At 41.5% G+C, this 57,671-nt stretch carries 47 protein-coding genes; 13 read left to right on the forward strand and 34 right to left on the reverse strand.

The window, feature by feature from the left end; genetic code table 11:
* Window positions 1-264, forward strand: a 264-nt coding sequence (locus AC23P2_RS27755; protein WP_487776210.1) for an IS3 family transposase, incomplete at its 5' end; no start/stop codon positions are given.
* 238 nt (window positions 265-502) lie between these two features.
* Here AC23P2_RS27755 and AC23P2_RS27760 read toward each other — a convergent pair.
* From AC23P2_RS27760 to AC23P2_RS27770, 3 genes are read right to left on the reverse strand one after another with little or no spacing between them, the layout of a single operon-like run.
* A complete protein-coding gene (locus AC23P2_RS27760; protein WP_487776211.1) occupies window positions 503-1,462 on the reverse strand; it encodes a hypothetical protein in 960 nt (319 codons plus the stop codon).
* A complete protein-coding gene (locus AC23P2_RS27765) occupies window positions 1,462-1,659 on the reverse strand; it encodes a hypothetical protein (RefSeq protein ID WP_487776212.1) in 198 nt (65 codons plus the stop codon). The genes AC23P2_RS27760 and AC23P2_RS27765 overlap by 1 nt, the downstream gene beginning before the upstream one ends.
* Window positions 1,660-1,696: 37 nt before the next feature.
* Window positions 1,697-2,149, reverse strand: a complete 453-nt coding sequence (locus tag AC23P2_RS27770; RefSeq protein ID WP_487776213.1) for a 7TMR-DISMED2 domain-containing protein — start codon at window positions 2,147-2,149, stop codon at window positions 1,697-1,699.
* A 1,142-nt stretch (window positions 2,150-3,291) separates the two neighbouring features.
* On the opposite strand from AC23P2_RS27770, the gene AC23P2_RS27775 reads away from it, so the two are divergent.
* The 6 genes from AC23P2_RS27775 (at window position 3,292) to AC23P2_RS27800 (ending at window position 11,694) form a co-directional block, all read left to right on the forward strand.
* Complete coding sequence (locus AC23P2_RS27775; RefSeq protein ID WP_487776214.1) at window positions 3,292-3,858, forward strand: phage tail protein; 567 nt, start codon at window positions 3,292-3,294, stop codon at window positions 3,856-3,858.
* 44 nt (window positions 3,859-3,902) lie between these two features.
* A complete protein-coding gene (locus AC23P2_RS27780) occupies window positions 3,903-4,439 on the forward strand; it encodes a phage tail protein (RefSeq protein WP_487776215.1) in 537 nt (178 codons plus the stop codon).
* A 29-nt stretch (window positions 4,440-4,468) separates the two neighbouring features.
* Window positions 4,469-4,996: a phage tail protein gene (locus AC23P2_RS27785; protein WP_487776216.1), complete on the forward strand. Its 528-nt coding sequence runs from the start codon at window positions 4,469-4,471 to the stop codon at window positions 4,994-4,996.
* A 143-nt stretch (window positions 4,997-5,139) separates the two neighbouring features.
* Window positions 5,140-10,452 (forward strand): T9SS type A sorting domain-containing protein, encoded by a 5,313-nt coding sequence (locus AC23P2_RS27790; RefSeq protein ID WP_487776217.1) that lies wholly within the window; start codon window positions 5,140-5,142, stop codon window positions 10,450-10,452.
* Window positions 10,453-10,596: 144 nt separating this feature from the next.
* Entirely contained in the window at window positions 10,597-11,295 is a 699-nt protein-coding gene (locus AC23P2_RS27795; RefSeq protein ID WP_487776218.1) for an XRE family transcriptional regulator, read from the forward strand.
* Window positions 11,296-11,382: 87 nt separating this feature from the next.
* Entirely contained in the window at window positions 11,383-11,694 is a 312-nt protein-coding gene (locus AC23P2_RS27800; RefSeq protein ID WP_487776219.1) for a hypothetical protein, read from the forward strand.
* Between the two features lie 45 nt (window positions 11,695-11,739).
* Here the strand turns inward: AC23P2_RS27800 and AC23P2_RS27805 are convergent, their stop codons facing one another.
* Window positions 11,740-11,952 carry a tyrosine-type recombinase/integrase gene (locus tag AC23P2_RS27805; protein ID WP_487776220.1) on the reverse strand — a complete coding sequence of 71 codons (213 nt, stop codon included), beginning with the start codon at window positions 11,950-11,952 and terminating at the stop codon, window positions 11,740-11,742.
* Window positions 11,953-11,954: 2 nt separating this feature from the next.
* Window positions 11,955-12,419, reverse strand: a complete 465-nt coding sequence (locus AC23P2_RS27810) for a hypothetical protein (protein WP_487776221.1) — start codon at window positions 12,417-12,419, stop codon at window positions 11,955-11,957.
* Between the two features lie 109 nt (window positions 12,420-12,528).
* On the opposite strand from AC23P2_RS27810, the gene AC23P2_RS27815 reads away from it, so the two are divergent.
* The 5 genes from AC23P2_RS27815 (at window position 12,529) to AC23P2_RS27835 (ending at window position 18,752) form a co-directional block, all read left to right on the forward strand.
* A complete protein-coding gene (locus tag AC23P2_RS27815; RefSeq protein WP_487776222.1) occupies window positions 12,529-13,491 on the forward strand; it encodes a tyrosine-type recombinase/integrase in 963 nt (320 codons plus the stop codon).
* A gap of 249 nt (window positions 13,492-13,740) precedes the next feature.
* A complete protein-coding gene (locus AC23P2_RS27820) occupies window positions 13,741-15,165 on the forward strand; it encodes an AAA family ATPase (protein WP_487776223.1) in 1,425 nt (474 codons plus the stop codon).
* Window positions 15,166-15,461: 296 nt separating this feature from the next.
* Complete coding sequence (locus AC23P2_RS27825; RefSeq protein WP_487776224.1) at window positions 15,462-17,033, forward strand: type I restriction endonuclease subunit R; 1,572 nt, start codon at window positions 15,462-15,464, stop codon at window positions 17,031-17,033.
* A 68-nt stretch (window positions 17,034-17,101) separates the two neighbouring features.
* Window positions 17,102-17,584, forward strand: a complete 483-nt coding sequence (locus tag AC23P2_RS27830) for a type I restriction enzyme subunit R domain-containing protein (protein ID WP_487776225.1) — start codon at window positions 17,102-17,104, stop codon at window positions 17,582-17,584.
* Window positions 17,585-17,588: 4 nt separating this feature from the next.
* The gene (locus AC23P2_RS27835) at window positions 17,589-18,752 is read left to right on the forward strand and encodes a type I restriction enzyme endonuclease domain-containing protein (protein WP_487776226.1); all 1,164 of its coding nucleotides are present in this window, start codon (window positions 17,589-17,591) and stop codon (window positions 18,750-18,752) included.
* 369 nt (window positions 18,753-19,121) lie between these two features.
* On the opposite strand, the gene AC23P2_RS27840 is transcribed toward AC23P2_RS27835, so the two are convergent.
* The 7 genes from AC23P2_RS27840 to AC23P2_RS27870 all read right to left on the reverse strand — a co-directional run bounded on the left by AC23P2_RS27840 (window position 19,122) and on the right by AC23P2_RS27870 (window position 28,381).
* Window positions 19,122-19,832, reverse strand: a complete 711-nt coding sequence (locus AC23P2_RS27840; protein WP_487776227.1) for a M48 family metallopeptidase — start codon at window positions 19,830-19,832, stop codon at window positions 19,122-19,124.
* A complete protein-coding gene (locus AC23P2_RS27845; protein ID WP_487776228.1) occupies window positions 19,819-23,064 on the reverse strand; it encodes a type I restriction endonuclease subunit R in 3,246 nt (1,081 codons plus the stop codon). The genes AC23P2_RS27840 and AC23P2_RS27845 overlap by 14 nt, the downstream gene beginning before the upstream one ends.
* Window positions 23,065-23,287: 223 nt before the next feature.
* The gene (locus AC23P2_RS27850; protein ID WP_487775615.1) at window positions 23,288-24,034 is read right to left on the reverse strand and encodes a DUF3800 domain-containing protein; all 747 of its coding nucleotides are present in this window, start codon (window positions 24,032-24,034) and stop codon (window positions 23,288-23,290) included.
* A 5-nt stretch (window positions 24,035-24,039) separates the two neighbouring features.
* On the reverse strand, window positions 24,040-25,236 hold the full coding sequence (locus AC23P2_RS27855) for a restriction endonuclease subunit S (protein ID WP_487776229.1): 1,197 nt from the start codon (window positions 25,234-25,236) through the stop codon (window positions 24,040-24,042).
* A gap of 5 nt (window positions 25,237-25,241) precedes the next feature.
* Window positions 25,242-26,240 carry a PDDEXK nuclease domain-containing protein gene (locus tag AC23P2_RS27860; protein ID WP_487776230.1) on the reverse strand — a complete coding sequence of 333 codons (999 nt, stop codon included), beginning with the start codon at window positions 26,238-26,240 and terminating at the stop codon, window positions 25,242-25,244.
* Between the two features lie 73 nt (window positions 26,241-26,313).
* Window positions 26,314-27,813: a type I restriction-modification system subunit M gene (locus tag AC23P2_RS27865; RefSeq protein WP_487776231.1), complete on the reverse strand. Its 1,500-nt coding sequence runs from the start codon at window positions 27,811-27,813 to the stop codon at window positions 26,314-26,316.
* Entirely contained in the window at window positions 27,806-28,381 is a 576-nt protein-coding gene (locus AC23P2_RS27870) for a restriction endonuclease subunit S (protein WP_487776232.1), read from the reverse strand. Before AC23P2_RS27870 ends, AC23P2_RS27865 begins: the two co-directional genes overlap by 8 nt.
* A 577-nt stretch (window positions 28,382-28,958) precedes the next feature.
* Here AC23P2_RS27870 and AC23P2_RS27875 point away from each other — a divergent pair.
* Window positions 28,959-29,969, forward strand: coding sequence for an IS110 family RNA-guided transposase (locus AC23P2_RS27875; protein WP_487776233.1), 1,011 nt, complete (start codon window positions 28,959-28,961; stop codon window positions 29,967-29,969).
* 29 nt (window positions 29,970-29,998) lie between these two features.
* Here AC23P2_RS27875 and AC23P2_RS27880 read toward each other — a convergent pair whose 3' ends face one another.
* From AC23P2_RS27880 to AC23P2_RS27985, 22 genes are all read right to left on the reverse strand, one after another.
* Window positions 29,999-30,772 (reverse strand): DDE-type integrase/transposase/recombinase, encoded by a 774-nt coding sequence (locus tag AC23P2_RS27880; protein ID WP_487776234.1) that lies wholly within the window; start codon window positions 30,770-30,772, stop codon window positions 29,999-30,001.
* Window positions 30,769-31,071 carry a transposase gene (locus AC23P2_RS27885; RefSeq protein WP_487776235.1) on the reverse strand — a complete coding sequence of 101 codons (303 nt, stop codon included), beginning with the start codon at window positions 31,069-31,071 and terminating at the stop codon, window positions 30,769-30,771. Before AC23P2_RS27885 ends, AC23P2_RS27880 begins: the two co-directional genes overlap by 4 nt.
* A gap of 87 nt (window positions 31,072-31,158) precedes the next feature.
* The gene (locus AC23P2_RS27890; RefSeq protein ID WP_487776236.1) at window positions 31,159-32,214 is read right to left on the reverse strand and encodes a DUF3885 domain-containing protein; all 1,056 of its coding nucleotides are present in this window, start codon (window positions 32,212-32,214) and stop codon (window positions 31,159-31,161) included.
* A 144-nt stretch (window positions 32,215-32,358) separates the two neighbouring features.
* Window positions 32,359-33,249, reverse strand: a complete 891-nt coding sequence (locus tag AC23P2_RS27895) for a hypothetical protein (protein ID WP_487776237.1) — start codon at window positions 33,247-33,249, stop codon at window positions 32,359-32,361.
* Entirely contained in the window at window positions 33,246-33,551 is a 306-nt protein-coding gene (locus AC23P2_RS27900; RefSeq protein ID WP_487776238.1) for a hypothetical protein, read from the reverse strand. The genes AC23P2_RS27895 and AC23P2_RS27900 overlap by 4 nt, the downstream gene beginning before the upstream one ends.
* Complete coding sequence (locus tag AC23P2_RS27905) at window positions 33,551-34,612, reverse strand: DUF4291 domain-containing protein (protein WP_487776239.1); 1,062 nt, start codon at window positions 34,610-34,612, stop codon at window positions 33,551-33,553. The genes AC23P2_RS27900 and AC23P2_RS27905 overlap by 1 nt, the downstream gene beginning before the upstream one ends.
* Entirely contained in the window at window positions 34,609-34,794 is a 186-nt protein-coding gene (locus AC23P2_RS27910) for a hypothetical protein (RefSeq protein ID WP_487776240.1), read from the reverse strand. Before AC23P2_RS27910 ends, AC23P2_RS27905 begins: the two co-directional genes overlap by 4 nt.
* The gene (locus AC23P2_RS27915) at window positions 34,791-35,462 is read right to left on the reverse strand and encodes a hypothetical protein (RefSeq protein ID WP_487776241.1); all 672 of its coding nucleotides are present in this window, start codon (window positions 35,460-35,462) and stop codon (window positions 34,791-34,793) included. The genes AC23P2_RS27910 and AC23P2_RS27915 overlap by 4 nt, the downstream gene beginning before the upstream one ends.
* 7 nt (window positions 35,463-35,469) lie before the next feature.
* Window positions 35,470-36,648, reverse strand: coding sequence for a hypothetical protein (locus AC23P2_RS27920; protein WP_487776242.1), 1,179 nt, complete (start codon window positions 36,646-36,648; stop codon window positions 35,470-35,472).
* 4 nt (window positions 36,649-36,652) lie between these two features.
* On the reverse strand, window positions 36,653-37,600 hold the full coding sequence (locus tag AC23P2_RS27925; protein WP_487776243.1) for a hypothetical protein: 948 nt from the start codon (window positions 37,598-37,600) through the stop codon (window positions 36,653-36,655).
* 49 nt (window positions 37,601-37,649) lie between these two features.
* Complete coding sequence (locus AC23P2_RS27930; protein WP_487776244.1) at window positions 37,650-37,868, reverse strand: hypothetical protein; 219 nt, start codon at window positions 37,866-37,868, stop codon at window positions 37,650-37,652.
* 123 nt (window positions 37,869-37,991) lie between these two features.
* Window positions 37,992-45,803 (reverse strand): RHS repeat domain-containing protein, encoded by a 7,812-nt coding sequence (locus AC23P2_RS27935; protein ID WP_487776245.1) that lies wholly within the window; start codon window positions 45,801-45,803, stop codon window positions 37,992-37,994.
* Window positions 45,804-45,812: 9 nt separating this feature from the next.
* On the reverse strand, window positions 45,813-51,701 hold the full coding sequence (locus AC23P2_RS27940) for a carbohydrate binding domain-containing protein (RefSeq protein ID WP_487776246.1): 5,889 nt from the start codon (window positions 51,699-51,701) through the stop codon (window positions 45,813-45,815).
* 348 nt (window positions 51,702-52,049) lie between these two features.
* Window positions 52,050-52,187, reverse strand: coding sequence for a hypothetical protein (locus tag AC23P2_RS27945; protein ID WP_487776247.1), 138 nt, complete (start codon window positions 52,185-52,187; stop codon window positions 52,050-52,052).
* Window positions 52,145-52,606, reverse strand: coding sequence for a hypothetical protein (locus tag AC23P2_RS27950; protein ID WP_487776248.1), 462 nt, complete (start codon window positions 52,604-52,606; stop codon window positions 52,145-52,147). Before AC23P2_RS27950 ends, AC23P2_RS27945 begins: the two co-directional genes overlap by 43 nt.
* Before the next feature lie 809 nt (window positions 52,607-53,415).
* Window positions 53,416-53,727, reverse strand: a complete 312-nt coding sequence (locus AC23P2_RS27955) for a transposase (protein ID WP_487776249.1) — start codon at window positions 53,725-53,727, stop codon at window positions 53,416-53,418.
* Window positions 53,708-54,436, reverse strand: coding sequence for a transposase (locus AC23P2_RS27960; protein ID WP_487776250.1), 729 nt, complete (start codon window positions 54,434-54,436; stop codon window positions 53,708-53,710). Before AC23P2_RS27960 ends, AC23P2_RS27955 begins: the two co-directional genes overlap by 20 nt.
* Window positions 54,437-54,451: 15 nt before the next feature.
* Window positions 54,452-55,192 (reverse strand): IS21-like element helper ATPase IstB, encoded by a 741-nt coding sequence (gene istB, locus AC23P2_RS27965; protein ID WP_487776251.1) that lies wholly within the window; start codon window positions 55,190-55,192, stop codon window positions 54,452-54,454.
* A 30-nt stretch (window positions 55,193-55,222) separates the two neighbouring features.
* Entirely contained in the window at window positions 55,223-55,681 is a 459-nt protein-coding gene (locus tag AC23P2_RS27970) for a hypothetical protein (RefSeq protein WP_487776252.1), read from the reverse strand.
* Window positions 55,671-56,174 carry a hypothetical protein gene (locus AC23P2_RS27975; protein WP_487776253.1) on the reverse strand — a complete coding sequence of 168 codons (504 nt, stop codon included), beginning with the start codon at window positions 56,172-56,174 and terminating at the stop codon, window positions 55,671-55,673. Before AC23P2_RS27975 ends, AC23P2_RS27970 begins: the two co-directional genes overlap by 11 nt.
* Window positions 56,128-56,760 (reverse strand): transposase, encoded by a 633-nt coding sequence (locus tag AC23P2_RS27980; RefSeq protein WP_487776254.1) that lies wholly within the window; start codon window positions 56,758-56,760, stop codon window positions 56,128-56,130. The genes AC23P2_RS27975 and AC23P2_RS27980 overlap by 47 nt, the downstream gene beginning before the upstream one ends.
* Before the next feature lie 439 nt (window positions 56,761-57,199).
* Complete coding sequence (locus AC23P2_RS27985) at window positions 57,200-57,400, reverse strand: transposase family protein (protein ID WP_487776255.1); 201 nt, start codon at window positions 57,398-57,400, stop codon at window positions 57,200-57,202.
* Between the last annotated feature and the right edge of the window lie 271 nt (window positions 57,401-57,671).

Below are 57,671 nucleotides of genomic sequence, written 5' to 3' on the forward strand. Positions count from 1 at the left end.
TGCTCTGTTTTTCTTTTGACAGCAAGCTACCAAAATCTTGGAATCTTACCACTTCACAAACCTAAAGGCCCATGCGGCCGCTTAAAAGCGGAATTACTGGAGGGGGGAGCATTTTTGAGTGTCCATGACGCTCATATAGAAATCTTCGACTACATCGAAATATACTATAACAGGATAAGGAAGCACTCGTCGCTGGGTTATAAAAGCCCTGAACAATTTGAAAATGAGCATTATAAAAATCTAACAAATTCACTGTGCCGATAAATTGAACCACCTCAGTAAACTTGTTTTGATTGGCGAGTACTTAATTGAACAGAAAATGTGGGGTCTTGGTCTATTAGTTTTTTTTCTTTTTCCTTCGTTAAAATTTTTGTTACTGTAATTTATAGTGGGGTTTTACTTTAAGCAGCCCTTCTGTAATTGATTTCATCGGCTTTAAGAACTGACAAAGCATGGCTGCCATCTTCAGACCACGCAATAGGTCGGTTCTTTTGCCTTTGCGCTACGACCATATCCACGCCTTTTTCAGCCCTGCCAGAGCCAATAGGTTTATTAGCTTCTTTTCGTCTTTTATAGTCGATGATTTCGCATTGATGCTTTTGTAAATAAGCGATAAACTCTTCTTTTTTTCTTGATTTCGGGCTTGAATCGTCTTCAAATGATTCACCACCTCATTGGTTTTGCCTTCCCAAAGTAAGGGCATAATGTAGGCCAGTATTTCTTCTTTCTGCTTCTTATGCCATGCAATCATACTCAATAATTCTCTACATTTTTTGTGGAGATGGAACCAGTCTAATATGATTACTACTTGTCGGCCAGATATTCGCCACAAGCGTTCTCGTATCTTACTTGCTCCATCTGTGATAGCCACAATAGGTAGTAACTGCCCGCCATAATGAAAGCAAAACCAGCATCTGAGAGCCATCTCAATATCCCAATCTTTGACCCCATAACCTGCTGTGACATACTCATATCCGCCTTGTGGAGTTTGTACTTCTATCACATCGGTCTGAACCGTCTTGATGGTTTTCTTGTAATCCTTTTGACGTTTTTCTTTCTGCCGCTTCACGCCAATAGCATCATCAAATAACAAAATCTCCTTACCTGTTGACTCATAAATATCTACCGATGCTTCTGCAAAAGGGATGCTCAACTGAATGCCATCATAACGACTTATACGCTCCTGTGTTACTTCTTGTGCATATTGCTTGACTTTCTCGCTCAAATGATTGCTACTGTAAAGGCGTGTGCCTGTTATGATTTCTATGCTTTTACTAACTCGTGCATAACTCTTGTAATTTACCTCTTCCTTAATGTATTCCGACAACAGTTTACTTTCTAAACCTGACTCAAACTGATGACTCTTTTGAAAATAATCCCCGCCACTTTTGTAGCGTTCTAAGTTAAATTGCACTTCTCCTTCTATCCCCTTTATCTTTACTGAACGATACCCTTTACTCACTAATCGCTCTTTTTTTTATAGGTTCGTTGGCTCTTAGACAATAAGTCTGATTGCAATTCTGGCAACATTTGACGTTTCATATCGGTTGTAAACAACTCTATCTCATCAAATGTATTTAGTTGAGCATCTGAAATCTCTTTTTCTATGATCCTTTGTTCACCTGTCGATAAGGTGATTTCTATGCGTACTCTGGCCATGGTAGTATAAAGTTTTGATTTTCCCCAAAGTTATACCCTATTTTGCCCTACACCACAAAATATTGCAGTAACAAATTTTTTGAAGAGTATGAGAAAAATTCTGTCCTGTAGTATCCGATAAATAAAAGTCAAATTGTTCAACCAAGGGATTAGTCCAAACTAGCTTCCACTCTTTTTGTGGATTGTTACTATTTTTCAGCTTAAATCTTACCCAAAAGACATCGTCAGTATAGGGAAAGAGAAAATGGTTTTTGAGCGACTTTTCAAATTGTTTAGTCTTTACTTGTTCCAGCGTAAGTTTGGCGGTTTCATCCCTGTAAATTTCTACGGAAGAAGATATATTGATAGGTATTTTTTTTCCTTCTGACAAAATCACTTCTTGTGCTACGACTTCTTTGGCTAAGCTACAAGCTAATCCCAAAAGGATTGAAAACACAAAAATGAGTTTTTTATAATGTCCGTTAAGTTTCGGTAATTCCAGAGGTGCCATTGGGGTGGTAAAGTCGTCTATTCAATGTTGTTGTTCAGCTGTTTCCTTTATTAGAAGGACAAATATACCATTAGTCATATACATTCGTTATCAATTATTTCAAAATATAGACTATTTAGAATATTATTCACACCTCTTTCCCTATAAAAAGGTTTATTATTAAAATAGATATTACTTACGATAAGTTAATCATAGGTAATGTTGATTACTAAACAAAGAATCAATTTCGTAATTCTATATTCACCTCGACCTTTAGGGGCTAATGCTGGAAAAAAGCTGATAATGGCTGTAAATAGAAGCATTATTCCGAACCCCCTCGCAGTGGCGGGAGTTTTATCGGAGTGTTGAAGGACGACATTGGCAAAATTGCAGATAACAATGGCTTTGTTGCATGTTTCGCATTTAAAAGAGACTAATGCAGATACAATAGGTAAAAACAAAGCTTTTACCCATCAAATTATCCTTTTTTTAGCGATTTAACCCTCTTTTGTTGTATAAATTTTATTTTTTGTTGCACTTTTTTGTTTTTTGGTATCCATACAACAAAGCCATAATAGAGCCGAGAGTGAAATTGTTCAGAAAAAATCAATCATGCGAGAACAACCCAAATAAATAGCTTAACCAAAAAGGGTGACAAAATTTGTCACCCTTTTTGGTTAAAAAAACTTCAGCCTCTCCACCTTCTTCTACTAAAAAACGTTTTGATAGGTCATATATCTAATACCTATTTTTTTGTTGTTTTATTGAAAATAATTGAAAGGAGTAGAAATTAGTGTACATAAATGGGTGATTGGTGGACTAATAAGGCCATTTAATCAATTTTTAGTTATTATATTTTTTTAATATATGTTGTTTTTCTATCTTTGAAAAACACAATTGGATATGCCCTTTTGTGAGTATTTAAACTCAAATGTTATGACAACCTCAACTCAACTGCAAGAATCACACTTCTACTCAAGTATTCTACAAGCTCAGTGTAGAATTAACTAATTAAACATCCCCAGTTTTTAGACGCCTTCCCCAGAAAGCGTCTTGGTAGATTATTGCCTTTATTTTGACTGTAATATAAGTGTAAGTCATTGATAATCAATTAATTTTTATTGTTAATTATATTTTTCAACGCTTAATCATAATTACTCAACATGGAACCAATCCTTGGAGAAGTCCGAATGTTTTCGGGCGACTTTGCCCCTAAAGGCTGGGCACTTTGCGATGGAAGTTTACTTACCATCAGAAACAATGAAGCCTTATTCAGTCTACTTGGAATTACGTATGGAGGGGATGGCATAAATAATTTTGCGCTTCCTGATTTTCGTTCTAGAGTACCTATGCACAAAGGCCCGACCTCTAATTTAGGGCAACGTACTGGGAATGCTAAAATTGACTTCAAGCCAGAAAATCTACCCCCACATACGCATACAGTACAGTCTGCCTCGGCATCAGCTACATTGACTGTTCGGTGTAAAAATGAACCAACGGGGGGGACAGTTACGCAGGTTCCGAAAGGAAATTACCCAGGTAACTCATCGGTATCAACCGACGATAAAGGGTACGCACTTGATAGGAGTGCAAACGATTATTTAGGAGCTAGTGCAGTGTCGGTAAAAGTGGGTACCACTGGAACCGCTAACAGCGTCAGTAACATGATGCCTTTTTTATCGGTCAAGTTCATCATTGCGACTATGGGGATTTATCCACCACGTCCATAATTTCATACTAAACACTACTTAATCACCTTTTAGAAAACAAAGTTATGGAAGAACAATATCTTGGCGAAATCCGAATGTTTGTAGGGAGTTATGAACCTTTGGGTTGGCGTTGGTGCGATGGAAGGTCGCTCATGATTTCTCAAAATGAGGCTTTATTCACAATTATTGGAACACAATATGGGGGAGATGGAATCTCAACGTTTAATCTCCCTAATTTAAATGGCCGTGTTCCAGTAGGTACAGATTCAACCTTGCGTATAGGTGCCACAGGAGGCAGTAATCAAGTAGTTTTAACTTCTCAAAATATGCCCCCACACACGCACAGTGCGAGTGGTAAAGTAAAAGTTAGCGGAAAGGATGCTACTACTTCTGCTCCCAAAGATGCTTATTGGGCAAATACTCCGAATGATGCAGAATATGCCCCCTCACCTACAGATGGAGCAACCTTGGCTGCAAATGCAGTTACTGGAACCTTGGCGGTAGCAGGTAGTGCTACCCCACAACCCATTGATATAAGACAACCTTTTCAAAATATCGGGTTTATTATAGCTGTAGAAGGGAACTATCCAGTGCGAAACTAATCCTAAACCATCAAATTGATTCTAAAATAATGGAACAACTCATCGGAGAAATACGGTTTTTTTGCGGAAATTTTGCCCCACAAGGATGGGCTTTTTGCGACGGGCAGATTTTGCCAGTATCACAATATATGCCACTTTTTAGCTTAATTGGTAATACTTACGGAGGGGATGGTAAAACAAACTTTGCACTACCAGATTTTCGGGGGAGAATTCCAGTCGGAACGAACAACGCAAGTCAAAGAGGCCAGAAAGGTGGGGCAGTAAGCGCTGTACTTCAGGTAGGCAATTTGCCCGCACATACGCACAGTTTAGAGGTGTTGGTCAATGTAAGCGATGCCAATGGATCGCAAAAATCACCTGTTAATAACTATCCTGCTAAGACAGGGAATTTTGACAAGGAGTATAACGTGGCATCTGACTCAACAATGAATAAAGATGCTGTCGAAATATCGATACAATCGACGGGGATGGGTGTACCATTTAGCCTTTTGCAACCAAGCCAAACCGTCAATTTTATCATAGCACTAACTGGCAATTATCCGCAGAGGTGGGACTAATGGTTTAAGTCCATTTTCCTCTTTGACTTCCCGTAGGGGCATGAAAACCATTTTCATGACTCTACGGGTAATACCTTTTATAAACTCAATAAAAAATGCTGGTGACAAAAAGGTTTAAATGTGATTTTTTAATTTATCAAACGATGAATAAACTCTATCGATTACAAATACTCTGTATGGTGTTTTTTTTTACCATACTTTCTTATCTCTCTTCCTTTGCGCAAGGAGATATTACCATTTATAATGGATGTTTTAATGGCTTTGTTATTCCAAGTGCACCGAGTAGTGAACCCACTTTTAATGGGAAGCCTTATTGGAATAAAGATAATCTTACTCTTACTTTAGGTGGGAAAACAACTTCAGGTGGTTCAATAACTATTTACTGGTCACTACCAACCGACCAGGGTTACCCATTCCCTGATGGACAACCACACTGGGTAATTGCTACAGGGGGAGGTAATCCTGCCATATTATGGCATCCAACAAGCACAGCGAACCTACCACCTCTCACGGGTTGGGTACAATATGACACATGGTTACAGCAAGACCCTGACCTGGCATGCTCAAACGCCAGTAGTACAGTTTTATCTATTGCAGGAGCCAATCCCACTGTCAATCTCTCGGTTAGTACTAACACAAGCACTGAGGCGGCAGCAACTGTTATCACTGTAACAGCTACGGCTTCAGCGGCAGTCAGTGGGAATCAGACGCTAGCACTTGGAGTGTCAGGTACAGGTATTACGGCAGGAGACTATACATTAAGTAATGCAACGATTACCATTCCTGATGCCCAAACCACGGGCTCGGTTACATTTGCAGTCGTAGATGATGCTCTTATTGAAGGAACGGAAATAGCTACACTTACGATAAGTAGCCCTTCGTCAGGGATTTCATTAGGAACAACAACCCAAAATGTAAGTATTACAGACAATGATTTACCGACATCAGTATGTGTAACCACTGACTGTTCGTCTTACAATGGAAACTATACAAAAGGGGCTGATTTTAACACTCGTCCAAGCTATACGAATGGTACAGTGCATATTTTTCATTCGGGTACAAGTTGGTATTTAGGGAAAGGTGGATTAGGAGCTACGCAAACTGCTGATATTGTCTTTGAGATTCCCTCAATGGCAAATGTTCCCCCCACAACAGGATGGGGAGCTAACGAAGACAATGATTGTGTAGATGCAACTTTCGAGTTAGCGCTAAGTGCTTGCCCTTGTGTCACTCCAACGGTGTTCAGTGTAACGGGTGGAGGCAGCTTATGTGCGGGTGCGACGGGTGTATCAATAGGGTTAAGTGGTTCAGAAACAGGAGTGACTTATCAATTGAAGCGAGAAGGTAGCAATGTAGGTAGTGCAGTATCTGGCACGGGCAGTGCGCTGGCGTTTGGCACTTTTACGATAGCAGGAACCTACACCGTAGAGGCTACCCGAGTAACGGGTGGTTGCTCTGTTACCATGACAGGCAGTGCCATAGTAACCGTAATCAGTTTACCAACAGCTTACAACGTGACGGGCGGTGGCCCTTTTTGTGCAGGTGGTAGTGGTTCGTTAGTAGGTTTGGCGAGTTCACAAACAGGTGTAAATTACCAGCTTAAAAAAGCAGGAAATAACGTAGGGAGTGCAGTAGGTGGTACGGGGAGTGCGATTTCGTTTGGGAATCAAACGGATGCAGGGACATATACCGTTGTAGCTACTACTGCCACGGGTAGCTGCACGGCGACCATGACTGGAAATGCAGAAGTGAGTGTCGTGACCTTGCCATCGACGTTTACGGTAACAGGTGGCGGAAGCTTCTGTTCAGGCGGCACAGGAGTAGTAGTAGGGTTGAGTGGTTCAGAAACTGGGGTTAGTTATCAGCTAAAGAAAGGTGGCTCCAACGTGGGCAGTGCAGTAGGTGGTACAGGGAGTGCGATTTCGTTTGGTTTTCAGACGGGAGCAGGAACCTATACCGTGGAAGCATCGAAGGTAGGTGGTAGCCCCGTTCCAGTGCGAATTGGGGTAGGAGCAGCGGCTCCCCCAACCACTACGACGTGCACGCAAGCGATGACAGGTAGTGTAGATGTAACCGTAATCAGTTTACCAACAGCTTACAACGTGACGGGCGGTGGCCCTTTTTGTGCAGGTGGCAGTGGTTCGTTAGTAGGTTTGGCGAGTTCACAAACAGGTGTAAATTACCAGCTTAAAAAAGCAGGAAATAACGTAGGGAGTGCAGTAGGTGGTACGGGGAGTGCGATTTCGTTTGGGAATCAAGCGGATGCAGGGACATATACCGTTGTAGCTACTACTGCCACGGGTAGCTGTACGGCGACCATGACTGGAAATGCAGAAGTGAGTGTCGTGACCTTGCCATCGACGTTTACGGTAACAGGTGGCGGAAGCTTCTGTTCAGGCGGCACAGGAGTAGTAGTAGGGTTGAGTGGTTCAGAAACTGGGGTTAGTTATCAGCTAAAGAAAGGTGGCTCCAACGTGGGCAGTGCAGTAGGTGGTACAGGGAGTGCGATTTCGTTTGGTTTTCAGACGGGAGCAGGAACCTATACCGTGGAAGCATCGAAAGTAGGTGGTAGCCCCGTTCCAGTGCGAATTGGGGTAGGAGCAGCGGCCCCCCCAACCACTACGACGTGCACGCAAGCGATGACAGGTAGTGTAGATGTAACCGTAATCAGTTTGCCAACAGCTTACAACGTGACGGGCGGTGGCCCTTTTTGCCCTGGTGAAGCAGGGGTACCAATTGGTTTGTCTGGTTCACAAACGGGGGTCAACTACCAATTGAAAAAAGATGGTAGCAACGTAGGGAGTACAGTATCAGGGACGGGCAGTGCGATTTCGTTTGGCTTACAGACTACCGCGGGAGTCTATACTGTCGGAGCTATCACTGTAACGGGTGGTTGCGAAGCTTTGATGCTTAGTAATCAGATGGTTATTGTGAAATCAGCACCAACTGTTTTCAACGTGACAGGAGGAGGTAATTTCTGCCAAGGTGGAGCGGGAGTAGTAGTAGGGTTGAGTGGTTCAGAGTCGGGAGTTACCTATCAATTAAAGAAAGATAATGACGCCCTTGGCAGTGCAATAACAGGGACGGGCAGCGCGATTTCGTTTGGTAATCAGGCAAATACGGGTACATACACTGTTATGGCAACCAAAACGGTCACAGCTTGTACCACCAGTATGACGAGTAGCGCTGTGGTATCCTATTATACTTTACCAGCGGCAACAATAAGTGGAACAAGCACTACTTGTAAAGGAGGAGCCTCAGCGACAATAACGTTTACAGGGAGCAACGGCGTGGCACCTTACACGTTTAGCTATCAGTTGAATGGAGGTGCAGTTCAGACAGTCACGACGACAGGAGGAAGTTCGAGTGCTACGGTGAGCCAGAATGCTAGTGTAGAGGGCGTATATACTTATACGTTAACAAGTGTGAGCGATGCGAACTGTTCACAGTCGCAAAGTGGCAAAGCGGTGGTGACGGTACAAACCAAACCATTGATTACCTTGTCGACGCAGCAAGTGACCTTAAATGAAGGTAATACCCAAGAGTTCTGCGACATTGACGCTAATCCTGTGAACAGTTTACAGTTTAATGTTTCGATTTCATGTGTGGTGGGTTCACCCGTTTGGCGAGTACAAGTGGGCAGCGGAGCGTGGAGCAGCTGGTCAAGCACATCACCAGTATCTCAGTTATCGAATAATCAAGTTCATCGTTACCAAGCGGCTTGTGATGCCAATTGCCCAAGTAGCTATACGAGTCCGATTGAAGTAAAAATCAACTACCGAGCTTCGGTGCCGCAGGCGGTGTCGTTGGTGGCTGATGGCGTGATGGTGAACGCGGGCGAAACGAAGGATATTTGTAACATCGCTGGCAATGGGATTGTGTTCAATACGAGTTGTGCTTCAACAGAAGTGGTTTTGTATTCGGTCGATGGGGGTGATTACAGCAATGTTGTCCCTATCCAATTGGTGGACGGTCAATACCACAATTACCGAGTACGTTGCCGTAAATCTGACGGAACGGTTTCTTGTGTGGAAACAGAATCTGGGGTGATGCGTATTCGTTTGACGAGTATGTGGTTGGTTCCCGTGGCGAGTTTGAATGTAACGAGTGGTTGCGGAGTTGCAACGATTTTTTCTGGGACTACTAACTGTGGAAGCATGACCACGATTTGGTACAATGCCGCTACAGACGTCGCATTGTCAGGTTTGCCAAGTCAGACCCCGAGCGTAACGAGTTCGTACTATGCCCGTTGTCAAGCCGAGAGCGGCTGTATGAGCGAGAAGAGTAACGTGGTGACCTACACAGTGACTGCGGTGAGTGAAGTTCCTGTGGTGAATGTGAGTTCAGACATTGTTTGTACGGGTGTAGAAGTAACGGTATCGACGAGCTGTCCTGGGGGGTCGAGTGCATTGTGGAATACGGGTGTGACGGATAACAGCTTCAAGGTATCTTTTGCGAATGTGACCAAGCAGAGTTATTCGGTACGTTGTATTTATACCAATGGTTGTCAAAGTAGCGCGAGTGCGATTAAGGAGGTGATGTGGAAAGCGTTTGAGTTGACGATTATAAACATCGGAGAATCAAAGTCTGGGATAAAGACGAACAGCCGTAGTGCGTGGGCAGGTCAATTTGTGACTCCAGACGCGGGACCCGCCCTAGACCAAAGTACGCAAGGGAATCCGACGGTTTATTATTCAGAGAATTTGAACAAGACGTCGCCTCGTTACTGGACAATCCACGTGGATGCGTGTACGTTGGGAGAAAGTGGTTCGTTGACGTACGATTTGTTGGCCACCCCCGAGACGGGTTTGGTACGTTCGTACAACACGCACGAGAACAATGCTCCTTATTTCATGTTTGCGAACCGCTCAGGTTACACGGAATTATACGCGCAAAACCACCCGTTGTACGGTTTTTATGCGGACAATGGCTCAGGGGGGAATGTGTATGACGAAGGTTTTCCCAAGGGATTGTACAAGTTAGGTATTCGTTACTGGGACATGAAGGGTTGGGGTAGTATTTATCCCTCGACACGTAAGCCTCAAGGAAATGTGTTGGCCTATCAAGAATACTGGTTTAGAATTCAGTCGAAAGACGGGATAGGATTGGGAGCAGCGAGAACAGCGGAGAGTGGTCAGCAGTTAGCGGTTAGCGAAGAGGCAAAAAGCAAAAATCAAGGGGCAAGTGATGATTCGGAAAAGGGGGCATTTGCCTGGGTTGTTCCAAACCCAGTGACGAACGTACTCCGTTTAAAGGTGCAAGATAGTAAGGGTCAAGTAGTACAAACGCAGCTAGTCGATGCCTCGGGTAGGGTACTGTTGGGACGCAGTTTTGTGCCTGAGTCTAATCAACACCAAGAGGAATTTGGGGTGCAAGAACTACCAACGGGAATGTATTTCTTGAAAGTGGTGACGGAAGAACGTCAAGCTACCCTGAAAGTGGTGAAAGTGAATTAGTAGCTCCTCACAAGTAACAACAGCCCAATAAGTAGTATTGGGCTGTTGTATTTAAATATATCTTTTGGATATTTATTTTGCTTAAAGTCTACTTTAATTGCATAAATAACGCTAACTTGTGGCAAGTATATTAAACAGCCTACTATGAAGAACAACTATTTTGCACAAAACCTAGCTTTTTTAAGAAACCAATTATCAGATAAAACTTCCCAACAGCGATTAGCTGATTTGTTGGGAATTAAAAAATCCACATTAGCGGCCTACGAAGCTGCCCGCTCTGAACCGAGCTTTGCCGACTTAGTACGTTTTGCTGCCTATTTTAAAGTAACCATCGATTCGCTTCTGACGACGGATTTACGGGCAGGGCAGACCAAAACGGAACGCCAGTCTACTGAACGTGTCATTGTCACTACGGTCAATTTTGAAGGGCGAGAAAACATTGAATTTGTGCCTATTCGTGCCTTAGGTGGTTACGCAGAAGGTTACGGTGATGTTGACTTTGTCCAAAAGCTGCCTGTGTTTCAAATGCCATTCTTATCGCGCGAACGTAATTACCGAGCCTTTCCCTACGAAGGAGATTCGATGCCGCCATTGAGAGGGGGAGCAGTTGTTTTTGGCGAATACGTTGAAAATTGGCAACGTATCAAAAACGGTGTACTGTGTATTGTGGTAACCAAAGACGAAGGCGTAGTACTTAAAAAAATATTTAACTACTTGGAAGATAAGGGAGTACTTGTCCTAAAATCATTGAATGAGCGTTATGCCCCCTACCCTGTTCGGGGAGAGGATATCCTCGAAATTTGGCAATTTGTTGGTTACTTTGATGAAAGATTCCCTGAATAATTATTAGAACTTGGGTTAAAAAATTGGTTTAGTCAATTTTTATATTGAAATTTATAACGCAATAATTTCAATATAAAAATTTCACATATGCCAAAACTTGATCGCTCTGATTTTAAATACAACGCTAAAGTTTTCGAAAAAACTTGCCTTTGGTGTGGTACTCCTTTTTTTGCTAGCCGCTCTACTGCGAAGTACTGTTCAGGGACGTGCCGCGGCTATGCAAATCAAGCAAAACAGTCGGAAGAGGCTGTGCCTTACGATGAAACAGAAAAAATGATTTCAGCTTTGCTTTCTGAGAATGCATATTTAAAGGGACAAATACAAAGATATGTAACAGAAAATGAAGAACTTAGACGAACTTTGGGTAGAATCAAAACGCTTGAGAATCGTTCAGAATAATTTTTTCGAATTTAGGCTAAAGTAGGACGAAAACTAATGACCTTTCTAAAGCCCTAATTTAGTTGTTGCATTGTGTTTTTTGATGTCATCAATACGAGTATAGCGTTGAATCATTTGGCTTGTTTTGTGTTTGGATTGTCGCATAATTTCAGAATCGTCAGCTCCGTTGGTTTTGGCAATAGTTATGAAAGAAGCTCTCAACGAGTGCGCCGAATACCGAGTTCCAAGGTATTTTTTTACGGTTGTATAAACGGTCATAATTAAGCACTTATCACGTAATCCGACATGAGTCGCGGTGTCGATACTTCGCAAAACGTTTTCAATTCTTTTAATTGAAAAGCTGGAGCTGGAGCTTGCTGTTGACGAACGCCTTTCATACGTTTGATTCCTTCCATGACAGCGCGGAAACTTTTGTCTTTGATTGGGATTTCTTGGTCGGATAATTCATGCCATTTCCGAATGGCAGCAAGTCGTCGATTTATGATAGCCCATTTATGAGATTCTGCCAAAGAAACAACATAGGTAGCAAGCGTTGATACAGATACAGGCAAAGAAAGACATTGATTGGCTTTACACCATTTTCGAAAGTGAGTAATATCTGTTTGGTAAGCGCACTGGGTGTTTTCGGTCCCCTCAATTCCTTTTCCTGCATAATCCATTACTTTTTTAGCGAGTGGTGAATCAAGGAATGGAAGGGGTATCTGTTTTTCTCGAATAGATTTCATGAATTGGCTTAGTTGGGAATCAAGTTACAATAATACAATTATTACTTTTGATAATATTCGATTATCGTAGGTAATTAGTATCTTTGCTTTTACTTCCATTTAGCCCATAATGAAAGAGCAAACGCAGATTGAATCCGTCAATAATAATAAGGTAGGGCTCCCAGAACCGCTTGCTAACAAAGTAGCCGACTACGCCCGTAAAGGGCTAGACGGAGCAGCTAATACAAAACGAGCTTATCAAACCGACCTCAAGTATTACCGAAGTTGGTGTGCTGAAACTAGTCAAGTTGAAATGCCCGCTTCAGCCGCTACGTTGGCAGCATACGTCTCTTATCTGGCCGATACGCACAAATGGGCGAGTATCAATCGAAAATTATCCGCTATTCGTAAACTCCACGAATTAAATAACCTTGATTTACCGACTAAAGATAGGGCTTTTCGGGCTGTTATGGAGGGCATCAAGCGAACCAATGGAGTACGTCAGAAGCAAGCCCCTGCGTTTAAGATGAAAGAATTCAAAAATATTCTACGCGGAATTGATACTACAGCCAATGCAGGATTACGGGATAAGTGCTTGATTCTGTTGGGATTTGCAGGAGCCTATCGACGCTCGGAGTTGGTAAGCCTGAATATTGAGGACGTACATTTTAGCGATGATGGCGCGATTATCTCTTTATCTAAAAGTAAAACCAATCAGTATGGGGAAGCAGAGGAAAAAGCTTTTTTCTTTAGCCCTGAAGCAGACTTTTGTCCCATCCGAACGTTAAAAAATTGGATAAGCCGTTTAGAAAACTCCACTGGCCCCTTATTTGTGCGGGTGCGTAAAGGTGATAAAATAACGGAGGAACGCTTAAATGATATGACTGTTTATGAGACAGTTAAGAAATATTTTGGGGAACGCTATTCTGCTCACTCGTTGAGGGCTTCTTTCATAACCATAGCCAAAATCAACGGGGCTGATGATTCGGAAATTATGCGACAATCCAAACACAAAACAAGCTTGATGATTCAACGGTACACCCGAATCGAAGACATCAAGGAGCACAATGCCGCCACTAAATTAGGACTTTGAAAGCGCCTGAGAATTGAATATTCTGGCCACAAGATCAGATTGCCTTTTTTTTTAAAATCTCAGCGGTCTTGACACTCGTCTCTTAATACTTGTAAACGCATTCTTCAAGTGGATAATATAGCCCTTTATATTTATTCAATTATTGGCCATAATTGAATAAATATCTTGATTTTGGCCAATTATATAAATTATTATTGGCCAAAAGTGTATTTTTTGTGTAAATTTGGCTAATAATAAAAGAATGAACAAATGAAATTAATTGGTAGAATCAGAGAAATTCAAAAGTTAGATAAGCTTTTAGCTTCGAGTCAATCTGAGTTCTTGGCAGTTTATGGTAGGAGGAGAGTTGGGAAAACATTTTTGATTAGAAGCTACTTCAAAAATGAATTTGACTTTTATGCTACGGGACTTGCTAAAGGTAATACCAAACAGCAATTGACCAATTTCACCATTTTTCTCAATAATTATTTCTCAAATCATTATGCAGTTCCATCTAACTGGTTGGAAGCATTTAACCTTTTAATCAAAGAGTTAGAAAAAAATAAGTCGGCAAAAAAAAGAGTGATATTCATTGATGAAATGCCTTGGATGGATACCAAAAAGTCGGATTTCATGATGGGGCTGGAATTTTTTTGGAATGCCTGGGCAAGTGCTCAAAACGACGTGTTGTTGATTGTCTGTGGTTCTGCGGCTTTGTGGATGCTCAATAATTTAATAAAAAATACGGGTGGATTGTACAATCGAGTAACGGAAAGAATCAAACTTGAACCCTTCGATTTACAAGAAACCAAGGCTTATTTTGCTCAAAAAAACATTGTTTTAGACCATTACCAAATCATTCAATTGTACATGGTCATGGGTGGAATTCCGTATTATTTGGATCAAGTTGAGGCAGGAAAAAGTGCTATGCAGAACATTGAAGACTTGTGCTTTAGAAATGATGGTAAATTAAGAACGGAGTTTAGTTACATATTTTCTTCTTTGTTCCGAAACGCCGAAAAGCACGAGTTGGTACTAAAAACAATTTTTGAAAAGGGGGGGGCTTTGACCAGGGATGAGTTGTTGAAATATACGAAAATGACCACAGGTGGAGCTATCACCAAGACACTCAATGAATTAGAAGAAAGTGGTTTTATTGCTAAATTGGGGAAATTTGGTAATAAAACGGCCAATTCGCTCTATTGTATATCCGATTTTTATATGTTGTTTTATTTTCGCTTTATCAGTTCAGCAGGTAAGTATGAACCCAATATTTGGTTGAATAAGATAGATAATCCATCCTTTAGAGCGTGGTCAGGTTTGGCGTTTGAGCAACTATGCTTTACCCATATTTCTCAAATAAAACGGGCCTTAAACATAGGTGGAGTGTTGAGCAATACGTATTCTTGGCACACCAAAGGCGACGCTGAAAAGAAAGGTAGTCAAATAGATTTAGTCATTGATAGAAGAGACCAAGTGATTAATTTGTTTGAGATAAAATTTTCAATCAATGAATTTGTGATTACCAAAGAGTATGATGCCAAACTACGACAAAAAATCGAGTCATTCAGGGAAGAAACGGCCACAAAAAAATCTATTTTCCTAACCATGCTCACTACGTTTGGCGTTAAACCCAACGAATACTCGACTTCAATTATTCAAAACGAATTGACAATGGAAGCCTTATTTCAATAAATGTGCTTGTTGGATGTTAGTATCGTTCAGGAAACCTTTCGTCGAAATAGTTAAACACCTTTTTTAGTACAACCCTTGAGAATAACCGCCCAATACCCTTACGGGAACAAATCCAACTTTTTAGCGGGCTAAATTCTGGTACGAGTAAGGAATCAGAGAACTTGTTTTCTATTTTCATGTATAAAAAACGCTTCTTTTTATACACGTTCAGTAGTTCATGTATAAAAAACTCATAAATCAATACATGAGATACAAAACGGATTGATACAGTTATTAATGCAACAATAAAATAGCCCATGGCCTATCTCAACGAATCACACATTGAAGTTGCCGACATTGATTTTTTTGTCAATCAACTGGGCTACACGCACATCAACGCCTGGGAAAAACAGTTGTTGGGGCGAAGTAGCCTCAAAGAAGTGGTTTTGAAAGACCGGTTGAAAGCCCAACTGGAAGTGCTGAATCCGCACCTTCCAGAGTCTTCGCTCACGTATGCCATTGGCGAAATCACCAAAAGCCGCGCCACGCTCACGCCGCTGTTGGCTAACAAAGAAGTCTATGAACTCATCAAAAACGGTGTTCCCATTGCCTATAAAAATGCACAAGGACGCGAAGTCAACGATTACGTCCGCATCATTGATTTCAGCGCCGACAACAAAAACGATTTTTTGCTGGTATCTCAGCTAAGTATCGAATACCAACAGACTCAGGCCATTACGCGGCGCCCTGATTTACTGTTGTACGTCAACGGCCTGCCATTGGTGATGATTGAACTGAAAAACGCGACCGAAAAAGTAAAAACGGGCTATGACAAAAACCTGACTGATTACCGCCGCGACATTCCTCAATTGTTTTGGTACAACCTCTTTGCCTGCATTTCAAACGGCATCCAAACCCGCATCGGTAGCTTCAATGCCCCTTGGGACCATTTTTTCAGTTGGCTCAAGTTGACCGATACCGCGATCACCCACGAACAACCTACCAAGGAAGAAATCGAAAAAGAAAGCGAGCAGACGGGCGAGCACCTGAGCCTCAAACTGTTTGGGCAGGGCCTTTGCCAAAAAGACACGCTCATTGATTACTTTGAAAACTTTGTACTTTATCACAAAAACAAGGTAAAAATCATTGCCAAAAACCACCAATATCTCGGCGTAAATAATGCCATTGCTGGACTGAAAGCCAAAGACACCAACAAAGGGAAATTGGGCGTTTTCTGGCACACGCAGGGATCGGGCAAATCGTATTCGATGATTTTTTTCTCCAAAAAGATTCACCGAAAAATCACGGGCAACTGGTCCTTTCTGATTATAACCGACCGTCGGGATTTGGACAGTCAGATTTACCGAAATTTCAACGAAACCGAAACCATTGTTGAAACCAAAGACCAAAAAGAAAACTATTTCCGACCTGCCGACAAAGAAAAACTTCGGGAGTATCTGCAATCCAACCGCGCCTACGTATTCACGCTGATTTTCAAATTCGGCATTGAAAGCGGTAAAACCTTCCAACAACTCACTGACCGTAACGACTGGATTGTGATGGTGGACGAAGCTCATCGCACCCAATACAAGAGCCTGGCCGAAAACATGCGCATCGGCCTGCCCAACGCCCAATACATCGCCTTTACAGGTACGCCTTTGCTCCGCAGTGAGCTGACCAAAGACTGGTTTGGATCCTACGTGTCGGAATACAATTTCGCCCAAAGCATTGAAGATGGCGCCACAGTGCCCATTTATTACAAAAAGAGTGTGCCGCGTGTGGAGCAAATCAATCCTGATTTGGTAGGAGAAGCCGCCGCGATTTTGGAAGACGAAAACTTAAGCGAAGAACAGAAGAAAAACTGGATCGGGAATATTCGACGCTGCTGAACGTAGTACGCCGCGACGACCGTCTGGAAGAAATCGCCAAGCACATCGTACAGCATTTCCCGTACCGATTGGATGTTGACGATGACGAAGGAAACCGCAAGCCCATGAAGGCTATGGTTATCAGCATCGATAAATTTACGGCCGTCAGGATGTACGACAAAGTGCAATACCACCTGAAGGAAGAAATCAAATTACTGCGTAAAAAAATAGCCATTGAAAGGGACAAAGAACTTAAAAACCGCTATTCTCGGGCGTTGGCTTTTATGCAGGAAACCCGAATGGCGGTGGTCATCAGTCAGGAAGGGAGCGATAAAGAAGAAGAAAAAGCATTTGCCGATGTCGGATTGAACATCAAACCGCACCGTGCCTTGATAGACCATCCCGACGACGATGGCCGCAACATTGAGGATTATTTCAAAGACGAAAACAATACGTATCGAATTGTATTCGTCACCGCCATGTGGATGACGGGCTTTGATGCTCCTTCCGTTTCGACATTATATCTCGACAAACCTCTTCAAAATCATACCCTAGACCATTGCCCGGGCTAATCGGGTGATTGAAGGCAAGAAAAACGGCTTGGTGATTGATTACTTCGGCGTATTTCGTAACCTCAAAATAGCCTTGGCTGCCTGTGCCGAAGGAACCAAAGGAAAACTCCCAAAAACGGAGGATGATGACGAATACCCCGCTAAAGAGTTTGAGGAGCTTTTGCAATTGTTGGAACAATCCATTGACGAAGCCAAAGTTTACTGTAAAAGCTTGGGGGCCGATATCGACCGCATCTTGACCCTTGGAGAAAAAGGGTTTAAAGAAATTGAGTTGTTTCAGGAATATGCCAACCTGATTTTAGCCAAAGACGAACACTGCAAACAGCTAGGACTATATGTAAATACCATCGCGTCGTTGTACGATTCGGCCAAACCCGAAGTGTACGAATATCCCGTCCTTAAAAAAGGCCGTGATGTTTTTCAATACCTGAGAGACGTGGTAGAACGAAATGTAGATCGTGACGAGGCCGTTGAGCGGGCCAAAAAGGAAATTGACGAATTGCTGGATTCGAGCGTCGTTGGCAAGGGCGATTTAGTGAATGAAAGTAAAGCAGAATACACCATCGACGATTCCAAACAAATTGATTTGAGTCGAATAAATTTTGAACAATTGCGCCTTGAATTTCCTGAAAAGAAACACAAAAATATTCAATTTGTTAACCTTCGGGAATTGTTGGAAATCAAGCTCAAACAGATGCTCGCACAAAATAAAACACGCGGATCGTTTCTGGCCAACTTCCAAAAGGTTATTGACGATTACAACTCAGGCAGCCTTTCCATTGAAGAAGCCTATGAGGCACTCATCAAACAGGCAGAAACCTTAAATGAAGAGCAGCAACGCGCCGCCAAAAATGAAATGACGGAAGCGGAGCAGGAGTTGTTTGATTTGTTGAAGAAAGAAAAGTTGACCAAGGAAGAGGAAAAAAGTGTGAAACTTGCCGCCAAGACCTTATTGGAAAAACTATTTGCCGCCAAAAACAAAATCCTGATTCAGGAATGGCACAAAGAAAAAGCCACGCAAGAAAAGGTCAGATGGGAAATCCAACAAATTTTAGGGCATCATCTTCCTGAACCTGGCTACGATCGGCTGGTATTCTCCCAAAAAGTAGATGTCACTTTTCAACATTTTTATGGTTTGGCTCAAATGGGCTTGGGGTTTGTCGCATAATCCCAAGCTTGCTATTTATTTTTTATTGGGGGCTGTAGCTGTTTTCTTAATTCTTCATTTTCGGTCATATATTTTTGGAGTTGTCCTTTTAGGTAAGCATTTTCAGAAAGCAGTGCCTAAATCATTTTTTCAGTTTCATCATAAGGCACAGCTTCCTCAGATTGTTTGGCTTGATTAGCATACCCCTACATGTTCCACAACAATATTTTGCCGTAGAGTGACCAGCAAAAAAAGGTGTCCCAGACCAAAGGCAGGTTTTTTCAAAGACTTTGGCGTTGTATTTAAAAATCAGAGCGGTCTAGTTTTGGCATAAATACCGTGTTATTTAATAGATTTAAAACGACTTAATAACGATATAAATATAATTATTTAATTATAAAACTCCAGCCTTTTTTTTAAGTCTTTCCAATCAGGTATCAAACTTGACTGTAGTTCATAAAATGAAGCATTATGAAAAGGTACTATTAGATGACACATTTCGTGCAAAATAACATACTCAATACATGATTTAGGTGTCTTAATAAGATTAGGGTTTAGCAAAATATTACCACTTTTAGTACAACTCCCCCACCGTTTTGACATTGTCATAACTTTGAAAGTTAACTGCGCTTTTCGGTCGATGTCCAAGGGTGATTTTTCGAGACATTTTCTAAAAATGAGCTCAAATTTTTCTTTTGCCCTAGCTCTATACCATGCCTCCAACATTTTTTGAATGGTCTCTTTGTCGTTTTTGTTCAGTATGAAAATCTCAATATAACCCGCTCGAAAAACAACTTTCTGCCTTGGCTCTTCGATGATTTTCAAACGATACTGACGACCCATATAGTAATGTGTCTCACCTGAAACATATTTTCGGGGTGTATTTTGAGGTTCATACTGCTGAAAAATATCCTGCTGTTTGAGTATCCACGCCGCTCGACGATGCACTTTTTCCTTGATTTTTTCAATAGTAGAATCCACCGGAGCAGTAACAATTACTAACCCTTCGGGATAAACAGTTATTGCTAAACTCTTACGTTTTCGATATTCTACCGAAAAATTGATTACGATTGACCCAAATTGAATACTATGATTTCCCATTAAAACGAACTTTGGCGATGCTGACAAATTTTTCGATTAAATCATCAAGTGTAGCTATATCCCAAGCTAAACCATAATTATTTTTGAACTCCCATAATAAATCGTCAAAAGCTGTTTTTAATTTACCAATTACTTCACTCTTGTTTTTCCAATCAACAATGATAGTTCCGCCCGACAATACATTCTCTTTGATCTTGTCTTCAACAATAAGTGATAGTAAGGCTGCTTGACCCGATAAGTCCTCTATCCCTTTTTCGGCCAAAAGTCTATAAATCGCTTGGGCAGTATCTCGGCCTTGGAGTAAGTCGGGCAAATCATCGGCCTGTCGGTTCAGTATAGCCTCTTTGATTTCAATAACTTTGCTTAAAAATTCAATTTCATTGATACGCTGTTGCCGATAAGCATCTAAGGTGTCTTTAATCATTTCTGAAAATCGCTTATAAAAAGCGGGATCTTCATCCATTTTTTCAGTAATTGTTTTCTGAGTACGACTCGCAATCGCATGTGCTTTGGAAGCCGTTCCCGCTATTTTTTGTACCTCCACCTCAAATTTTTCACTGTCAAAAATATTGACCTGTTCCGTAATACTTACAACTTCATCTGCCGAGACATGGGTATCTATCAGCTTCTGTATCTGCCCCTCAAACTGCTTGTAATCAATTTCTAAGGAGTATATTTGAATCACCGTTTTGCGTAAATTCTGAAAAAAAGCAAGATCATCTTTGTACTTTTTCTGTTCTGATTCAGGCGTTTGTGTAACAAATTGGTATGATGAAAGGGCTATTTTGAGCAAACGAGCAAAACGAGACAATCTTTCAAAAAAAATAATCCTTACGGCTTCATCCGCAAGAAAATCTTCGTAAGCAGTTACATCATTCTTGTTTGGCAAGGTTTTAAAGGTGTCCCAAAGTACCGAATATACCTGGGGTAGTTGCACTATTTCTTCTTTTATATCTGTTACTGTCGCTTCCAAATCTTGGTTGTCGTAGTCTTCATAGCTCATGTATAATTGGAGCGTTTGATTCAATTCTTCAATCACTCCATCGTAGTCAATAATATAGCCAAACTCCTTACCAGCACATTTTCTATTGACACGAGTAATCGCTTGAAAAAGCGTATGCTCTCGCAGTTTTCGGCATAAGTACAAAACGACATTGCGGGGGTTGTCGAAACCCGTCAGCAACTTATCAACCACAATGATTATTTCGGGAGTATCACTTTTTTTGAAGGCTTGTCTCAGGGTTTCATCGTATTTTTTTGCTGTTCCGTACTTATCCATCATTTTTTTCCAATGTACCAGTACTTCGTCACTTATATGACCATAGGCATCTTCAGTCCCTTCTCGGTCGTCAGGGGGAGAGACCAACACTTCACTTGATACCAACCCGATTTCATCCAAAAACCGCTTATATCTGACCGCCGCCTGTTTGTTAGGAGCCACCAATTGCCCCTTGAAGCCCGTTCCCTGCCAATTGTCTTTGTAGTGCTTAGAAATATCCCACGCCTTGGCATAAATCACCTGTTCGCCTGCGGTAAGTGCTTCCTGCCGACTGAATTTTCGCTTTAAATCAACTCGTTGATAGTCGTTGAGCGGCTCCGAAATTTTATTGAAATAATTATCTAACGGCCTTTCATTTACATTGAATAACGGTGCTTTTCCTTCAAACAACAACGGCACTACGGCACCGTCGGCTACGGCATCTGCCACAGTATAGCTATCAATGATGCCTCCAAACTTAGCGGCCGTATTCTTTTCTTTCTTCATGAGGGGGGTACCCGTAAACGCTATGAAACAGGCAGTTGGTAACACTCGCTGCATTTTTACGTTCAACGTTCCATACTGAGTACGATGTCCTTCGTCCACCAGAACAAAAATATTAGGGGTTGTGATGGCCTCTGGAATTTTTTTTACGGCAGCATCAAACTTGTTAATCAGGGTCGTTATGATAGCATCTGAGCTTTGGCTCAGGTATTCAATCAAATCATTGCCTGTTTTGGCTTGCACCACCTCCTTCTCACACTTCGCAAAGGTTTGATAAATCTGGTCGTCGAGTTCTACACGGTCGGTTACTAAAATAATCTTTGGGTTCGGAATTGTTTTTTCTGTGGCCAATAGCTGTGCCAGCATCACCATCGTATATGATTTACCACTCCCTTGGGTATGCCAAATCACCCCGCCCGTTCTCACCATACTTCCTTGCACCAAGAGGGAAGGACTTGAAATTTTTAATCGTTCCAATGTCTTTCTGACCCCAAAGTACTGCTGATAACGGGCAATGATTTTTGAACCCGCATCATAAACGATAAAATTGAAAATTAGGTCAAAAAGCCGTTCGGGACGGCAAAGGTAATACAAGTGTTCATCTTGGCTGGTAATATGCCACACCTCCTGCCCCCCAGCCCCTGATGAGAGGGCAAGTTTTTTTCGGTCGGCCTTATTTTCAAGTACTTCCCAGTAGGCTGCTGTGTTGATGCTCTCGTTTTTGAGGGTTTGCAAGATAGTTTTTTGGGCTTCTTCTGCCTGACGGTTGGGATATTGCTCTCGCCATGCTCCCCAAAATGCCTCTTCGGTAGCTGTCGTGCCATATTGAGCGGAGTTTTGACACAGCGCTATACAAAGCTGCAAATATACGTAGAGGCTACGGATACCATCCTCGTTTTGGTTGCGTAGATGCTGTGATATGGCCTGGCTGAGGGGGCGGTCTATCAAGGGGCTTTTGCACTCTATCACTACCAACGGAATGCCATTGATGTACAGCACTATATCGGGGCGGTAGTGGCTGCCTCCACCGTCGGGACGATGCGACCGCTGCACGCTGAGTTCTTCGGTGACGTGGAAAACGTTGTTGGCGGGGTTTTTCCAGTCTATATAGTGTAGTGTATAGCTTTTTCGGTCGCCCAAAATCGTCTCTTCAAAGCTCTTACCCAACGTAAGCAAATCGTAAAGATATTTGTTGGAGGCCATAAAACCCTCTTGCAGTGGGTAGTCTTGCAAGGCATAGATGGCATTGCTGACGTTGGTTTCCGAAAAAGCGTAGCTGCGATCTTTGTACCGAAAGGTGTTGTTTCGGTGAATTTGCTGGCGTAAAACCTCCTCCAACAAGATACCGCTGGTTTTGCCACCCCGCAGTTGGAGGGCTTCGGCGGGGCTTAGGTACTGGTAGCCCAGAGCCTGCAAAAGCAGCAGAGCGGGTATTTGGCTGATGTCGTCTTCTCGGTAGGATGGGTTCATGAGGATTCCTTTTTTAAATCTTCTGTTTCTCTAACAATTTTTGTGTTTTAACATGATTTTTTTGCCAAATTTTACACTTTTTCAAAAAAACATTGTACTTTACTTGGAAAGTACTACAAAAATGTAGTACTTTTGCACTAAGCCGACTCGGTCTGACCCTTGTCTGTATCGGGCCGCAACAATCAAAAAAAATTTTGAGCCTTGGTTTGTAACCAGGGCTTTTTCATTTTCTGACGATTCCCAATGGATCACTTCTACTTGCTTTTTTTAGTAAAATAGGTTCTAACTCGTCAAAAATCTTGTCCAAGCCAAATTTTTTCAAACTACCTTTTGGAAACTCTTTACGATAGAGTGTATGCGCCACAAAATCAGCAGCTTGAATAAACGTTGAGTGCTGCGAACTACGCATGAACACGTCTTCAATGATATTGTCCACGGGGGCATTATAGTATCCTTCATAATGCGATGGAGTTGGGTTATAAACCCGCATTTTGCGTAATAACTTCCTAATGTTGGCATCTTGGCAATCGTCGCTTACGATAATGCCACGACCCTTTTGCGATTTTTTCAGATACATATCATAACGTTGGATTAGCCTCGCCCAAGCCAACTCCTGAAAGTTTGTTCCGATTGGAAAATGGTCTTTGTTAAGTACAATATTGATAATGACAGACTTATTAAAGATAACGGGTATCTGCCGTATAAACTCTTTTAAAATATTGATTCTTTGAGATTTATGAATTTTTCTGTATTCTTCGATTTTGCTAACCCGTATCAATTCAGCAGCATGTAGCTCAGTCCGAATCAATAATCCATACGTATCTTTGAGATATTTACGAAACGACTTCATTCTGTTGAGAGATTCCTGCCAGTCATCTTCGCTCACGATAATTCCACTCAAAATATAGTGTTGTGAACCATATTTTGAGTGACCATTGTCGCCGCTTTCATCTACGTACATGATTTGCATCGCTTTTATCTTGTTGTTACCCGCACTTTCCCCGTTAATAGCTGCTGCATCAGGCCTCGTTTTTGGGTTTTGAGTTTTTCCAAATACGCCTCCGTTTGCCGTAGCTCCGCATCGGCAGTGTTTAGGATGGCGGCAATGCGGGTTTGCTCGGCGAGGGGGGGAATAGTAAACCGAAGATTAAAAAAATCTCCAACACTCATGTTCAATAACCCATGATTTCGAGCACCTTCTTGGGCTATCGTATAAATTCCCTTATCTAAACGGCCTGCTTCAAAAAAATGCACGAAAAAATCTGAATCACCATTTTTAAGAGAGAAGCAAATATAAAGTGGAGAAAGTATGCCTTTTTCATAATCATCAAGGCGTTTGTATGCCCCCCAAGGATAACCCGTTGAGTAACTTTTATTGTAGGCAAACTCTCCTTTTTTGAGTAAAAAATATCCTCTTACGTCTTCGCTTGCAACCAGTTTATTGAAAAAATCACGCTGGCTAATAAGCCCGTGTTGCGCTGAAATTGTTAAAACATTTGTATTACCCTCTGTATTTCTTCTGGTCAATCTTTCAAAACACTCCCCCAGCCTCACCTCTTTCCAATCGGATTTGGGGCGGAGGAGTTGTTGCATCAGTCCTTTTTTGCGTTTTTGGAGGGCAGCGAGCAGGGCGGTGGTGGTTTGGATGGCGGCATCCCACGTACCCAAGATGGTCGCTATTTTCTGCTGTTCGGGGAGAGGGGGGAGTTTTACGGGAAGTCCTTTGATAAGTTCTCCGTTTAGATTTTCTTGATTTCCCACGTTACTTAGCCCTCTAATTTCATCATAACGACTGGCTAAATTTTGAAAAACAAAATCTGTAACAGTCTGTCTACTATTTAAAATAATTGCTGCACACGCCTGATTAGTAGCAGCTTCCATACCCAATAGTGCTACTTTACCTCGTGTTTTCCCTTGCCCATACATAGCCATTAGTATAGTACCAATTGGGAATAATTTAGCCGATGAATTCGACAAACCTTCTTCCGTAATATACTCTTCTGCCTTTTCAATTACGTTAAAATCAATCAATGAAGTTGAAATCCAAGGATATTCACCATTCCAATAGCTGGGTTTACCTCTATCTGGTGTTCCTCCTGATGTAATCTTCGCAATCTCCCCCAATTTTTTGAGGGACCAGCCGTTGGGGAGGGAGTTTTTGGGGTTATTCATGGGGGTTATTGGGCGAGTTGTTGTTCGATGTCTTCGATGGTTGGTAGGCTCGATTGGAGCGTTTCGGGTAGGGCATCTTTGAGCCTAAACTCGGCAATGCCAATGGGTTTTTGGAGGTCTCGGAGGGCGTATTCGGCCATTACGCTGTCTTTGGTTTTGCAAATAATCAGCCCAATGCTGGGGGCATCGGCGGGGTGGCGCAGGAGGTCGTCCACTGCCGAGAGGTAAAAATTAAGTTTTCCCGCAAATTCGGGTTTAAACTCCTCAGTTTTCAGCTCCACTACGATGTACGCCCTGAGTTTGAGGTGGTAAAAAAGCAGGTCTATGGCAAATTCTCGCTCCGAAACCTCTATCTTGTATTGTCGGCCTACGTAAGCAAACCCCGCCCCAAGTTCGAGCAAAAACTGGGTAATGTGCTGCACGAGAGCGTCTTCGAGTTCTCGTTCTTTGAAGGGTTGGGTAATGTTCAAAAAATCAAATAGATAGGGGTCTTTCAGCACCATTCGGGCCGCTTCTGATTGAGTTTTGTCGAGGGTTTTGTCAAAATTATGTTGTCCTTGGGCTACTCTCAGATGATACTGGCTTTCTATTTGCGCCAGCATCACGTCACGAGTCCAGCCGTTTTTGGCAGTTTCGTCCACATAAAACAGCCTTAGCTGAGGCTCTTTTACTTTTTCCAAAAGCGTGATATGATGATACCATGACAATTTTGCAAGCGAGCCTTGCAAAATTGAAAAGTCAAAAAAAACTGCTGCAAATTTTTTCATGTACCGTAAATTTCGGTTGGAAAAACCCTGCATATCAGGAAATGCTAACTTTAAGTCTAAGGACAATTTTTCGACCACTCTTCTGCCCCAGCCCTCTTGGTTTTCTTTCTCCAAAATGGCGTGTCCTATTTTCCAGTAAAGCAGGAGCAGTTCGGCGTTGGCATGAAATGCTGCCTTGGTCCTTGCGGCTCTGATTTCGGCTTTTAGATGTTCTAACAACGCAGCGTAGTTTTCCATACTTCTGTTTTGTTTACTTGTTTTGAGAATAGGTAAAGAAAAAGGCGGTTTTCTATGCACGTTATACACCTGTTCAAAACCCCAATTCCTGCAAATAGGCTTTCATTTGCTGCTTAATATCGGTCAATCGGTTTTCAAGATTATCAATCTCGTTTTGGGTGGCTTTCAAGTCTATTTCAGGTTCTTCCTCGAAAGTATCCACGTAGCGAGGTATATTGAGGTTGTAGTCGTTTTGGCGGATTTCGTCGAGCATGGCCCAATAGGCGTATTTAGGTTCAACAGCCCCCGATGAGGAAGCTTGACGGTAGGTACTTACGATGTGCTGAATGTGGTCGGGGCTGAGGGTATTTTGGTTTTTACCTTCGGTATATTCACGGGAGGCATCAATAAACAACACGTTTTGGTGCTGCTTACCACGATTGAACACCAAAATGGCGGTAGGGATACCCGTTCCGAAAAATAGATTAGCAGGCAAACCAATCACTGCTTCAAGGAGGTTGTTTTCGATGAGTTGCTGGCGAATCTTGCCTTCGGCTGCTCCTCTAAACAATACCCCATGCGGCACCACTACTCCTACCTTGCCACGGCCTTCGTAGGCGGTTTCTATCATGTGGCTGATAAAGGCAAAATCCCCCTTTGATTTGGGCGGAACTCCCCGCCAAAAACGGTTGTAGCGATCGTGAGGAGCTTCTTCTGCCCCCCATTTATCAAGCGAAAAGGGCGGATTGGCCACTACAATGTCAAACTTCATGAGGTGGTCTCCTTCTAGCAGCAGTGGGTTATTGATGGTATCACCCCAACGAATCGTGGCATCGTCCATGCCGTGCAAAAACATGTTCATACGAGCCAGGGCGTAGGTAGAGCCGTTTACTTCTTGGCCATAGACCGAAAAATTGTTGTTGCCAATTTTTTGAGCCACTTTAATTAGCAATGAACCAGAGCCACAGGTGGGGTCGCAAATGCGACTACCTGGCTGGGGGTTCATGAGTTCAGCCAAAAGCGTAGCCACGGGCGAGGGCGTATAAAACTCCCCTGCTTTTTTGCCCGCATCAGAGGCAAAGCGTTCAATCAGGTACTCATACACATCGCCAATGACATCGGCCGATTCTAAATGAGAAGGCGATAAATCCACATTTTTGAAATCTTCAATGAGATTTTTCAGGCGGCGGTTGCGGTCTTTGGTCTGCCCCAAATTAGCTTCTGAATTAAAATCAATATTCCGAAATACGCCTTCCAGCTTGGTACGGTTCGAGTCTTGTAACTCTTCAAGGGCTTCGTTGATCAATTCGCCGATGTTGGGTTCGTTGCGGTTGTTATACAGGTAATCGTATTGGCAATGCTCGGGCAATTGGAAACGCTCGTTTCGCATGGCGCGTTCGGTTCGTTCAGTATTGCCATCGTAGCGGTTCAGATGATAGTTATAGCGGTCTTTCCAGAGATCAGAAAGGTACTTCACAAACAGGAAAGTCAAAATATAATCTTTGTACTGACTGGGGTCTATCACGCCTCTGAATGTATCGCAGGCTTTCCAGACGGTATTGTTAATTTCAGCTTGTGAGATGAGCTTAGACATGATTTTGAATGATATGTGTAAAAATTCCTTGAAAACGTAATTCTTTCTGAGCCAACGCTTGCATTGTAAGCTGTCGCTCTTGTTGGTGCAGGCGGTGTAGGTGAATGATTTTGTGTTGTTCGGCCAAAGGGAGCATTGGCACGAGCAGGTGCTGAAAATCTTTTTTATTCAGCACGGCTACGGTGGCAGTAGTACTAATCATGGCCTTGATTTGGGCTTGGGTATTGGGGAGGTTAACATACAATCCTAAAAAACGGGAATCAATGGCGGACGACTGCACCCGAACCACAAAAAACAACGACGAAGCCACGGCTGGCAAGTAGCTTTCCTCGATATAAAAAGTGGTATTGCGCCCTCCCTTAGCAGGCAACAGAATATCGCCCGCTTGCAGGAGTTGCCGCTCGGTAGTGAGGTCAGCAGTACCCACAAAAACGGCTGGTTGGCTGTTGATTATCAACCCGCTATCATCAAAGTCACTCATCTGCAAATAACGTATCTCGCCCGCCGAATGACGATTTTGGATATTGACTCCAAAAAGTATCTCTGCTATATTTCCAATTGTTTCCATAAATCACATTAACCTACTTTATACAAAAGCAGTTCATTTTTGTTAAATATTTTTCATTTTATTTTAATGTAATAAAAAAGACAATAAAATTACTGTGCTGACCGCTAAATACTGGACACTGGGTTTCCCTTATTTTAGGGAATAGGGATTTGATTAATGGGGCTATTTTTCATATCCAAACCCTTTGACTGCAAGAATTCAGATGGACTTTGAAAGCCAACACCTCCGTGAATCCTGTCAAAATTATAGAATTCTCTAAATTGATTCATTGTTTGCTTTGCATCCGCTTCGGCCTTTAGATTTGTGTGATATAAAAATTCCAAGATAATCATAACTTGGAGTGCTCTCAAAATGAGAGTAAGCCAGCACCAGTGGGGATGCCTTATCGCCTTCGGCTGAGTAAGACTCATGGATCGATTTAAGACCCCACTGGTTTGCTGTAGCACAAGATTCAAATAGAAATTCGGGTTTAAGACCCATGAGCAAGCGGGGCGCCCCGTGGCGTATTGAATGTGTGACAGCTTGCTGACTTGAGTAAAACATTAAATCGCATCGGCGCTCCGATCATTTCAAAATTATGGAAATTTTTAATTTTTTCATCGGTATTGACATCTCAAAAGTGACGCTTGATTTTGCGGTTGTAGTAGCTAACAAAATGTTATTTCATTTTCAATCAAGCAATGATAAAAAAGGTATTGAATCATTTGTCAAACACCTGAAAATCCAATGCCCTAACGCAACTTTTGCCAATAGCTTGTATTGCATGGAGCATACGGGTATCTATACCAACCATCTACTAAACTTCCTGCATTCAAAACAAGCAAAGGTTTGGCTTGAACATCCCATTCACATCAAGGATAGCCTGGGCATGATTCGAGGTAAAAATGATAAAGTAGATGCCCAAAGAATTGCCACATATGCTTATAAAAATCGCGATGAGGTGCGTTTGTGGACACTTAAACGTGATATCGTCCAAAAACTTGACAGACTCACAGCACTTCGCAATAGGCTCATCAAAGTTCGGAAAATGATGCAGTCGCCCTTGACAGATTGTAAAGATTTTGTTTCCAAAAAAGACCTTAGCGAGGCAAAAAAAGCCTGTCAAAGTACGATGCAAGCGCTTGATAAAGATATTAAAAAGGTCAATCAAGACATCCAAAATACTATTCAGAGCGACCCTTATTTAAAAGAACTCTACGAACTTATCGAATCTGTAAAGGGTGTTGGTCCAGCCATTGCAACAGAAATTCTTATCATTACAAATGAGTTTAAGAACATCAGCGACCCCAAAAAGTTCGCTTGTCATGCAGGAGTTGTCCCATTTTCTTATTCATCAGGCCAATACAAAGGGAAGGCCAAAACCAGTAATAAAGCAAATAAGAAATTAAAGGCACTGCTTCATAATGGTGCCAGATCTGCTATCCAACACTCACCCGAAATTCGAGAATATTATCTGCGAAAAACAGCAGAAGGCAAGAATGAAATGCTTGTCGTTAATAATGTTTGTAACAAACTTGTTCATCGTGTATTTTCTTGTGTTCATCGAAAGGAAAAATATAAAGATTTTTATACGCCATTAGTTGCATGAATCATAGAAATCGGTCCGATTTTAAATCTCTAAACTGAAACCTCTGACAAACAGCATTTTCCATGATAGAATGATAAGATCGCTCCGGCGACCCGGTCAATATGGCTATTTTGTTGTGGGGTTGCAGGTTTAGTAAACTCTTGAATGACCTTTTTGTCTTTGAAATACTTTTGTACCATGTCCGCTATAAACTGAGAGCCATTATCGCATCTAACATAGAATTTCTCAGGAATAGTTAGATGTTGAAAAGCACGTTCAAATAACTTGATAACATCTTGATATTTAATAGAATACGCTATCAAATGACTAACGTTCCATCGAGAAAATACATCTAAAATAGTCAAGACTTGTAAGTTTCGATTTATACCAGCAACCCAGACGAACTTTATATCAAATTCAAGATAAGTAAAAGGCACTTCCACTTGTGGCAGCAAATCTTTGACCCAATTACGTTTCATCTTTTTAGAGCTTGCAGAGTACTGATTTCTAAGTAACTGATGGTTCTTCATCAGCCTGTAAACCAAGTGTTTACTAATCTGCAAGTGTTGTTTTTTTCTCAAATAGATATAGGTTTTGTAGTACCCATAATCTACAAAAGGATGTTCAAAGAGTTGTTCTATAATTTTCACAACAGTCTCATTACCAACAGCTTTACCATCTTTGTCTTTGACAACAGCGTAAGGTTTGCGTCCTCTCAAACCAATACTGGGGTAATAGTAAAAACTGCTCCTAGCCACAGAACACCAAGCCAATATCTTGTACTTGGGAAAGGATAAATCAATGAATTCCTGAGCTACTATCAACCGCTCTTGTTTTGATAGACAGTTTTTTTTAGGAGAGCATCCTTCACTCGAATTTCGAGCTCTTTCTCAGCGACCAGTTCTTTCAGAAGTTGGTTCTCGCGTAAAAGATGATGGTATTCCGCTCGACTGATACCACTTTGTACCTCTGTTTTAGGTTCACTTCTCATGGATTGCCACCTATAAATCATCGAAGATGCGACGTTAAAGTGGCGAACCGTCGCTGTGATACCATGTTGTTGATAGTGTTGGAGGATATTTTCTATCTCAGTCTCACTCCAACTTTTGCGATGTTTGCTCATATTGACTACAAGTTAGGTTTTCCCTTAACTTGTGTCCAGTTTTTTATCGGGCTGACAACTTACCTTAGAAGGTGTTTTGGGTGTGCTTTAAAATTGATTCTTGATTTCTTCCAAATGACACACAGGAATCCAATCAAAATACGAATGAAACAAAGACTCTAATTTGTTTTTTCCATTCGCCCATAGATAGCATCCTCGGTCGTCGTACATCCGAAAAGCTTTATCGGTATCGGCCTCATAAAAATAGATTTCTTGGGATATACACGGTTCGTGGCCCATTTCAAAGGAAGCAATTCCACGCAATAGTTCTTCAATGGGCACATTTTCGGTTTTTATTTTGGCTACTATAAGCTTTGCCTCATAAAACCGAGGAACAGAATTGTCGTTTTCATCGTAGTCAGAGCTGCCCGAATGACACGAAAGCTCTATCTCTTCATAACATTCTAATTTTGAACTTTTTAATAAAGACGGCAAATATTGATTGAGGGTTTTATCAAAATAAGGATTCAAGTCTTCGTAAGCCAGTAGCCAAATTTCTGCGTTTTGGTTTGAGAAAAATTCATTAAATATAGTACACGCTCTATTCATAGCTAGTTCTATTCGCTGTTTTGAACCATTCGGTAAATCACCACCCAGTTCAAATCGTAATTCAAAATTGCCACCTAAAGTGAACGGCTCTACAATATTGCTTGATGGAAAGTAGGTAACAAGATGCTCATTGAATGCTTCAAAGGGTGAATTTTTAATAGGATTTAAGACAAAATCTTGCATTACTTTTTCAGCTAACCAAACTTCTAACTCTTTTTCTTCTGGCTTCCAGCCTATTTTTGTAAAGCCTTCACCTATAAGATAACAAAATGTGGGAGTCCATATCGTGTAAATAATAGATTCTGGGTTTTCAACTTTTTCGAGTTCATCATTCATCCAGTGCAACATTTCTGGCATAGCAATTCGCAAAATTTGTGTTTCTCCTCTACCACCGCCAAGGAGAATATCGCCTTTTTTTGCATCGAATTCTTCCGCATCTTCTTCCAACCTATATACCGCTATTTGGCGAGTATTGGACATATACACAAAATCGTGGCTTGAAGGATATTCAACAAAGCCTAAAAGTGAATATTTGTAAGCATCGATTTGTGCCATGTTTTTCAAGCGTTATGTTGTATTATTTCGGAGTAAACGGATAAAATGTGATTAGCTGCTCTTTCGTTTTCTACTTGTTCCAATTTCTCCCAATCTATTGTTTCATCGGATTCCACCCAATCTTCTTCCTCTTTTTTTTCAGCGTTATACATCCTCAATAAAAGCTTCAACTATTTGACGCTCTGATACATCCAAATTAAGTTTAGCTCCAAATGGCAATTTTGAGTGATTGGCATTGATAAAATTAAATAGCAACTGTCCTGCCCCACTATCGTACCACACATAATAAATGAGGTCAACTTTGATAAGGTTATTCAACAGTTGATTTTTTCTATTGAGTTTAACTCTTTCCAGAAAATTTAGTATATCATTTACATCAACCGCCCCTACAAAATTTTCGAAAATACCAATTGGAATCATATTTTCATAGATTTCTTTCTTTAACTCCTCAATACTTTCTGTGACGTAAAGTTCTGTTGATTCCAATGGGCGAATTATTTCCAAAAATTCATCTTTCAAGCTATTCATATTCATTTTTTTTAATTCATCATTCAGTTTCATTCGAAGGGTTAAACCCCAGTTACAAAACTCTTCGCAGTCAAATAATAAATTGCCAACATCCCAATTTTTAAATTCAATTAAATCCATTCTAAATGGGCTTTTGAGCGGAATTATAAGTTGAATATTATTTTCAATCCGAAAAATCGTATTTGAGTCGAAAATTATGAAAGCACCACTTGGGCTTACGGTTAGGTTTCTACATTCATTGTTTTCAATGAATGTAATTAACTGACCATCATTAGCATTTAATTGAAACAAATGGTCGCTTGTTAAAATCAATATTGTACAATAAGTCTCAGAAACAGCAGTCTGGATTGGAAAGCCTCGAAACTGTCCGCACCATTTTGTCTCATCATCATTTGTAAATCTGACCCATGACCATTCCTGAGAATTGTCGTTGCTTTCGGTATCAAAGACTTTTTCCTCATAAATGCCTGCATAGGGTTGATTGATAAATTCAGCGTTTGTAATCATTTTCCAAAGTGGATTTTCAAAACCTCGTCCATGGCTTCATCAAACTGCGAAGTGATTTCTGTTGATGAAGTGGGTAAATTTATAATTTCAGATAAATCTTCAGGGTCAAAATGAAATAATAGTGATAAATAAATGGCTCGTTGGCACTCCATTAAGTTGACTACTAACCTTTTAAAGGACTCCTGATTGGGCGGGAGAGGTATATTTTTTATCGTTTCAAGTAAGTTTTGAAAATCTGGAATTTCAAATTTTCGCTTGTTTTCGAGCTTTTCAAAAAAGGTATGGTCTAATAGTCTTTCCATTATTCAATTCCGATGCGTTTTATGGTTTCTGCAAAAAAAATTACTTTTTCTTGCGGTACTAAAAAATCTTCTTTTGTCACTTTATGAATTCGCTGTGCCCTTACGAAAGACGTAATATCTTCGATTTTTAAAAGCATTTCGGTCGCAAATTCTCTTAAAATTTTGCCTTTCAAGCCTATCTGAATGGCTTTTCGTTTTTGTTTCAGTCCATATTCATCATGGTCGGGGTCCCACTGAATTCTTACTTCTGATTGGCTCAAATCCTGTTTCCAAGCGGTTTCATCTGTGTATTTTGTAGCGTCAAAACTACTCAAAACGCCTTCTTGGAGAATTTTAACGACATCTTCTTTTTTGATTCTTAAAGCCAAAATACGCTGTTGATTCTCGGCAGTTGCCCACTCCGAACGGTACATCATCCACATAAAACCGGGCTTTATCCATGTCATTCGGTTAAAACTGAACGCATGACCGCCAAAACACTGATTGGCTACGGCATAGTTGGCTATGGCATCATTGAAAGCTGCATAAAATGTAAGCGTATCGTCAGCTTCAAGGGCAATGAAGTGATTTCCTTCAGCGGGTAAATTTGCCTGTTGTTCTTCATAAGAAGTTAATTGTAAGCCAATTGCTTCATAAGGAATTTCATTGATGATGCCGTTTTTTAATAAACGATACTGCATTTCTTCCCGAATCTCGGGGTTTACAGATTCGGCCTGCTTTTTCAAAACTGCAATGGCTTCGGGTGTGCCAATATCCATGAGGGCATGGCTAAACCATTTGGCCACTACACCGTCTCCCGAGTAATAATTTATGTATTCAAAACCCTGTGTGAGGGCTTGGTCTAAAAACGGAATTGAACTGGTAAATCGAAGACCTTGTAAGTATTGCAACAAATACTGATGTTGGTAATGATTGGGCGTTAACAGGAGTAGATTAAACTCTTCTTCAACGAAGACAATTGGTTCAAAGTCCCAAAGTAATTTTATGGCTTCTTCCAACAGTATATTGTCTTGCTTTTGAATGGCTGTTTGTAGTTTTTCTTTAAATTCAGAACGGGTCATTTTTGATATTTTTGTTTATTTTCTTCCGACATATTATGCTTTTTCAATACGTTTTCCGCTTCTGATGTATTTATCCGTATCAAAGCCCAATAAATCCACAGTGGATAGGCGGCATCTTTTAGATTTCCTTTAAACTCCGTGGAAAGCATTTGGTCGTCTTCGTGGTAGTAAATCGAACTCATGTTGTTTTACTGCTTTTTGAGAAATTATCCATTTCCTGCCCACTTAGAATGTGCCAGCCAAGGGCGGTAAGTTTTTCTGCGGACAGATTTTCTTGTTTAAACTCAGTCAGGTGAACATTTCCATACTTACAAACAGTAAACTGCACTTTTTCTTCGGTATCAAAGAACAATATATACTCGGCGGCAATGGGGTCGCAACGAGTAATCCAAAAAACAATTTCAATCATATCGGGCAAACTATCTAAATCAAAAACAATGGCCTCGTTATAGCTCTTATTATTGATGATTTTTTCGAGTTTTTTATACGACTTGCCCAATCGGCTTTTACTTATTTGCTTGTTTTTCAACAAATCAAGCTTTAAATGGGTGATTAGTAGGAGGTGTTGGACGTGGATGTTTTCTAATAAATCCCGTAGTTTTTTTGCTAAAATGGGGATAAATGTCTCAATTTCATGGTGATTTAATGATAGCACTTTGTCAAATATAGGATACCCCAAAACCTCATTGTGGATACAATCAAACTGGTCTAAATATAGTTGCTCTTCATTGTCTGCTTTGTAGCAGTCCAACATATCATTGTCAAAAAAAGCCTTTTGCAATTTGGCTAACTCTGACCCGATGATTGGCTTAGACTTTACTGTCTCTTTTCTTGTTACTAATTTAATCATAGAGGCGTTACTTCTTTATCGGTATTTCGGGCAAGGTTACATCCAAACAAGCATCGGGACAGCGACGAATGGGCTTAATGAATTTCAAGCAGTTGTAATTGCTGTCTTGATAAATAGATTTAATAATAATCATGTATTGAATACTACTTGTTCTGAACTTGTTTGCGGCAATTTCAAAAATCCCTGCGGTGGCAATCGTTGTTATCAATTCTTGTTCTGATAGCTTGTTGAAAGGTGCAATAGATACTTCATACCTTAGCGGACGGGGGGCGTTTCGCTCTCTAAAACGTTGATTGATTTGACAACGGAGCTTGTCGCCGCCAAAACAACCATTTTCTATTTTTGTTAATAGTTTTACGTCAAAACATTCTCCTTTTTTCTGTTCTTCTTCCTTCTTTTCTTCTTTGGGACGGCGGGGCGTAGTGGGTACGGCTGCTACAACGGGTTGGGGCTTTTTGCCGCCCAACTGAATGGTAATGCCTGCGGTAGGAACAAAACTCAGTGGATTCGCCGTAGTTTGTGTGATTTGGGTAGTATTACAAAATTCCTCAAAAGTCATGGTTTTGCCTCCTGTACTGACATAACTTACCCGATACATATTGGGAGCGTACTGGGCTTTTAATGCTAAACGGATTCCGATATTTTTGGTGATGAAAAAGGTATTTTGTAATGAAAGCTGACCCATTACGGCATTTGACCTGCCACCGTGGCTATACAAGGTATCGGTTTGCCCCAAACGCAAGGGATTGCTAAACGTAAGGCTACTTTGGCTCATGGCTAAGGCTTGCAAACCACCGCCTACACCGACTTCAAAGAGATTTTTACCATTTTTGCTGTATTTGTACCAATTGATGCTCCCGATACCGTTGAGTATCTGATTGGGCTTGAAACGAAACAAAGCGGCAGGATCCACCTGCGTAATGCCTTGATAATGAGAAGTGATAAGCGAACGGACATCGAACTCTCGGTAGTGTCCTTCCAAACCCAAGGCAAGGTTTTTACTCAATGGAAATTTCAAGCCGAAACCCGCTTCTTTGCCTTTGTTGAGGGCTTGCGAGCCGTACATTTTTGAGTTGAGCGGCGTAAGTGGTACACCCCCTTCCAAGTTGATTTGAAAGGGCATTTTTTGCTGGGCGTAGGTGCTTGTTGCCCAGACCAATAGTAGTATAAAACTATATTTTTTCATGCGGTTAGTCGTTTATCCAAACCAAACCTTGGTAATTGATGGGGCTATTGACGGTTTCAACCATGCCGTTGTCTAAATTCACGTTATAGAATCGGTTTCTATCAAATAAAATGTATTTGTTTTCGCAGCAATGAATGGTAGCCGACATCGTAAAATTAACTATATCGGCAGGCGTGAGTGTGCTTGGTAGAGTAGCTACGGTGGTCATGGTGTTGTTGGTATCATTGACCCTTTCTATGGTGAATACTTGTTGATTATTTGCACCTATATCTGCCTTCAAGAGGTAAACTTTATCATCATGGGCATTGTAACGAGCTAAAAAATAGATTCTACCAGTACCCGTAATGCTGGTGAGTACTCCCGTTTCTAAATTTAATTTTTGTACTTGACTCACTCGTGTCAAGTATAAAAAGGGTTGCTTTCCATGAGCGGTACTACTTGTCAGATGAAATAACGTAGGCTCAACAATAGCAAAATATCGTCTGCCTTTGATGATGCGTTTGGGCGTGGTGTTTTCATTGACGGTGTAGGCGTATATGCTATCCGTCTGTACGCCATAGGTTTGCTTGGTAACGGGGCTATACGCCAAGCCTAACAACAGTCTTTGGGCATTCGTCGTGATGACATCTACCTGATTGGTAGCCAGGTTTACACGCCGAATTTCAGGAATTTTGACCTCTACATTAAACAGGTTGTAGGGCGTAGGCACGGAATACGAGCCTTCGGGGTGGTACATGCCCTGATTGGCGAAGTTGTTCCAGTTGGTCAATACCGCCGAAGTAGTAGCTACGGCTGTTTGGTGATTGACCACACCAAAGTTTACCGAAGCACGGCGAGGATACGCCGCCACCCCATAGCCCAAAATTTTCCCTTCTCGGGTTTGGGTACTGATGATTTCTTCTTTTACACAGCCTGTAAGGCAGAGCAAAGAGATTAAAAGATATTTTTTCATGTTATTTTTTGCCTTGAATTCATAAATTATTCCTCAATAATGCACCACCTCAGCTTCCTCTCGGCGGCGTTGCCATTTGGGGTAAGTTGTTTGACCGTACCCACATAAACAGGCTATCTGCCGAAGCCTCTACCGCTATGGAAGATACCCCCGCACTAAATTTTAAATGGCTATACACCACCACCGTAGCCGAATCTGTTTGGGCTTGGAGGGTGGTGGATAGGGCAATTAAGAATAGTATGAGTGTATGTTTTATTGATTTTTGCATTTGGGTTGAATGGTTTCAGATTTTCCTCATTAAATTGAACTCCTCGATTTTTAACCGTAGTACCTACTGTGCAAAGACACAACCTTCGCACAGATAGGTTGATTTCATTTCTAATATTAAGTGTTATTTTTTCTTTGGAAATGTATTATCTGTTCTCATATATGAAGAAGATTCTTGAATAATTGTAATCACAGGATATATTGAACCTTCATATTGTTCATTACTATTCTTTCCAGAGATCGAAAAAAACACATCAAATTGTTTTTTACCAGTTTCATTAACTGATTTTACATATTCAGTTTTAAACGAAATTTCAGTATAACAGCCTTGTACCATTCTACTTGCTTCTTCAACTACACCAGACAAAGAACTTTTAGCCTGTGCAATATCCAACTCATTAAATCCAAAAACGTAAGACTCTGAATCAAACATTCCAAATCCAGCACCTTCACCTACCCCCATTGAAAGCGTTATTCCTGATACTTCTTGCTTTTCTGAAGATGTTAAAAAAGAAATACCCATAAATGGTAGATCTACCTGAAACTTAGACCCAGAACCAGAGAAATCAGAAATATGGTCAAAATTTGAAACAGTAAGATCAACCGACACCCCAAAAGCTGCTCCCAAATACCAAGATTTCCCCGCCGTGTAATCTAATTCTTCTTGAAATCCTGAAGATTGAACTCCCGTAGAAAATAGGTTTGCGAAATCACCATACGTTCCAATGAAAGCATAATTTCCTTGTGGGTCAAATGCAATACCTCCAGATGCTGTTATTCCACCCCCCAAAAATAATCCAGCTTTCCCCTCCGCAGTTATAGAATAAAATAAAGATTTTTTTGTTAAAATTGATATTATTGAAGAATTTCTCATTGACGTCCAAAAGGAAACAAAGGACGGTAGCTCCTCCAATCCATCTAAATCAATACTATTTATTGGCTTATTCCCTGCAAATTGATAAGGTGTGTACCAAGGGTAATCTTTTGTAATGGGATCCACACTTAAAAACCTCGCTACCGCAGGGTTATACAACCTAAATCCATAATCTTGTATCAAACCTGTACCCCAATCACGGTCGTTTTCTTTGCCATTGTAGCCGTATCTAAATGCTCCTTCTAAGGCATAGCTACGCTCTTTTATTTCCATACCAAAAGCGTAGTAATCGGTGGTGGTCAATATAGAAGCCCCCCCCGCCAGACCCGTCTGACCGCCCGTTGGGTGAGCTACTTTACTATCGCTAATCGTAACCAAAACATTACCCAAGTGGTTGGTTAGTTCGTATTGGGTGGTGTTTCGGGTGTGGGTGTAGGGCAATACTACTCCACGGGTGTCGTCACGGCTTATTAAACCGCTTGGCAAAGAGGCTATGGCAGGTATGGCTGGTATTTCCTTTTGTGGGCGGTACATTCCCAATCGTCCGCTACCGTAAAGGTGCTGCTCTGCCCATATCAGTTTGTTATCGGCGATTTTTTCATATACGGCAAGGGTATTGCCTTGGGCATCACGTATGTAAAACACAGCCCCCCCCGCCAGACCCGTCTGACCGCCCGATGGGGGAGCTAAAAGTTTTTCTACTCGGTTGCCGAGGGCGTCGTAGCTGTATAGTATGCGGGTGCCGTTGGTTTTGCGTACTTGGGTTACTTTGTTTTGGAGGTTCCAGTCTATTTGCTGTATGCCTTCGCTGGCATCGGCTACGAGGTTACCAATGGCATCGTAGGTATAATTGTTAGTGGGCTGGTTGTCCAAATCGTGTGTATAGTTGGCGGTCGGTACGCCGTCTTTTACCTGTGCAAGGCGGTTGGTGGCTAAGGCAGAGCTTGGGTTGCCAATATATGTGCTGCCGTCGGTGTTGTAATACATGTATTTCAAATCATCCATAGCGGGCAAAGCAGTATTGCCGTTGCGTAATAGGCTCTGTATGTTGCCGTTGGCATCGTAGGTCAGTGCCATGCGGTAGGCACCGTTGGGGCTTGGGGTGGCGGTAGTGCCTGCAAAATCCCAAGCGTTTTGGGTTTTTATACGGTTCAGTTGGTCATAGCGGTAGTGCATACCCATGCCTCCTTTGGGGTTGAGGTAGGTGTACATTGAGCGTATATTGCCGTTGTAGAGCTGGGCAGGCGTACTGTGGTAGTTGCCCGAGGTCAAAGGCTGTAAAGGTTGCCCAATAGCTGGGGCATCGCCAATGGCTTGGTAGTCGTTTTGGTAATAACTCAACCAATAACTATATACGTCGGGGGCAGTAGAGCGGTTAGCAGTTGGGTAGCCCTGCTCATTGCCACTTATGGGGCCTTGTGGGCTTGGGGCTATGCCGTCTCGTCCTGCATCTTGGGCAGGGGTGGCAGCAAAACCGTTTACGCCTTTTATCCAACCTTGCAGGTTATACACATGGTCAATGCCTTGTACACGGTCGGTACCTAATTCGGTACGTGCCAATGGACCGTGGCGGTAGTATTTATAGCGGGCATCGTTTTCCCACACAATGCCCTCGGTGCTGGTATGTACTGCTGTGAGGCGGTTGTCTGCATCGTATGTATTGCGGTGTATAAACTGGTCGGGGTGGCCACTTTGGTAATGTACCTCGTTTACTTTGCCACTTACCAAGTCAAAACGGTAGGCAATGTGCTTGCTTTGGTTGCGTATGTTGCCCGCACCAAAAGGCGAGTTTTTACCAAAATCCTGCAATAGGTCGCTTACATTACAGCCAATATCGTAGCGGTAGTGGGTGGCGTGTTCATAATCAAAGGCATTTTGGGTAACATTTGTGGCAAAATAGGCTACTGTACCAATGCGGTTGCGTAAGTTGGGTTGTCCGTCCAAAGCTGCCGCAATGGCTTGGCTGGCAGGGCGGTCGTAAAAGGTATGCGTTATTTCGCTGCGTACATGGGTAGGCAGGGTAATAAACGTCTCAAAGTTTTGGTAATTGAACGCCATACGTTTAAGATCTTCGCCTGGTCTAAGAGCTGTTTTTCCTACTTCAATGTTACGTCCGAGGCGGTCGTAACGAGTGTACGCTGCTGTGCGTTCAGGGCGTTGTTGGGCATTTTGGCTCAAAACAATGCGTCCCAAACGGTCATAGAAAAACTCGCTTACACCTGCATCGGGCGTTCTTTGCCACACCACGCCATTGAGGGCATTGTGGCGGTAGGTGGTGGTTAGTACATGGCTGGGAACTAAGCGGTTGAGGTTGTTTCGGGCGGTTTGTACGGTTGCCAATTGGGTATTGGGCAAGGGCATTACTCCCGCTGGCGGTACGGTACGCACCAAATTGCCGCTTTGGTCGTAGTAATACAGCGTAAAGTGGTATTCGGCTATTTCGTAGTTCATCGTAAACGTTTCAGCAGCTTGCAGGCAGTGGGCAGTATAGCCATTGAGCAAGGCATGAAACACCGAATCACGGTACTGCTCATAACGGCGAGCGGCACGGTCACGGGCAATAGCCGCCATGAGGCTGTCGCAAAGCGTGTAAGCAAGGCTTGGCGAAGGCAACGGCATATCGCAGAGAGCATTACAACCACACACATTGGCAGGGATGTAGCGTACAACGGTTGAGTCTTTGCCCGATGTGGGTTTACGGTCGTTGCCGTCTTGTTTTCCACAAATCATTTGGAGGTTATCCAACGAAAATAGACGGCGAACACTGTTGTCGGTTTTTACGAGCGTAACAACGGCTTGGGTAGCGTTGCCACTGTTCCAGTCGAAATAACTGTGCTGAATAATGCGGAGCTGTGCCACCGTAGGCGTTACAGTTCCCAGTACTTGTCCGTTTACCAACACCTGAAACGTCATGGTGCCGTTGGTAGATTGGGCAACTGTATTCCAAACACCATAATCAAAAGATAGGCGGTAATTGGTATTGGGCTGTACGGTAGCAGTTTTGCTGATGATGGTTTGGGTATTGGCAAGGGCATCAGCAATAAATCCACGAGAAGGCAACACAAAACCTTGGGCAACCCCCGCAGGCGACCATTGATTGGCTACGATGTGGTTTACGGTGCTTACATATCCGCCTGCTGTTTCAAAATTGAGGTTAAACGGATTCTGGCAAACCACAGTTTGTTCGCAAAGCGGTGTCCAGAACTCTTTGAAATCGGGGTATTTGCCAATGGGTACAAATTCGGCTCCTGTAAATTGGGCAATGTAACAAACACCTTTGTAATTGACGATGTCGCCCAATTGGTAGCGTTGGGTATAGCTGTATTCCTTATCGCAGGTACAGGCATTCACCAAAGAATCTTGGGCAGGGCGACCTTCACAATAAAACAGTTCGCAAGAGGCATTGATATTCAAAATGGTTTTATACGCACCGTTGACGATGATATGGAGTTTGGCGGTTTTGTAATCAATAATTTCCAGACAAGTCGGGAAAATAGGTTTGCTCCAATCTACCGCTGTGTCGGGCTTCATGGTAAGGTTACATTTTTCGGTTTTAATTTCAATACCGCTATTGGCAAATGGCGAAATCCGTACTTCTTTATTATCGTCCGAACCCCACATTCGGGTACGCATCACACTGTCCATTCCCGCAATATTATCGGCTCTAACGGTGGTGTTTTGCGTAGTCCAGCCCTTATAATTGAGGTAATATACCATTATTTTAAAGGCTTCCATTTCGGGGCAAGTTGGGCAAATCAACCCATTTTGTGGGTCATCCACATTCATAAAATCCCTTTGCTGTTCTGGCGTAAGGTCATAAATAGACGTTGTGAGTGAATCGGTATTCGGAAACTGCACGTCGTTGATGGTCGGGAAACGCACGGCAGCATCTTTGTATAGAACAGGGTCTGCTATTGGTCTGGTTGAACAAGCTGAATTTGGTAAACCAAGAGCCCCAATAATATCAATTCCACAGTTACGAGTGGCACAGCCAATCGTATTATTCAGTTGACAATCACAACGTTGGCGAACATACGCTTCACGGGCTTTTTGGATAAATTCCTGTTTCAACGAAAAATACAGTCCTCTGAACATCTCCCATTCTTCGTTGTCGTTGATGCCATCGCCCCATGCTCCATTACAAACATTGATGTCTGTTCCCGAAGGGCAGTTGCTCATAAAAACGGCAATGCGTTGGATGGATTGACCGTTTGAAAATTGGCTAAATTTGGCGGCAAATTGCTCTTTTAGAGGAGTTTGTAAGACGGTTGTATAAAAGGCATCTTGGTTGAAAAACAAATTTATATCGTTCAATACACCAGCCTGTTGAGCCTCTTGAAAAGTGAGAGTTGTAACAAGTTTGGTATCAAACTCATTAGATTGCGTCATGGTATTGCAAAACTCCAAATAGCAATATTCGGGGTGCAAGGGTAGTAGTTTTTCTGCCAAACCATCGGGCCAGTTGGCTATCAGTTTTTTAAGACTGTCGGCATTTGCGGTATAGTAAGACATCGGATGGGTTTGCCCTAAAATAGTAACTTGAATGTTTTGTAAACCAGCAAAATTGATACGTTTAACAGTCGTATTAAAGTCTGTTGTATTAAATATTGAAATCGGAGACACCGTCAAACTTACGTCTCCGTTGTTATTCAAATACTGAGCATATTGCCCTCCTGGGTAAAGGTCATTAATCATCGAAATACGGGCTACATCGCACAGCGTTGGCATTTGTGGCTTGCACCACAAGCTATCGCAGGCTTGGCGAGCTTGTGCCAATTCAGCGGCTTGCGTGATTTGAGCCGCTTCGGCTTCGCAAGCCTCACAAGCGGTCATACAGCGGGTACTGTCGAGATTGGCTATTTCATCATTTAGAAAATCCTGATAGGTTTCCAAACATACATTGTTTGGGTCGTTCAGAATGGCATTGGCGTAGGTGATGGCAGCTTGTTGATTCACTACCAATTTACGACTTACGGTATAGCTTCCACGATTGAGATTGAGCGAAAAATTAAAAGCCGATGAGGCGTTGGCATCATTACATACAGTGTTCAGAATCGCTAACGTACCTACTGTAAACGTTGTATCTTTCAGAGCAATGCCACATTCGTCGTTTACTACTTTTATCTCAATATCGTAGATACAATCCAGGCAATAATTAGCACCGTTGCACGAGAGGGCATCATACGTGCGTGGACTCAATTCATATCTAAATTGATGCACGGTATTGTCGTCAGGCACTAAAAAAGATTCAGAAGCCAACAACATCCCTTCGCCAAAAGCAGGGGCGGCGGAATTATCCAATAAATTGGTCGTTACCACATCCGAACGATAAGAATCCAATCTGTCCAGACTTTCGGGGTTTTTACCTGCCAAAGCCGAAGCGATGGTTTTTCCGTCTAAGTCCACGTAGCTTACGGCTGCTTGTCCGTTGGCATCTACCACCATATTCATCTGGTAATGTTCCCGATAGCCTACGTCAGTGCCAAAAAGTCGGTCTAAACGTTCTTGGGTAGGCTTGCCGTAGTAGAACTTGGTATCGTGATTTTGAATGCCATTGGTGGTTTTCCCAGGCTGAAAAATTTCACCCACACCACCTTGACGAACCACACGAGTAGTGTTATCGGGCATATATTTGACAGTCGAGAAAGGATAACCGTAGGCTTCGGGAATGTAGGCATTGTAACCATTTTTAATCTCATTATTCTTTGAATAATAATTTCCTGCCCCTTGATTATTAGGCTGTTTGAGCGGATTTATGATTGCAGGAGAACAAACATCTGCCCCTTTTATGTCAAAATCAAGATAGGAATAAGGTTGCCCTGCCTGGTTTTGGTTGAAATTGGCATAGTATTTTATGGCGGGCAAATCCACAGGAGCGGGCAAAATATTAACTGCTGGGCGACCATGCCTGTCATAAATCGTTTCGGCAACAATGGCATTGTGGTCGGTACTGATGCTGGTTACAATTTGGCGTTGCCGCATCGTGCCATCCATATACTTGGCTACGGTTTTGCTTTTGCCTTCCTCTGCAAAAGTTGTTACCGATTGCCAGTTGATTTTGTCGGTTGTATGCGTTTGGGCATCTACTTTAAATTTATGAGGGAAACTGCCAACCGTAAAAATATGGTTTGCAGGGAATCCACCTCCTGCGTCTAAATCAAAGTTCCCGAAATACATTCGGTCAAAATTGCTTCCTGCCATACCATAGCCACGTACCCGAAACACCAAATAGCCGTGTTCTTGCACCAATGGCATGGTGTATTCATTTTTTTCAAGTAAAATTCGAGTACTGTTATTTTTGAAGGAAAACCTTAGTTGGCTGGCTGGTAGATAATTGGTAATATCATCGGAATAGTCATCAACAAACGTGTATTCCAACTCATAACCTTCAGCATAGGGCAAGGAAACCCAATTTAGGGTTAATTCATTGTTATTATTTTGATAATTTATTTGGACATCCTCAATTAATTGTGGGATACTCCCTACCCCTGTTTGATAGATATTATTGAAATTATAGTACCGTTCAATCTCTGTAAACACCTGTAATTCAGCAAAATTACGGTGGTCGTTGGTGATAGAAATTGACGTACTTGTACCGCTAAGTGCTTCAAGCGTAATGCTGTTTGCGGAGTACTCTACCTGCACTTTATAGGCATTCGGAATCAGTAGCAAATCAAGGTTTTTGTATTTTGTTCCCTCCGTTGGGTCAAATTCTACCGTTAAGATTTTGTTTTCTACAACAGGAGTCGAAAACGAACTATTGTTAAGAAAGTATGTAATCTTCACAGGAACTTTTGCCCGAAACGCCGTAAGATTGGGTATGTTTTCGGTTTTTAAGCGAAGCTGAATATAGCTTTTTACCTCTTTTGTTTTGTAAGCATCATTGTTAAAGGTAAAGTCTGCCACCTCGGCGGTTAGGGTTTTGTTGATTCCCCAATGCGTTACAACTGCATTATTGAGCGAATACCCAGTAATGATACTACTCTCAAATTTTTCTTTTTTGGCAAAAGCATTGGTTGCTATCGCCATGATAGTAAGAATGAAAAGTGTTATTTTTTTCATGACGATTAATTATTTTTTAGCTGCTCCAAAATTTACTTCCTGCAAAGTGACCACCGATTTTTCGGTTTCTTTTTTCACTCGTTTGAGGTTTTTCTCGTTGTTGTACTCATAGAAAGTGGCAAAGTTGTTTTCATCAAGTGTTGCCATCAGCGAGTAATCTCGCTCGTCATACACATACGATTTCATGTTGGCATCGGCAGGATGAATCCTGACATCATCGAAATAGGTATTGGGTGAGAAAATCAGCCTTATCTGAGTATTTGTTGAAGGTATTGTAAAACGTTTTTCTATTCGCTGCCAGCCGTCCAGTATTTGTCCGTCGGGGCGGGCAGTAATGGAAGTGGCAGTATCCCCCGAACCCATCGCTATTTTAACGTTGGCACTTTGATAATCTATGGCATTGCTCGAAGCATTGGCTTCTCGCACCCAAAGCGATAGGATGTATTCTTTGTTGGGTTGAAGTTGAAAATCAGGCTCGCAGTCACACTTTTCACTTAAAGACGGAAAGTCAAATTTTGAATAATCATCTTCATTATTGTAGATGCGGTCAATTACTTCTACTACTTTCTCACATTCATAGGCTACATTAGCATTTTTAATGATTTTGGTAAAATCTGTCGCTCCAGTTTTCATTGAATAGTTGCCTGTATGAGCCTGCTCATTGCTACGGAAAGTGGGATACTGAGACGAAAGAAGCGTATAATGATTATCGTCAGGGCAAGGCATATAATCTTCAAAACCATCAAAGAGCATTTCGTGGTAGCGGGCATTGGCAGTGGTGGCATTGACCATGCCATCAAAATTGCTGAACGACACACTTGAATAAATACCAATGGCATTTTTACTTTCCAAAGGCTGCGATTCGGCATCTACCATCGTCACTTTTTCAGGTGCTATCCAAAGATTGTTATCAGGTGTTCCTTGATTGGTAAAGCCCAGCCAACGACCATTATTAACACGATTCCAGAACGGAACGAAGTTTTTGATAGCACCATCGGTGCGTAATACAGGGTTTGGAGCGGTTTGTGTTCTGTCATCAACAAATTTATAGGTAGCCACAGGCTGCCAAGCTCCTAAGTTATTGACCGAAGTGAGTTTTTGAATAAATTTATGTTGATTATACGAGCAAGTATCACAATCAATATCCTTGGTTTTATTGTCAAACACCACCGCATTGGCATCAATGATTTGTTTTGCCTGATCTATCTGCAAACGATTATTTACGATAGGATTTTTCAGTAACACAAGACTTCCGATAGACGTGGTGGCTACATTTCGTTTGCCTGATTGAATGATTTTTAGTTTTCCTAAGTTGTAATTTGTTAAATTAAACGCTGGATTTTGAATGGGTAAGTGCAGAGGTCTTACTTTAAGAGTTGTATAGTTATTTAATATTTGAATATCTTCTACTACTAACTTTTTGCCTTCTTGCCCAGCCTTTTCAACAAACAAAATATCTCCCTGCGAAAAGTAAGAGTGTTCTCCCAAAATTTGTATTGATGTAGTACTAGTTACATTTATTGATGCTACTTCTGTGCCAATATTCTCACAAGCCATGCCCATGCCTTTATACGCCCAGTGAGCGGGGTAAGTGAAATTGTAGATTGGGTCTTTGAACTCATTGGTGGTTTGTGTCAATAAAACGGCTCCTGTTTTGGCATCCCAAAGCAGATTTTTGGTGGCAATTGTTGAGCCTTTATCGGTAACTACTACACTATCTAAAATTCCTTGTTGGCGGATGTGTTTGGTGAGAGTGAAGGAGGAGAAAGATTTTTTTTCAAATGAAAAATCTGGGACAAAAGTTGGTACTGTAAGTGGTGCAAGTGTACTCCAATTTATGTCAAGATTACCTTTTAAACTGCCAGAATAAGATTCCGTATCAAATCGGCGGGCATCTCCCGTCAGTAGGGTTTCAACACCCAATGTTTGATTAATAGATACATTTCCATTTGCATCAATAGATGGCACCTCATTTATTAGTACCCCACTACTATTTGACTTGTAAAAGTATTTTTTTTGCAAAACAAGGTTATTTCCCTCGCCATGGATTGATTCTGACTTAGGCTTTCCATGCATATCATTGGAGACAATACTGTACCCCATGACAGTTGCCATATAGTCATTGGAAATACCGAACATTGGAGTGAGTTTTAACTTTGGTACTCTTTTGGTCTCTTTTTTTGTCTCTAACTCCTGAATAGGAAAATCACGAGCTGTATAAAATTCATAGATAGTATTTCCTGCTCCTTCTTCCGTCTGCTGATTTACAACAGGATTTTGAGTAACTTTTACATTACTATATACTATGCTGGCGGAAGGAAACAGAGATTTCCCAATCGGACCAGTTAAAAATTTATTGTCATCGGGTTGGAGTACATTTTTTTCTTTAAAATGAATCGGCTGATACCAGGGGTTTTCGTCTTCGCCTACCTCGGGTTCATAAGAAGCTACCCCCGAACTAATAATCTTGCCGTTTTCTGTTTTGGAGTAATCATACACAATTGAATAAGCCGATTCGGTTGCTGGTGCTCCCGCCATGTTATTCCAATGATCAGAAACTGTTATTTTTTTCACTCTTGCCCCACTACCACCAATTTTTCGATAAGATGGTTCATATAATCGAATAAATGACTTCTCTAAATCTATTTTCTGAGCTATGTTGTCACTACGCAGTTTTCGGTAAGGTCCAATTTCGATAATGCCTTTAACTATATCGGGTATATTTTCAAACATTGTCATCATAAAATCAACATCGGCATTTTCTCCGACACCAACTTGCTCGTCTAATCCAAATAATTGGTGAGGATAAGTATGTTTCACAAATTCCCAACCTATTTTTGATATTTGATTCGCATTATCATTATTGCCATCGGCAATTGGTGCACCTTTTAGTTCTATCCAACCATAGTTATATTGATTCCCATCTTTAATCACACCACACTCTTTAATATCAAGAAAAGCTGGAATTTCCTCGTACTTAGAAAAACCTCTATCAACATTTAAGTAAAATTTTCCATAAAAGTTGGCATGAGGATTATCTAAAATTGATCCATATTTGTTATCAGTAGGGTCTGTTAGGTATTCTGCTTTTAGTTTTTCCTTTGCTTCAATTTCCGACAGCGTACCCACAAAAGGTATTTTCAGTTTGAATATCAAATAATTATGAGGAGTGTTGCCAGTATATAATGTATTTTCGGTGATTACAGTATTTGGTTTTTCTTTTACAACACTCACGATTGGTGTCATGTACATGGCTCGTTTATTCTGTACATAGGCATAATCGTGTGCTTCATAATTTATCGTTATTTCCCCACCAGAAGGTAGTTTGATGGAATTTAACAACCATGTTGCCGCTGATTGATTCGTTTCAGTAATGTTGTTTTGTGATACATAGGGAAATTTCTTATTATCTAATGAAATTGGAAAATTAGAGTTGGTTTTATAATTTCCCCATCTATCTACTGATAGTTCATCATACGGTTTGTTGAATCCGTAGCCAAATTCATAGGCACTATGTTTTCCTTTGTGGCTGCTACCCTCTTTAAAATAAACCTTATTCAAGGTTAGCTTTCCCAACGAGTTGTTATTGAAAATGCCTTTGCAAAGCGGATTTGTATCATCATATTGAAAATACACTTTTTTCAGTGGCATTGGAATGGGTTTATTCAATTCAGCCATTGAAAAAATTAACACAGAATCCAGTTTTTGTAATTTTTTATTTGGGTCTTTTAAATCAAATGCATCCGCTCGGTTAGAATAGTAAAATCTGGCTACCTCATTTTTTGACTCGATGGAATGTATTAACCATATTTCCTTTGTGCCTTCTGAGTAAAAAGCTTTGGCATCCCTATCATCGGCCACATTTCCCTTGTCGGCTCCCACTTTTTCAAGACTGTTGTTACTCCGCCAATAAAAATTTGAGTCTAATAGACTGTAATTGAATTTTACATAATCACCCAAATCATTCACACTTGGGCCATTGGCATCAACATCTATATAATTGGGCGATAGAACCGAACCAAGTAAAAAAGCATGGGCATAGGCCGGTGTGTGGGTAACCGAAAGATAGCCATCTTTACCACCATCATAATTAGTCGAGAATTGACTTACTACCCGATTAGTTTCATAGCTATTATCAATCTCACTGTCATTAATAGAATAAGAAAACTCTCGTTTTTCATTATTTATAGCAGGGATATTAAACACGTATTTTTGACCATCCGGTTTTAGGCAGATCATTTCAGAGAGTTGATTATCTGGCCTATTTTGAGCAACACGAGGTAGATAAGTAACTTGACCGTCTGAAAATTCGTTAAGTTTATAAGAAGAAATAAATTGTTGAAAGCCCTTTGCTTGGGTTTCTTTCGCATTTAAATAGTATATTACATCAAGTCTTTTATCACGGTTAGAGTTAAGAAAGTTATCCCTTGTAATATTTAGTTCGTTGTCCTCAACATTGATTTTGGTTTCCTTGGTTTGGCCTCCCCAGTAGGGAACATGGCTTAGAATAGGAGCAATTGGTTTGATTCCTGAAAGTTGATATATCGGATTAGAATTAAACATCACATCCGATGGATTTTTAAAATACACCTTCTCTGATAAGCTTCCAGTCAGATTATTAAAATCTACATTTGGAAGAATTTTATTTGAGCTTCCATCCCATTTAGAAGAAGTATTTCTGGTATAGCCTCCACGTATTTCGGCTCCTATATGGCCATCGGTTGGGCCAAAACCTAAGTCAATTTCAGCACCTAAGGCATTAGCGTTTGTTTTAACAAATGGATCAAAAGCCACAAAAACATTATTTCGCTTCAATTCAAAAATACCTCCAATGCCTTGCCCAGCCACCGAATACATATCAGGTGTATTAAAAGTAAATGGCAAATTGGGTTTATCTTCCATCATGATTCCATCATGTTCACGAACAAAATCCATCAATGCATCTTCTTTGTCCTTTCCAAAATCAGCATATAAAGAACCAAATGCTGGATTTAACACCTCGTTTACCGAAAGTTTTTGAACCACTTTGTTAAAATTTAGTTCACCACCAACATTTGCCAATGGGAAGGCGTATCCCCCTTTTACTTTATAATCATAATTTTTGGTTGTAAAGGCCAAATCTAACTTTGGTGTGAAAGTAGAGCTTGAAAAATCATACCCTGCACTTGAAGATAAACCATTAACTTTTATTCTGGCCGATCTTATACGCAATTTTTCGCCTTCAATCTTACTTTGTCCTATTTCCACGCTTTTACTCTTAGTCCATACTTTGCTTAACCCAACGTAAGGATTAATATTTGTACCATGTTGTGAATTTGAGGAAATTCCGATTCCTGCATTAGCTGCCCAACCACCAAAATGGCCGCTAAATCCTGGCCTAATTCTTGCATCAATCCCCCAACCATTTATATTATTAAAAAATACACCCATGCTGGCACTTAGACTTCCAGAGTGTTGACTATCTAATACCTCACTTTCTCGACCTAAAATTTCTAATGAAAACCCAATACCTTGACCAATCGTTATATTAGGTTTCATACTGACCTGTCGTTTCACAAAGTCCCCTTTAAAATCATCGGGTAATCCTCTTACCTGTCGAGTAATTGCTCCCACATTCAAGTTCCAACCCAATCCTACCATCGAGGCTTCTTGCTCCATCGTCACTTGGCTATTATAATTGATATTGACAGGGTAGCCTCCAATAGTGAACAAGGGGATTTGATACCTAAATTCGCCCGAGGAAGGGTCTACCATGTTGGTCATGGTAACAGGTTGAAAACTTTGCACTTCAGGCTGGGATGGGCCAGAAGTTTGGGCAAAAGAAGTGAGTTGGATGAAGTAGATAAGAATAAAAATCAGTTTATTCCTCATTTGTATATTGTTTTGGGATGTTTTCATTGGATTAGGCATGCCATCTGCCATTAGCACTCTACTGGTAGAAATGTTATTCATTGATGGACAATGAAAGGGATTCTTAAATCAGATTTCAAAACATACTTTGTATCAATAAAATTAGGATTAGATAGAACTCTTGGGGCAATTCTCTTAATCAGCAATTCAAAATTTGACACTAACATAATTTTAATTGTTTTCGTTTTTACCTACTTTACAAGCTTTTCGGTATCCGCACTCCCATGTCTTTATGCCGCCAATGAGGTCCTGCTTGAACAAAGTAGTAGCTAGCCCTTTGATTTTTGAAGGAGTACACAACTTTGAATAATACTTTTTGATTAAAACTTTATGACTCTATTGAGCCGCTAGACATTTCCACTCTGTTCCTTTATACAGCCTTAGACAGTTATTGGTTGTATCAAAAATCAAGGCTCCTTTTGGAGGAGAGTTCAAAGAAGAGATAGCACTTGAGGAGAGTTGTGGAATGACCATAAAATTGGAGGTGATGGTTGGGTTGTGGCTTGTGTTGGTTGTGACGACTGACCTATACACGTCCCCGTCAAAAGAAGCCCATTTCCCCAATCGCAGGGTGGTGTCGAGTCCGTCCCTGCTTTTGTATAAAGAGATGTAATAGTTGGACTATTTGCCCCAATAAAAACCTTATCAAGTTTCCAAGTGCTATTGACTCGGTAGATTCGATGCTGAGTAAATGGGACAGGTGAAGACAATGACCAAGGAACATCAATATAAATAGTACTCCCCGCATCACTATTAAAAACTTGGGAGTTTGAGGGGGTTCCTACATTGTAAGAGGTGTTAGCACTTGAAATAGTCGCTCCTACCACTGAGATTTGAGCATAGACAGGAGCAAGAGCGAAACAGAAAACAACAAATGCAGCGTATTTCTTCATAAAATAACAGGTAAATTAAATAAATAAAACATTGATTAACTTCCAAACGAGTAACTCTTACCATTTTGAGGAATTATACCTGATGTTCATTGATTTGTAACCTAGGCTTCAATTTTTTTGATTTTTATGTATCATTATGCTTTCAACGGTAACTTGTATAGTTCAAGATTTTTTTATCAAAAAATATTTAAAACATCAAAATCAATATGTTACACTTTTTATTAGGAGGGTATGACCTTGAAATGATTGAGATTAGAAATGTACTTGAAGAGAATAATCTCCTGTTTTCAGATAAAAATCTTAGTTGGGGTGCAAGTGTAAATGTCCAAATGAAGCAGACTGATTAGCAGGTATTGAGACGTTGGTGTGGCGTTACTGCCAGACAACAAAGTGTGTCCAAATAAAGCAGACTGATTAGCAGGTATTGAGACAGCTCTATCACTATCTCCATATATTTCTAGTGTTAGTCCAAATGAAGCAGGCTGATTAGCAGGTATTGAGACAGCAGCATCTTTAGAGCTTGTCCAGTTGCTAACTTTGATGTCCAAATGAAGCAGACTGATTAGCAGGTATTGAGACCGTTTTGCATCTGAAGACGCAACCAAAACTGCAGGTCTAAATGAAGCAGACTGATTAGCAGGTATTGAGACACTGCTCCTCCGCTTTTTTCGCATGCTGAATATTCCGATGAAATTGAGCAGCCTTCTGCGATTTAAATCGGTTCTGATTCACTTTAGGTGACGGGAGCCATTCTGAATAGGACTCTTATCCGCAATAAGTCGAAGCCAGCTCGCCCATACATTGAACGCTTAATTGTTTTCAAGCGATTCACCGCTCCAGCGGCCTGGGTGCCCTTCAGTTTGTCCATTGCTCCAATGGGAACAGAAAGCTTGCTCAACGGCGGTATAGTCTTGCCTTAGACCACGCACAAACCCAACGTAAGCAGATAGTTGTTCAGCCTTTTTACACCATTGGGCTAAACCATCGACCCGCTTTTCTTTCATAAGATGATGAAATTCTTTGCGCAAGGCATTTACTTGTCGAATGGGTTCATTTTCCTTCAGTAAATGGGTCAAGAAGGCATTTTCATCAATTGACCACTCATCTTCTGGCTGATCCAAAAGTCGACAAATTCTGCGACTGTTGTAACTGTTTGTTTTCCTGGTAGGAGGTAAAACAGGCGTTAGCTCTAACCGTGGATAGGCTGACAGAAAGTCCATTGTAGCCAAAGTTTTTGATTTCAATCAGCAGTTGCTTTACGTTGGTTTGTCCTTCCAGCCAACGCTTGCGGAGATACCCCTCATAAAGTAGCAGATTTGGTTGTTTTGGGGTCTGCCGAGAAACAAACTGATTTTGGTGCCAATAGCGAATCACAGTGTTTCTGGCAATACCCAGATGAAGAGCAATGGCTCGCCTTGCGTGACCTTGGGCCTGAAGTTGTTTCACTTTTTGATACATTACAAAACGCTTTGAGGTATAACTTGTTGGAGACATTGTCATGAGTTTTGACAAGTCATTCTCCCAAGTCAGAAAAGGAGGTAACTGTTCTTCACTCAAGGATTTAACCGCAGAAGATGAATCAATTGTCAAAAGGCTGGTTTTAAGTGATTGGTTGATGGTACTGCGTTGAGTATCCAAAAAACGTTCTACTGCTTGCGAAAGATTAGCTAACAAATGCCACCTATCTGCTATTTGAACAGCATTGGGGCAAGCCTTAGTGATAGCATTGGCATATGCACCGGAACGGTCACGTGAGTATTCCGATAGTAATTGATGAGGGTATTCCGATGCAATTTGCGCAGCTGTGGATAACTTAGAGAAGTGATGCAAATATAGTTAAAGAATTCATTTAGGATTATTTTTCGCGGTGTTTCTCAAGGAGCCACCTTTAAGGTCAATACGATGGGTGTGCGATAAAATTCTATCCAAAATAGCATCCGCCAAAGCAGGTTCCGCGATATAATCATGCCAATTGGCCACAGGCATTTGAGCAGTGATGATAGTGGAAGCTTTGCCATGTCGGTCTTCAATGAGTTGTAAAATGGCGAGTCGCGCACCGGTATCCAGTGGTTGAATACCCCAGTCATCCAGAATAAGCAAATGATATTTTTCAATTCGGGCAAGTTCTTTGATATAAGAACCATCGGCTTTGGCCAGATGAAGCCGTTGCAGCAGCTTAGGTAATGAAAAATAGATGACCCTAAACCCCATCTGGCAGGCTTGATAGCCCAAGGCCGTGGCAATAAAACTTTTCCCGCAGCCCGTCGCTCCGGTGATAATTATGTTTTCATGTCTTTTCACAAAAGAGGTATCAGCCAATTTATAAACCATATCCTTACTGAGATTTCTTTCGGAAGCGATGATAATTTCTTCCACCGTGGCTTGGTAGCGGAATTGCGCCTGTTGGATAGCTGAGCGTGTTTTTCGGTGTTGCCTGTCAAGGATTTCGGCCTCTACAATTTGGGCCAAGAGCTGCTGTGAGCTTAGGTGTTTATCCACTGGCAGTTCGCAGAGGGTTTGGTAGGCATTAGCCATCCCCATTAATTTGAGTGCTCGCATTTGAGAGATAGTTTCGTGTGTATTCATTGTGCTTTGTTTTACGGTTGAAAAGAAAAACTATTGATAGTGACTTGCTCCACGGATATTTTCGTGATAAATGCCCGTTGGTGAGGTAATTGTTTCATCTGCTAAGGGAATGTAGTCCAACTCTCGGTCGAGAATACTTTTAATAAGTGTATAGGATATTCCCTCATAGGCGATAGCTCTTTGACAGGCATTCTCCATGCGTTGAGCACCTACCTTTTTGGCCAAACTCAGTACGCCAGCGCATGATTTATAGGACTGAGCAGGGTAGGTTTTTCTGTTGAGCAACTGTTGGATGGCCAAATGAGTATTCATCCCGATTTTGAGGGCTTCCTGCTCAAAGAAAACGGGGGACCAATTCATCAGCCATTGGTGTTGAGCGGGCAAATGCTCTTTCAGAGTGGTGTAATGATGTTTAGATACCATGCGTTGATGGGTAGCAATTCGTTGGTAGTTGTGGTAAATCTCTACCGTCTCCGCATTATAAACCATCTTTACAAATTGACCCACAAGCGTATAAGGCACTGAGTAGTAGTGCCTGTCCTCGGAGAGAAGTGGAGTGGCAATCGGGATGGACCTTGGCCGTATGATAGGATTGTAATTGATATTTTTCCGAGGGCAATGGCCTCAAAGCGAAACGTTCAACTTCTTCAAAACGGGAACGACGGGAATAGTCTTTTCCATGAAAAAGAGCCTGATTATGAAAGGGCAAAATGGCCTCATTGAGTGCCGCAAGAGAACTGAAGACCTGATTACGAAGCGGGGCATAAATGCGTTGATAAGCAAGTTGAACCGCCTTTTCCACTAAGGATTTATCGCGGGGTTTTCCACTTCGGGCCGGATAAATGCAGCTGCCGTAATGAGCGGCAAAATGCTCAAGGCTCTCATTAAGATGGGGTTCATAACGGTTCGGTTTAGTGACTGCGGACTTCAGATTATCAGACGGTCGGCCGCTGCCGTATGATGGCTTGTGGAACACCGCCAAAATAAACCAACGCGTTTGATAATGCGGCTAAAAAGTGGGTTTTGCTTTGCGAAGGGATAGCTTCCACATAGGTAAGCTGACTACAGGCTAAGGTAGCCACAAAAACTTCTGCTGCTATGCTTTGGGCCGTGGGAATATCGGTCCAATACAACTTGCTGCCGGCAAAATCAATGAAAAGCTTTTCCCCAGCCTTGTGCTCCAGATGCATGATCACCTGCTGATGCTTCTGCCATTGGCGGAACAGGTTGCAAAATTGAGAGAATTGAACTCCGTCCGGTTGTTCTTTACGATACTCCAACCAAAGCAGTTGATGGCTTACACCGACACGAGACAATTCCTGCTCATAGTTTTTAAAACGTTCATGCAGGGTTTGATGTTTGGGAGAGGGCTCTGCAGGCTTACCGCTCACTAACCGATGAAGCGCTTCATCACTCCAGGTCAGCGCTTCTGACAGGTCCTTAAAGTAGCTCTTGAATAAATCAAGGTAGTGCCTGACGGTGTTACGGGAAAGACCCTGAGTGCGAGCAATCTCACTGCGAGAGATGCCCTGTATCTGCAATTGAATGATTCGTCTTATCTGGTACATCTGGGTAAGTTTGTTAGCCATCGCTTGCTCGAATACGGGGTTTATCAGCGTATTCTAAAACAAAAGATGGATTCTCTAACAGACTTATCCACACCTGCGCAATTTCAATCGGAATTACCCGGTCAATTTAAATCGCAGAAGGCTGATCAATTTCATCGGAATATTCACCTTTCCTAAAAGCAAAATCATCAACCCCTAGACGCTTAACCACAGACTGTTTCATTGGTGGTGTCTTATGGCTAATGCGTAAGAGAGTAGAGTAACTCACTGGCTGACCGATTAAATGACATAGTCGGGCTGATGGTCGTGCCCCAGTTTGTAAAGCAATAAGTTGAAGTTGTTGTTCCACACGGTTAAGTCGCCTGGTATAAGGCTTAAACGTCGATGAACTTTGGGCAAATATCTTGCGTGGACAAGCAGAATTATTACAAAAAAACTTTCATAAATGAATCTGTAACGTGACCGGTTTGCCACTGATGGCTAAATCGGCCAATCTACGTTTGTAAAAGCTATGAACTTTATTGGAGGGCGTTTGACAAGAAGAACATAAACTGCTCAACTGGGTAGCCATTAAGACAATTTGAATGCCATTGGCCGAAACCTGTTGGAAATATTCAGGCATGATCAGGGATAAATTCATGCCCAAATCTGAGAAAAATACTACTTTTTACCTAAAGTGAATCAGAACCAATTACTATCGCAGAATGCTGGTGATGCACCACCAAGCAGACGCGATGGATAAGTTTGTTGCGAACGGCATTCAAAACTGACATTTTGTTCTTGCCTTCAGCGACCTTTCTCAAATAATAGTCTTGAATTTCCCCTTTGACTCAAATGGCGGACATGGCTCCTAAATGAAAAGGCTTTTTAACCGTTTTCGGGTATGATGGTTAACCTTAGTTTTTCCTCTA

The organism is Runella sp. R0.1_18 (genome assembly GCF_057652155.1).

Bases quoted from the DNA above. Each gene is read 5' to 3' on its own strand.
- AC23P2_RS27765 (WP_487776212.1), bottom strand. From the start codon at position 1,659: ATGGCCAGAGTACGCATAGAAATCACCTTATCGACAGGTGAACAAAGG.
- AC23P2_RS27770 (WP_487776213.1), bottom strand. From the start codon at position 2,149: ATGGCACCTCTGGAATTACCGAAACTTAACGGACATTATAAAAAACTC.
- AC23P2_RS27775 (WP_487776214.1), top strand. From the start codon at position 3,292: ATGGAACCAATCCTTGGAGAAGTCCGAATGTTTTCGGGCGACTTTGCC.
- AC23P2_RS27780 (WP_487776215.1), top strand. From the start codon at position 3,903: ATGGAAGAACAATATCTTGGCGAAATCCGAATGTTTGTAGGGAGTTAT.
- AC23P2_RS27785 (WP_487776216.1), top strand. From the start codon at position 4,469: ATGGAACAACTCATCGGAGAAATACGGTTTTTTTGCGGAAATTTTGCC.
- AC23P2_RS27790 (WP_487776217.1), top strand. From the start codon at position 5,140: ATGAATAAACTCTATCGATTACAAATACTCTGTATGGTGTTTTTTTTT.
- AC23P2_RS27795 (WP_487776218.1), top strand. From the start codon at position 10,597: ATGAAGAACAACTATTTTGCACAAAACCTAGCTTTTTTAAGAAACCAA.
- AC23P2_RS27800 (WP_487776219.1), top strand. From the start codon at position 11,383: ATGCCAAAACTTGATCGCTCTGATTTTAAATACAACGCTAAAGTTTTC.
- AC23P2_RS27805 (WP_487776220.1), bottom strand. From the start codon at position 11,952: ATGACCGTTTATACAACCGTAAAAAAATACCTTGGAACTCGGTATTCG.
- AC23P2_RS27810 (WP_487776221.1), bottom strand. From the start codon at position 12,419: ATGAAATCTATTCGAGAAAAACAGATACCCCTTCCATTCCTTGATTCA.
- AC23P2_RS27815 (WP_487776222.1), top strand. From the start codon at position 12,529: ATGAAAGAGCAAACGCAGATTGAATCCGTCAATAATAATAAGGTAGGG.
- AC23P2_RS27820 (WP_487776223.1), top strand. From the start codon at position 13,741: ATGAAATTAATTGGTAGAATCAGAGAAATTCAAAAGTTAGATAAGCTT.
- AC23P2_RS27825 (WP_487776224.1), top strand. From the start codon at position 15,462: ATGGCCTATCTCAACGAATCACACATTGAAGTTGCCGACATTGATTTT.
- AC23P2_RS27840 (WP_487776227.1), bottom strand. From the start codon at position 19,832: ATGGGAAATCATAGTATTCAATTTGGGTCAATCGTAATCAATTTTTCG.
- AC23P2_RS27845 (WP_487776228.1), bottom strand. From the start codon at position 23,064: ATGAACCCATCCTACCGAGAAGACGACATCAGCCAAATACCCGCTCTG.
- AC23P2_RS27850 (WP_487775615.1), bottom strand. From the start codon at position 24,034: ATGCAAATCATGTACGTAGATGAAAGCGGCGACAATGGTCACTCAAAA.
- AC23P2_RS27855 (WP_487776229.1), bottom strand. From the start codon at position 25,236: ATGAATAACCCCAAAAACTCCCTCCCCAACGGCTGGTCCCTCAAAAAA.
- AC23P2_RS27860 (WP_487776230.1), bottom strand. From the start codon at position 26,240: ATGGAAAACTACGCTGCGTTGTTAGAACATCTAAAAGCCGAAATCAGA.
- AC23P2_RS27865 (WP_487776231.1), bottom strand. From the start codon at position 27,813: ATGTCTAAGCTCATCTCACAAGCTGAAATTAACAATACCGTCTGGAAA.
- AC23P2_RS27870 (WP_487776232.1), bottom strand. From the start codon at position 28,381: ATGGAAACAATTGGAAATATAGCAGAGATACTTTTTGGAGTCAATATC.
- AC23P2_RS27875 (WP_487776233.1), top strand. From the start codon at position 28,959: ATGGAAATTTTTAATTTTTTCATCGGTATTGACATCTCAAAAGTGACG.
- AC23P2_RS27885 (WP_487776235.1), bottom strand. From the start codon at position 31,071: ATGAGCAAACATCGCAAAAGTTGGAGTGAGACTGAGATAGAAAATATC.
- AC23P2_RS27890 (WP_487776236.1), bottom strand. From the start codon at position 32,214: ATGGCACAAATCGATGCTTACAAATATTCACTTTTAGGCTTTGTTGAA.
- AC23P2_RS27895 (WP_487776237.1), bottom strand. From the start codon at position 33,249: ATGATTACAAACGCTGAATTTATCAATCAACCCTATGCAGGCATTTAT.
- AC23P2_RS27900 (WP_487776238.1), bottom strand. From the start codon at position 33,551: ATGGAAAGACTATTAGACCATACCTTTTTTGAAAAGCTCGAAAACAAG.
- AC23P2_RS27905 (WP_487776239.1), bottom strand. From the start codon at position 34,612: ATGACCCGTTCTGAATTTAAAGAAAAACTACAAACAGCCATTCAAAAG.
- AC23P2_RS27910 (WP_487776240.1), bottom strand. From the start codon at position 34,794: ATGAGTTCGATTTACTACCACGAAGACGACCAAATGCTTTCCACGGAG.
- AC23P2_RS27915 (WP_487776241.1), bottom strand. From the start codon at position 35,462: ATGATTAAATTAGTAACAAGAAAAGAGACAGTAAAGTCTAAGCCAATC.
- AC23P2_RS27920 (WP_487776242.1), bottom strand. From the start codon at position 36,648: ATGAAAAAATATAGTTTTATACTACTATTGGTCTGGGCAACAAGCACC.
- AC23P2_RS27925 (WP_487776243.1), bottom strand. From the start codon at position 37,600: ATGAAAAAATATCTTTTAATCTCTTTGCTCTGCCTTACAGGCTGTGTA.
- AC23P2_RS27930 (WP_487776244.1), bottom strand. From the start codon at position 37,868: ATGCAAAAATCAATAAAACATACACTCATACTATTCTTAATTGCCCTA.
- AC23P2_RS27935 (WP_487776245.1), bottom strand. From the start codon at position 45,803: ATGAAAAAAATAACACTTTTCATTCTTACTATCATGGCGATAGCAACC.
- AC23P2_RS27940 (WP_487776246.1), bottom strand. From the start codon at position 51,701: ATGAAAACATCCCAAAACAATATACAAATGAGGAATAAACTGATTTTT.
- AC23P2_RS27945 (WP_487776247.1), bottom strand. From the start codon at position 52,187: ATGGTCATTCCACAACTCTCCTCAAGTGCTATCTCTTCTTTGAACTCT.
- AC23P2_RS27950 (WP_487776248.1), bottom strand. From the start codon at position 52,606: ATGAAGAAATACGCTGCATTTGTTGTTTTCTGTTTCGCTCTTGCTCCT.
- istB (WP_487776251.1), bottom strand. From the start codon at position 55,192: ATGAATACACACGAAACTATCTCTCAAATGCGAGCACTCAAATTAATG.
- AC23P2_RS27970 (WP_487776252.1), bottom strand. From the start codon at position 55,681: ATGGTTTATAATGCGGAGACGGTAGAGATTTACCACAACTACCAACGA.
- AC23P2_RS27980 (WP_487776254.1), bottom strand. From the start codon at position 56,760: ATGTACCAGATAAGACGAATCATTCAATTGCAGATACAGGGCATCTCT.
- AC23P2_RS27985 (WP_487776255.1), bottom strand. From the start codon at position 57,400: ATGAATTTATCCCTGATCATGCCTGAATATTTCCAACAGGTTTCGGCC.